The following is a 56689-nucleotide window of genomic DNA, read 5'->3' on the forward strand; positions in this document are numbered from 1 at the left end:
TGGCGCCCGGCAAAGGCCAGGCCGCGATCCGAGGAGCCGGCCTGGAACAGCACCGGGGTGCGCTGCCGCGAGGGCTCGCAGAGGTGATAGCCCTCGACGTCGAAGAATTCGCCATGGTGTTCGACCTTGCGCACCCGCTCCGGGCGCGCATAGATCCGCTGGGCACGGTCACGGACCACCGCATCGTCGGCCCAGCTGCCTTCGAGCAGCTTGTAGAGCACTTCCAGGTATTCATCGGCCTGGTCGTAGCGGCGGTCGTGGGCGATCTGCCGGTCCAGGCCCATGGCGCGGGCGGCGCTGTCCAGGTAGCCGGTGACGATGTTCCAGCCGACGCGGCCTTCGCTCAGGTGATCCAGGGTCGAAAGACGGCGGGCGAAGGGGTAGGGCGGCTCATAGGTGAGGTTGGCGGTCAGGCCAAAGCCCAGGTGCCGAGTGCTGGCGGCCATGGCCGAGACCAGCAGGAAGGGGTCATTGACCGGCAACTGGATGGACTCGCGCAGGGTCAGGTCGACGTTGCCGCCATAGACGTCGTAGACACCGAGGATGTCGGCGATGAAGAGGCCGTCGAACAACCCGCGCTCCAGCAGCTGGGCCAACTCGGTCCAGTAGCCCAGGGTGTGGTAGCGACTGGAGGTGTCCCGTGGATGGGTCCAGAGGCCATGATTGATGTGGCCCACGGTGTTCATGTTGAAGGCGTTGAGCAGCACCTGCTTGGCGGGGGCGGTCATGGGGCGGGCGCCCCTGCAGGGAGAAAGGTCCGGAGCACAGCCATGGATCCTCGGGGTAAAGGCGAAAGGAGAGATCCGGTGGTCCGGTGGTTATACGTTAGCTTCAAGATATGCCGGGCTTTAAATAGCCTTTCGGAATAACGTTAGGGCGGTTGCGGCAGGACGCTCGCCTCTAACCAAATTCCAAATCGGTATTAATCTGACCTGTGCTTATTCCTTATCGTGGCGGCCATTCTTTCGCTGCTCGCTGAGGCATTCATGGCCGCTATCCGCTGTTCGTTTCGCGCAGGTCTCCGCCGGGGGATGCTCGCCCTGGGTCTGCTGGGCCTCGCCTGCGCCGCCCAGGCCGATACCAGTCTGCGTATCGGCTACCAGAAATCCTCCACCCTGCTGGTGCTGCTCAAAGAGCAGGGCACCCTGGAGCGGGATCTGGCGGCCAGGGGCATCACCGTCAGCTGGCATGAGTTCTCCAGCGGCCTGCCGCTGCTGGAATCCCTCAACGTGGGCAATGTGGATCTCTCCGCCGACGTCGCCGACACCGTGCCGGTGTTCGCCCAGGCGGCGGGTGCCAAGCTCACCTATTTCGCCCGGGAGACGCCCTCGCCCCAGGCCCAGGCCATCGTGGTTCCGCAGGATTCGCCGCTGGAGACGCTGGCCGATCTCAAGGGCAAGCGCGTCGCCGTGACCAAGGCCGCCGGTAGCCACTATCTGCTGATCGCCGCCTTGCAGAAGGCCGGTCTGACCTTTGCCGACATCCAGCCCGCCTATCTCACCCCCGCCGACGGTCGCGCCGCCCTGGAGAACGGCAAGGTGGATGCCTGGGTGACCTGGGAGCCCTTCGTCGCCAGCGCCCAGCGTCAGCAGCAGGTACGCATCCTCGCCTCGGGCGAGGGCCTGGCCAGCTACCAGCGCTACTACCTGGCCGCCAGCCCCTATGCCCAGGCCCATCCCGAGGTGCTGGCCCTGGTGTTCGGCCAATTGCAGCGCACCGGCCAGTGGGTGAAGCAACACCCCGCCGAGGCGGCACGCCTCCTCGGTCCGCAGTGGGGTCGCCTGGACGAGGCCACCGTGCAGCTGGCCAACAGCCGCCGCACCTATGACGTCCAGCCGGTCAGTCACGCCGCCCTCGGCGAGCAGCAGCGCATCGCCGATGCCTTCCACGCCGCCAGGTTGCTGCCCACCGCGGTGGACGCCAGCGCCGTGGCGCTCTGGACCCCGACGTCACCGTGAACCCTCCGAGTTGATCAGGCTTTCACTCAGGACAAGGCCCAGCAACGCCGGGCCTTGTGCCTTGCCCCGCTAAGCCAAGCTGCTCCGGTCGGAAACGCCTATTTGAACCACGCCTCCTGGCGCCCACCACCGGGTGCCGGACGCGAGCGCTCGCGCGTCTGGCAGGGCTTCATCGACGCCGTACCTATTCGGTCAGGGCCTACCAGGTCGAGTACCTCTTGTTCGCTTTATCCTGTTGGTATAACGTAATTACAAAGTACCAATGATGGTTTGACAGCCGTGTGTTCTCTGGTTGGGTTTCATGGGGGCCATGGCTGCGCTGTTCAAAGTCGTCGCCACTATTGTCTTTCGTTATAATAAAAAACACATGGAGTTCGTTCATGATCGAAGTCATCAACCCCGCCACCGGGGCCGCCATCGCGACCTACTACACCCACACGCCGGCCCAGGTCGAAGCGCGCCTGGCCCAGGCCGCCGCGGCGCAGCGGTCATGGGCGGAGCGTCCTCTCACCGAGCGCTGCGCGGCTCTGGTACGCCTGGCCGCCACCTTGCGCGCCGGTCGCGATACCTATGCGCGGCTCATCGTCAACGAGATGGGCAAGCCGTTGGTGGAAGCCGAGGCGGAGATCGAGAAATCCGCGCTGACCTGCGAGTTCTACGCCGAGCGGGCGCCTGGCTTTCTCGCCGATACCCCGGTGGTCAGCGCCGCCGCCGACAGCCGGGTGGTCTACGATCCGCTGGGTGTGGTGCTCGCGGTGATGCCCTGGAACTATCCGTTCTGGCAGTTCGTCCGCTTCGCCGCACCGGCGCTGGCCGCCGGCAATGGCGCCATTCTCAAGCACGCCAGCAACGTGCCGGGCTGCGCCCTGGCGCTCGAGCAGGCGTTCGCCGAGGCTGGCCTGCCCACCGGCCTGGTGGCGACCCTGCTGATCGGCGCGCGTGACGTGGCCGGCGTGCTGGCCGATCCGCGTATCGCCGCTGTCACCCTGACCGGCTCCACCGCGGTCGGCCAGCAGGTGGCCAGCCAGGCCGGCGCGCTAATGAAGAAGCAGGTGCTGGAACTGGGCGGCTCGGACCCCTTCATCGTACTGGCCGATGCCGACGTGGCCCTGGCGGCGCAGACGGCGGTCAAGGCGCGCTTCGGCAACGCTGGTCAGAGCTGCATTTCCGCCAAGCGCTTCATCGTCGCCGAGGCAGTGGCCGATGCCTTCACAGAGGCCTTCGCCACCGCTGCCGCCAGCCTGCGGCTGGGCGATCCGCTGGAGCGTGCCACCCAGATCGGTCCGCTGGCCCGCGCCGGTCTGCGCGAGGATCTGCAGCGCCAGGTGACGCTCAGTCTCGCCGAAGGCGCGCGCCTGGTACTGGGCGGTACGCCCCTTCCAGGGCCGGGCTTCTTCTATCCGCCCACCGTGCTCGACCAGGTGACCCCGGAGATGACCGTGGCCCGCGAGGAGACCTTCGGGCCGGTGGCCGCGATCATCCGGGTCGCCGACGAAGACGAGGCGATCCGCGTCGCCAACGCCAGCGAATTCGGCCTGGGCGCCGCCCTCTGGACCCGTGACTTGGCGAAAGCCCAGCGGCTCGCCCGGCGCCTCGAGGCCGGCGCGGTGTTCATCAACGCCCTGGTGGCCTCGGATCCACGGGTGCCCTTCGGCGGCATCAAGCAGTCCGGCTATGGCCGGGAGCTGGGCGAGTGGGGCATACGCGAATTCACCAACGTCAAGACCGTCTGGCAAGGCGCCCAGTCCTGACCCAAGGAGACTTTAATGATCAAGACCGATTCCGCTGCCTGGCTGCTCAAACCCGAGGCCATCGCCAAGCACGACCGCGGCGGTGGCGCTGCTACCACGCCGCTGGTGACCGCCGGTCTGGGGGCGCGCACCTTCATCAACGGCTACACCGAATTCCAGGGTGGGGCGCAGATTCCCTTCCATTTCCACAATTGCGAAGAGAGCGTGATGCTGGTGGAGGGGCGGGCGATCTTCGACATCGACGGCCAGGAATTCGCCCTCGCACCCCAGGACGTCACCTATATCCCCGCCGGGGTGCCCCATCGCTTTCGCAATGCCTCGGCGACCGAGCCCATGAAGATCCTCTGGATCTACGGCTCGGCTGACGCCACCCGCACCCTGGTGGAAACGGGCGAGACGCGCCCAATCGCCGCCGAACACCGTACCCAGTCCTAGGAGATAGTCATGCCGGAAATCATCGTTCACGCCGTCAAGGGTCGTAGCGCCGAACAAAAGAAGTTGCTGATGAAGCGCATCACCGAGGCGGTGGTGGATAGCTTCGGGGTGGCCGCCGACCGTGTCATCGTGCAGATCGTCGAGGCCGAGCCGGAAGACAAGGCGCGCGGCGGCGTGCCCTACAGCGAACGCTGAAACGGGCGCTGGCAAGCGTTCGCCAGGCACGAACGCTGCGTTGGCCAAAGGTCAATTTTCGCTGGGCAGCGGGTTGCCTAAGGTGGCGCAAGCGGGTCGGACGGTTGCCTTGGCGCGGACGTCGGACCCTTCCAGTCGGTGCCAGGAGAGCCCTATGTACGCCTATGTCGGCAGCCGAACCACCCGCGCCCGCCAGGCCCGCGGGGAGGGGATCAGCGTTTACCGGGTCACGCCCCAGGGCGCGCTGGACCTCGTCCAGGTGGTCGGCGACCTGATCAATCCGTCCTACCTGACCCTCAATCGGGCGGGTGACCGTCTCTATACGGTGCATGGCGACGAGCAGGCCGTCAGCGCCTTCGCGGTCGACCGGCAGAGCGGTTGCCTGACCCTGCTCAACCAGCAAGCCAGTGGCGGTCGCAATCCCGTGCACCTGGCGCTGGCGCCGGACGATCGCCACCTGGTGGTGAGCAATCATCTCGGTCGCAGTCTCGCTGTCCTGCCGGTGGCGGCGGATGGGCGGCTGGAGCCACTGGTCCAGCTGCTGGAGCTGCAGGGCGAACCCGGGCCGCATCGCCAGGAACAACCCCATGCCAAGCCCCACTGCAATCCCTTCGACCCCAGTGGCCGCTTCGTACTGGTGCCGGACAAGGGACTGGACCGGATCTTCAGCTTCGCCTTTCACGACGGACGCCTGGTGCCGGTGGCCGAGGTAGCGACCCGCGAAGGCGCGGGGCCACGGCACCTGGTCTGCCATCCGCACCTGCCGCGGGCCTATGTGGTCAACGAGCTGGATTCGACCCTCACCAGCTATGCCTTCGATGCCCGCTCCGGTGTTCTCGAGCCCCTGGCCATCCACTCGACGCTGCCAGCCAGTTTCACCGGCAACAGCCGGGCGGCGGCCATCGAACTGGATCGCAGCGGGCGTCTGCTCTACACCTCCAATCGCGGCCACGACAGCCTGATGGTCTTCGCGCTGGATCCCCAGAGCGGGCTGCCGACGCCGCTCGGCAGCCTGGCGAGCGGTGGCCGCACGCCCCGCGCCTTCGCTCTGGCGCCGGATGGCCGCCAGTTGTTCGCCCTCAACGAAGACAGCGACAGCATCGTCACCTTTCTGGTCGACGAGACCCGGGGAATCCTCGAACCCACCGGCACGGCGGTGCGCTGCGGCAGCCCGGTGTGCCTGGTCTTCAGCCGCTGAAGATCGCCGCCGCATCCTACAACAACAAGATCGGCCGCCTCGTCGCGGCCCTGTGAGGCCATCATGAACACCACCCCCGTGAGCCGGGAGCAGGCCATCATCCGCAAGGTGACCTGGCGCATCATCCCCTTCGTCTTCCTGCTCTACATCGTCTCCTACCTGGATCGGGCCAACATCGGCTACGCGGCGTTGCAGATGAACGCCGAGCTGGCGCTGTCCAGCGAAGTCTTCGGCTTCGTCTCGGGTATCTTCTTCATCGGCTACTTCCTGTTCGAGGTGCCGAGCAACCTCTTGCTCGAACGCTTTGGCGCGCGGGTATGGATCGCGCGCATCCTGGTCACCTGGGGCGTGATCGCCGCGGCCACGGCCTTCGCCCAGACCGCCATGCACCTCTATGTCCTGCGCTTCCTGCTAGGTGTCGCGGAGGCGGGTTTCTTCCCCGGCATCATCGTCTACCTGACCTACTGGTTTCGCTCCCGCGAACTGGCCACCACGGTGGCACTCTTCACCGCGGCGATCCCGGTGTCCTACATCATCGGTGCGCCGCTCTCGACCTGGATCATGGACAACGTGCACTGGCTGGGCTGGAGTGGCTGGCGCTGGATGCTGTTCCTGGAAGGTATCCCGGCGGTGTTCCTCGGCGTGCTGTGCTATTTCTACCTCACCGATCGGCCCGAACAGGCGCGCTGGCTGACGACCGAGGAAAAGGCCTGGCTGCTGGCCGAGCTGGAGCGTGATCGCCAGGCGCGCAAGGACGTCAAGCATTTCGGCGCGCTCAAGGCCATGAGCAATCCCAAGGTGCTCTATCTGGCCTTCATCTACTTCGTCTACCAGTGCGGCAGCCTGGGCGTGGGTTATTGGATGCCGCAGATCATCAAGGGCTTCTCCTCCGCGCTGAGCCACACCCAGATCGGCTTGATCGCCACCATCCCCTACATCGTCGCCACCCTGGTGATGATCGCCTGGTCGCGGCGTTCGGATCGCCATGGCGAACGGCGTCTGCATTCGGCCATTCCGCTGGCGGTCGCGGCGGTGGCGCTGGTGGGTGCCGGCCTGGTGCACGATCCTTACCTGGCGATCGGCTTAATCAGCCTGGCGCTGGCCGGCCTGTACAGCTTCAAGTCGCCGTTCTGGGCGCTGCCGACACTGTTTCTCAGTCGTTCCACGGCCGCGGTATCCATCGCCGTGATCAATTCCATTGGCAACCTGGGCGGCTTTGTCGGACCCTTCATGATCGGCATGGTGAAGGGCAATACCCAGAGCGCCTCGGCGGGCCTGCTGTTTCTCAGTGCGTTGCTGGCGATCGCCTTCATCATGACCCTGCTGATCCGTCTCGATCGTGGCGACGACACTCGCGCCGCCGCGGTCACCACCTGACCTCCAAGGAGTTCTCCCATGACCCCCAGCTCAGCGGTACTCGCGGACCTCGCCCCCCAGGGCGCATTGCGGACGGCGATCAACTACGGCAATCCGGTGCTGGCGCAGCGCGGCGCCGATGGCCAGCCGGCCGGGGTCTCCGCGGCCCTGGCCTACGCCCTGGCCGAGCGCCTGGGCGTGCCCGTGCAGTTCAGCACCTACGACGCCGCCGGCAAGGTCTTCGCCGCCCTCGAAGACGACGCCTGGGACCTGGCCTTTCTGGCCATCGAACCGGTGCGGGCGGCGCAGATCGACTTCAGCCATCCCTACGTCATCATCGAGGGCACCTATCTGCTGCGGGACGCCGATCCCGCCCAGGGCGTGGCCGAGCTGGATCGGGCCGGCCGCCGTATCGCCGTAGGGCAGGGCGCCGCCTACGACCTCTATCTGAGCCGTACTCTGACCCAGGCCGAGCTGGTGCGGGCGCCGACCTCGGCGGCGGCGGTGGACTGGTTCGTCGACCAGGGCCTGGACGCCGCTGCCGGCGTGCGCCAACCGCTGGAGGCCTATGCCCGGGCTCACGCCGGCTACCGGGTGCTGGCCGACAGCTTCACCGAAATCCGTCAGGCCATGGCCGTGCCCAAGGGGCGCAGCGCCGGCGCGGCCTTCGTCCGGGATTTTCTCGACGAGCAGATCCGCAATGGCTTCGTCGCCCGCGAACTGGCCGCCAGCGGTCAGTCCGAGGCACGCGTCGGGCCCGCATTGAACGCCTGACATCGGCTGGACCTGGCTGCGGGCACGTACCCGTAGCCAGGTCCAGCGGTCGCCGCACCGTCTCAGCCGGCGCTAGGGCGATTCCCTGGTCACCGGCTCGACCGAGCGTGCGCACCAGCGCCGATAGAGCGGTTCGGCCACCGCCATCACCACCACCAGCCGCAGGATCTGCATGGCGGTGACGGTGCCCACGCCCAGTCCCAGGGCCTCGGCCGTCAGGTACATCTCGGTGGTGCTACCCGGCGTCATGCCCAGGCCCAGGGTGGTGAAGGGCATGGCGAACACCTGGGCCAGCAACCAGGCGATCAGGAAGGTGGCGACCAGACAGAGCAGGGTGTAGAGGGTTGCCAGCAGCAGAAAGCGCGGCGAGCGGCGAAAGAAGGCGCGGTCGAAGTGACACCCCAGGGTGACGCCGATAAGCACCTGGGCCAGGTGGCTCAGCGTCGGCGGCAGGCTGGTGACCAGGCCGCTGGAGGCGGTGACCAGGCAGCACAGCGCCAGGGGGCCGAACATCCAGGGGTTGGGCCAGCCGCGACGCTTCCAGGCCAGGGCCGCCACCAGGCCGGCCGCCAGCAGCGGGGCCAGCCAGCGCCAGTCCGGCGGCGGTGGGACATGGGCGGCCTGGGCGATACCGGGGACGCCCCAGAGCATGGCCGGCGGCACTACCAGCACGATGATCACCAGCCGCAGGGTATGGGCGGCGGCGACCTTGGGTGCATCGGCGCCGTGGCGTTCGGCCAGATTGATCATCTCGGCGAAGTTGGCTGGCATGAAGGCGAAGAAGGCGGTCTTGGGTTCCGTGCCCAGGCGTTGCACGACGGTGATGCCGACAAGTGCGAGTACCAGGGTGGCGATGGCCGCCAAGGCCATCAGCGGCAGGTGCCTGACGACCTCGGTCAGTATCGCCGGGGTGAAGTGCAGGCCGATGGCCGTGGCGATCAGCCATTGCCCGGCGGGGCGACCGTGGGGAATGGCGGTGATGCGCCAGCCGAGGCAGCAACAGAGGGTCACCGCGATCAAGGCGCCGGTGATCCAGGGCAACGGCCAGTGCACCAGGCTGGCGAGCCAGCCGCCAAGCAGGCCGACGAAGGGAGTGGGCCACCAGGGGCGAGGGGCGAAGCGGGAGGTCGACATGGCGTGGTACAGGATCCGGTTGCAGGGTTCAGGGACGCAGATGACCGACAAAAGCCTTGGCCACCGGTGACAGCGCACTATAGCGTCGCACCACCACGACGATGGCGCGGCTGGCCCAGGCTTCGTCCAGCTCCAGGGCCACCAGTTTCATCGGCTTGAGATAAGGCCGCACGATGGACTCGGGCAGCACGCACAGGCCCAGGCGAATCGCCGCCAGCCGGCACATGGCCTCGAAGCTGCTGATGCGCACGCGTTGACGGATGCCGCGCTGGAGCAGCGCCGCCTGGCGCGAGAGCAGGGCGTTCATCGAGCTTTCCACGTGAGGGCCGATGAATTCGTGATCCAGGGTCTCGGCGAAGCTTACCCGGTCACGTCCGGCCAGAGGATGATCCGCAGCGGCAATCACCACCAGTCGCTCGCGGCGATAGGCGAAGGTCTCCAGGTCTAGGGCGGCGGTATCGGCCGCGACGATGCCCACATCCGTCCGGCCTTCCGCCACCGCCTGGACGATGCTGCTGCCCACACGCTCCTCGATGTCGAAATCCACCCGCGGATAAAGGCTCATGAAGCTGGCAAGATCGGGGGTCAGATGATTGGTCAGCGCCGAGGTGATGGCTTGCAGGCGGATATGGCCGGTGGCGCCGCTGCCGTGCTCGTTGAGTTCCAATTGCATGAGGCGCAGATCGCCATGCACCCGCTCGACGTAATGCAGCATGGTCTCGCCGGCGGGGGTGAGCCCCATGCCGCGGGCGTGGCGGATGAACAACGGCACCCCGACCTGGTCTTCCAGCTCGCTGATTCTCTTGCTCACGGCGGAGACCGCCAGATGGCAGAGCCGCGCGGCGCGGGTGACGTTACGCTCCTGGGCCACCACCCGAAAGACGTTCAGGCTGACCAGATCGTAGCGGGGCGCAGAGCCGCTCATGGGCGATCCTCGCAAGGGGTCAGGGGGCGACGGCCAGGGCCCGTTCGAAGAAGTCCGGCGTGCCGAAGTTGCCGGATTTGAGCGCCAGGGCGATGTCCCCCCGGGCGCCGCTGCCCAGGGTCCAGGGTACGCCCGGGGCGATGGGCGCCCCGATGCGCAGACTGACGATCGCCAGGGCCTTGACCACCGCCCCCGAGGTTTCGCCGCCAGCCACCACCAGCCGCGTCACGCCACGCGTGTGCAGGCCCTGGGCGATACGGGCCAGGGCATCTTCCACCAATTGGCCGGCGCGCTCCACGCCCAGCTGTGCCTGGGCCTTGCGCACCTCTTCGGGGTCGGCACTGCCATAGATGAGCACCGGCTCGGTAGCCAGGCGCGCTTCGGCCCAGGCGAGCGCGGCACCGACCTGATCGTCGCCCGTGGCCAGGGCCAGCGGATCGAGGCGGAAGCCAGGCCGGTGCTCTAGCCAGACGGCCACCTGGCCGCGGGTCGCGGTGGAACAGCTGCCTGACAGCACGGCGGCCAGACCAGGTGCAGCGGGCAGGGCTGATGCTTCGGCATGGGCGGCCAGCAGGCCGCGGCGGCGGAAGTTGGCCGGCAGCCCCAGGGCCACGCCGGAACCCCCGGTGACCAGTGGATGATCCGCCACGGCTGCACCTATGGCGTGCAGGTCGGCGTTGTCGATGGCGTCGACGATGGCATGGCGAACGCCCTGCGCCTGGAGGTCGGCCAAGGCCGTGGCCAGGGCTGCGCTGCCCTGACGCACCTGGGGCAGGCGTACCAGGCCGACGGGATGGGGTGTTTGTGCCTGTAGTACCCGCACCAGGTTGCTGTCGGCCATGGGGGTCAGCGGGTGGTGGCGCATGCCCGACTCGGCCAGGGGCTGGTCGCCGACGAACAGCTGGCCGAGGTAGAGCGTCCGGCCGTTTTCGGGAAAAGCGGGGCAGGCGATACTCAACGTGGCGCCCAGGGCCTCGGCCAGGGCATCGGCGACCGGTCCGATGTTGCCGGCCGCGGTGGAATCGAAGGTGGAACAATACTTGAAGAAGAATTGCCGACACCCCAGGTCGCGCAGATAGGCCAGGGCCGCCAGGGACTCGGCGACCGCTTCGGCGGCAGGCAGGGTACGGGTCTTGAGGGCGACCACCACGGCGTCGACGTCGCTGGGCAGGGGACCGTCCGGCACGCCCAGTACCTGAACGGTGCGCATGCCCTGGGCCACCAGGGTGCTGGCGAGGTCGGTACCGCCGGTGAAGTCGTCGGCGATGCAGCCCAGGAGCGGCGTGGCCATAGAGATTCTCCTTGTTCTTGTCAGGGGTCTCCGGGGCGCGCACGCCCCGGAGAGGCGGGTATGACCTCAGCCGCGCAGGACCTGGGCCACTGCCTGGCCGAAGGCGGCGCAGCCCAGGCTGCCACCCAGGTCGGCGGTGCGCTTGGCCGGATCCTCCAGCACCTTGTCCACCGCCTGGTCGATCGCCGCGGCCGCTTCCTGCAGCTTGGCATTGCCACGGTGCTCGCCCATCCAGTGCAGCATCATGCCGATGGACAGGATCATCGACACCGGGTTGGCCTTGTCCTGACCTTCGATATCCGGCGCCGAGCCATGCTGGGCCTGGGCGCAGCAGTGGATGTTGCTCGCCATGATGGAGCCGGCGAGGCCCAGGCTGCCGGAGAGTTCGCTGGCCAGGTCGCTGATGATGTCGCCATAGAAGTTGGTGGCCACCAGCACGTCGAAGCGCTCGGGGTTGCGCACCAGGTGCGCGGTGGAGGCGTCCACCAGCAGATCGTCGAGCTGCACCTCGGGGAATTCCTTGGCCACGTTGCGCACGCATTCCAGGAACAGGCCGTCGGTCATGTGGAAGCTGTTGGCCTTGTGAATGGCGGTGACCTTGCGCCGGCGCTTCATCGCCAGCTCGAAGGCCTGGCGCGCGATACGCTCGCTGCAGTGACGGGTGATCTTGCGGGTGGACAGCGCCATGTCCGGGGAGGGCATCACCTCGCCCCAGCCGCGGCTCATGTTGCGATCCGGATAGAAGCCTTCGGTGGCCTCGCGCATGATCACCAGGTCCATGCTCTTGCCTTCCCTCATGTTGGAGGCGAGGAACGGCCGGGTGCGCGCCGGGCGCACGTTGGCATAGAGATCGAGGCCGATGCGAAAGCCGGCAGAGACGTTGCGACCGCCTTTTTCGGGCGCCGGGTAGTCGGCGTGGGATTGGGTGCCAAGGATCACGCCATCGTAGGTCTTGGCCTTTTCCAGGGTCTCGTCACGCAGGGTAATGCCGTGCTTCTCAAGGCTGGTGAAGCCGACGTCGTCGTAATCGAAGGTCAATCCCAGGCCGAACTTTTCGTTGGCGACATCCAGCACGGACATGGATGCCTGGATGATTTCGGGACCGATACCGTCGCAGGGCAGGACCAGAATACGCATTGTTTTCTCCTTGTAGATTCTGTGGGGACGTCGGCCTGATGGCTGAGCCTGAGGAGGTCACAACTTGGACAGGACGATTTGTACTTTATGTCATCTAAAAACAATTCACGCAACGGCGCAGAACAAAAAAAGCGACATCGATTCGTGCCTGGCGAACGTGTGGGCTCAGCGCCCGTATGGGTGACGGGCGTGCAGGGGCATTGAGGGTCAGGCGCGCGGGCGAATCAGGCCGGCTGCTTTGCCGCGTCTTCTTCGGCGGCTTCCAGCTGGCGGTCCTGGGCGGCCTTGAGCCGGCTGACCACGTCGAGATGCTGGTGCAGGAAGAGCGCCGCTTCTTCGCGACTACCGCCTTCGAGCAGGTCGAGGATATGCAGGTGTTCCTGACTCTGGCCGATCTGCCGCGAGCGTTCGACGTTGGAGCGGTAGGCCATGAAGCGACGCAGCTGATTCTGCCGGCGGATGGCTTCGAGTAGAAAGACATTGCCCGAGCAGCGCACGAGCAATTCGTGGAAGCTGGAGCCGATCTCGAACAGCTGGGCGCGGGACAGGGTGAACAGCTCCCCGTCCAGCAATCGTTGCTGCCGCTGGCGGGCCTGGGCGAAGGCGCGCTTGTCGATGCGATAGCCCGGCTCGCGCAGGGCGAAGGGCTCGATGGCCATGCGGAAGCGATAGCTCTGGATATGGGCTTCGCTGTCATGCAGGAAAGTATTGATCTCCCACCCCTGGCCGGGGCGGCGTTCGATCATGGCCTCGCTGGCCAGGCGGTTGAGCACCTTGAGCAACTGACCGCGAGGGATCTGGTAGCGCCGCAGCAACTCGGCCTCGAAGAAGCTGCTGCGGATGTCGCCACGCAGCATGTCGTCCACCACCCGCAGGTAGAGCTCCTCATAGGGATCGTCCTCGCTGGGCAGGGCGGCCTGCTCGATGGTGGTGGCGTTGCGGGTGAGGAAGAAGCCGCGATTGGGCTCCTTGCGCGCCAGGCCCAATTGTTCCAGCAAGGCGAAGCCCCGTCGTACCGGCGAGCGGGAAACGCCCAGTTCCCGGGCGAAGGCCTCCTCGCGCAGCGGATCGCCAGCTTTCATCGAGCGGGCACGGGCAAGGTCGATGATGCGCGGGGCGAGTTGTTCGGCGAGGTCTTTTTTCATCGGGAATCTTCTGGGCGACGGGTACCGGAGCGCAGGTACGGAAGAGGTTGGCCAGCCGGGTCTGGCGGAGCGCCCTGACGTTACCATAACCACGGCCATCCGGAGCGGGCGACGGCGCCGGACGCACCGTCGCCGAGACCGTCAGCGGGCCGAGTAGAGCGGGAACAGCCCCAGCGCCATGGAGACCGCCATGAGCAGAAAGCTCAGGGCGAACGCCCATTTCATGGTGTATCTCTGGTGATCGCTGAACTCGACCCCGGCCAGGCCCACCAGCAGATAGGTGGACGCCACCAGCGGACTGAGCAGGTGCACCGGCTGCCCGATCAGCGAAGCCCGGCCGATCTCCGCTGCGCCTATGCCATAGGCTTCGGCCGCATGGGCCAGCACCGGCAATACGCCATAGTAGAAGGCGTCGTTGGACATGAAGAAGGTGCCGGGAATGCTCAGCAGCGCGGTGATGGGCGCCAGGTAGTTGCCCCAGCTCTCCGGCAGGGCCCAGAGCAGCGAGCCGGACATGGCCTTGACCATGCCGGTCCCGGAGAGGATGCCGGCGAAGATGCCAGCGGCGATGAAGATCGAGATCTGCGTCAGGGCCGCGGGGGCATGGGCCGAGATGCGCCGACGCTGGTCGTCCATCTGCCGGTAGTTGATGGTCAGGGCAATGCAGAAGGCGACCATGAATAGGATCGGCAGTGGCAGCAGTTCGATCACCAGGCAGGTCATCAGCGCCAAGGTGAGCAGGGCATTGAACCAGAACAGCTTGGGCCGGCGCAGTTCGGCGTTCTCGTCGCTCAGCGTGAGCAGATCGCCCATGTCTTCGTCCATGCCCGTCGCGCGCAGCGGATTGCCACCCGGTGCCACCAGCAGGCCCAGACGGCGCCGCTCCTGCAACCCCAACCAGAAGGCCAGCGCCAGGACTCCGATGAAGCTGACGATCATCGGCGGGATCAGCGGGATGAACAGCTGGCTGGTTTCCACCTGCAGTGCCGCGGCGACCCGCGCCATGGGTCCGCTCCAGGGCAGCAGGTTGGTGACGCTGGCAGCGAGGATGACCACGCAGGGTAGGATCAGCGGATTCAGCCGCAGGCGGCGGAACAGCGGCAGCATGGCGGTCAGGGTGATCATGTAGGTGGTGGAGCCGTCGCCGTCCAGGGACACCATGCCGGCCAGCAGGGTGGCGAAGAGCACCGCCTTGGCCGGATCGCCCTTGATCAGCTTGATGAAGGTGCGAATGATGGGATCGAACAGCCCGGTATCGAACATCAGGCCGAAATAGAGGATGGCGAACATCACCATGATGGCAGTGGGCGCAACCTTGCGCAGGCCATCGATCATCATCGGCCCCATCTCCGGCGCGAAGCCGCCGATGATGGCGAAGATGATGGGGATGATGGTCAAGGCCACCAAGGGCGGCAGCCGCTTGGTCATGATCAGCGCCATGAAGGTCACGATCATTCCATAGCCGAGCAGAGAGAGCATCTGTATCTCCTGATTCCAAAATACAACTTTTGTTGTGGTTGTCGTTGTGTTCGGTGGCGGAGTAGCGATCAGCTCATGTGAAGGCCGCCATTGAGGGAGAAGTCCGCGCCGGTGGCGAAGGCCGATTCGTCCGACGCCAGCCAGGAGCACATGGAGGCGATCTCTTCCGGCGTACCCAGGCGGCGCATGGGGATCTCGTGGACGATGCGATCCATGAGTTCGGTGCGGGTCAGGGCCTTGAGCCGTGGCGTGGCGATGTAGCCGGGCGAGACGGTGTTGACCGTGACCCCGCGGGCCGCCAGCTCACGGGCCAGGGCGCGGGTGAAGCCGCGGATCGCCGACTTGGCGGTGGAATAGTTGACCTGGCCGACCTGACCGAGCTGGGCGTTGACCGAGGAGATGTTGATGATCCGTCCCCAGCCGCGGGAGGTCATGCCATCGATCACCTGGCGGGTGACGTTGAACAGGGAGTTGAGGTTGGTATCGATCACCGTCTGCCAGTCACCCGGTTGCATGTCGCGGAACACCACGTTGCAGGCGGTACCGGCGTTGTTGACCAGGACATCGACGGGGCCGACCTCGTCGCGAATCTTGGCAAAGGCAGCGCGGGTGGATTCCCAGTCAGCGACGTTCCCTTCGGCCGCGATGAAGTCGAAGCCCAGCTTGCGTTGCTGTTCCAGCCAGTCGGCCTTGAGCGGTGAGTCCGGACCGCAGCCGGCGATGACGGTGAAGCCGTCCCGAGCCAGGCGTTGGCAAACGGCGGTTCCCAATCCGCCCATACCGGCGGTGACGAAGGCGATGCGCTTGCTCATGTGTAGCTCTCCTGTTGTCGTTCTTGTCGGGCCTGAGCCGTATAAGGCACGGTAAGACGAATCGAATTGTCTTGTAAATACACAAGATACAATTATGATGATGGGCGGTAGCTTTCGGTAGCTTTCGGTAGCTTTCGGTAGCTTTCGGTAGCTTTCGGTGGGTTTGGGCGTTTCGGCCTCGAGCTAGCGAGGCCCTGGATTCACATCCGTCCTTCGCTCAGGGTCTTGCGGATCACGTAGGGCAGGATGCCGCCCTGGCGCAGGTAGAGGATCTCCTGGTTGGAATCCAGCGGCAGTTCCAGGGTGACGCTGTCACTCTGGCCATCCGGGCGGGTGATCTGCAGCCTGATGAGGTTGATGCCTACCCGCAGTTCATCCAGCCCGGCGAAGTCCAAACGCTCGTCACCGCTCAGGCGCAGGCTTTCGGCGCCTTGCCCGGCGGGGAAGCGCACCGGGAAGATGCCCATGCCGATCAGGTTGCTGCGGTGGATGCGCTCGAAGCTCTGCGCCACCACCAGCCTGACGCCCAGGGTAGCCTGCGCCTTGGCCGCCCAGTCGCGACTGGAGCCGGCGCCGTAGTTGAGGCCGGCGAACACCACCAGCGGCGTGCCCTGGCGGACCCAGCTGAGGGCGGCGTCGTACACCGGCAGCACCTCGCCGTCGGCCGCCCGCGCCCAGCCGCCCTGGCCCGGATGCGCCGGCAGCAGGCGATTCTTCACCGCGCGGTTGACGAAGGCACCGCGCATCATCACCTCGTGATTGCTGCGCCGGGTCGAATACTGGTTGAGGTCTTCCGGCGCCTCGCCATGGGCGACCAACCAACGGCCCGCCGGGCTGTCCAGGGGGATGGCACTGGCGGGCGAGATGTGGTCGGTAGTGATGTTGTCGCCCAGCACCATCAGCGTGCGGGCGTCGCGCACGGCCAACGACGTGGGCGGCTCTGGGGTGATCCCCTGCAGATAGATCGGCCGGCGCAGATAGGTCGAGCTGGGCGACCAGGGAAAGCGCACGCTGCCCTCGGCGGACAACGCCTGCCAGTGGTGGGTCCCATCCCAGAGAGTGGCGTTGCGCTGGCGGAACAACTCCGGGCGCACTGTCTCGCGGACCAGCGCCTGGACCTCGTCATCGCCCGGCAGCAGATCGCGTAGGTAGACGGGCTGACCGGCTTGATCCAGCCCCAGCACTGCCTGTTCGAGATCGACGTCGATGCTGCCTGCCAGGGCATAGGCGACCACCAGGGCCGGCGAGGCGAGGTAACCGAATTGCGCCTTGGGATTGACCCGGCCTTCGAAATTGCGATTGCCCGAGAGCACCACCACTGTCTTCAGGCCCTGGTCGGCGAAGGCTTCCATGTGGGCTTCGAAGGTGCCCGAGTTGCCGATGCAGGTCATGCAGCCGAAGCCGGCCAGGTCGAAACCGAGGGCGGCGAAGTCGCTCAGCAGATCGGCCTCGCGCAGGTAGTCCGCCACCACCCGAGAGCCAGGGGAGAGCGAGGTCTTTACCCAGGGCTTGCGGGTGAGGCCACGTTCGCGCGCCCTTCGCGCCAGGAGTCCGGCCTGGATCATCTGGCTCGGGTTGGCGGTGTTGGTGCAGCTGGTGATGGCGGCGATGGAGATGGCACCATGGGTCAGCGGCTGGCCGAAGCTCGGCTCGAAGTAGTCCGCCGTAGCCTCGGTGGAACGCGCGATCAGACCGGCGTCCGGGTTGGTCGGCACCTCGGCTCGAAAGGAGTCGCGGGCTTTGGCCAGCGGTTGCCATTGGTGCGGCTGGTGCGGACCGGCCACGCTGGGCTCGATGCTGGCGAGGTCCAGCGGAATGACCTCGGTGAAGACCGGCTCGGGATCGCTGTCGTGGCGCCACAGGGTCTGGGCTTCCAGGTAGGCCGCGACCCGCTCGCGCAGCTCCGGGGTGCGGCCAGTGAGCTCGAGGTACTCCATGGTCACTGTATCGAAGGGGAAGAACACCACGGTCGCGCCGTATTCCGGTGCCATGTTGGAGAGGGTGCCGCGGGCGGCCCAGCTCAGGCCCAACAGGCCCGGTCCGCAGAACTCGACGAACTTGCCCACCACGCCGCGCTGACGCAGCAACTGGGTGACTTTCAAGGAAAGGTCAGTGGCGGTCACCCCCGGACGTAGCGCATTGGTCACACGGATACCGATGACCTCGGGAAAACTGATCGGTACCGGCTCGCCCAGCATGGCCGCCTGGCCTTCCAGACCGCCCACGCCCCAACCGAGGATGCCGATGGCGTTGATCATCGGCGTATGGCTGTCGGTGGCGACCATGTCGTCCGGGTGCAGCAGCGGTTGGCCGTCGCTGGTCTCGCTTTCCCAGACCACGGTGCCCAGGGACTCCATGTTGACCTGGTGGATGATGCCGGTGCCCGGTGGAACCACCTTGAAGTTGTCCAGGCTCTTCTGCGCCCACTTGATGAACTGGTAGCGCTCGGTGTTGCGGCGGTAGTCGATGTCCAGATTGGCTTCCACCGCGTCCGGCTCGGCGAAGCGTTCGACGATCACCGAGTGGTCGATGGTCAGCACCGCTGGGATGCGTGGATTCATCCGGCTCGGATCGCCGCCCAGTTCGGCCACCATGTCGCGCATGCCGGCGAAGTCGGCCAGGGCGGGCAGGCAGGTGGTGTCGTGGAACATTAGGCGGTTGGGCAGGAAGGGCGCTTCGCATGGCGGGCCTTCGCCACGGGCACGGGCCAATACCGGCGGTAGTGCCTCGGGAAAGCAGCGGGCGACGTTTTCCACCAGCAGACGCAGGGAGTAGGGCAGGCGCGCCAGGGTGTCGGCGTCGAACAGACGCTTGAGGTCGACATAGGCGTAATGCCGGTCGCCGAGGGTGAGCTGGCCGGTGTAGGTGGAATCCAGGGCAAACTTCATGGGCTGTCCGGTCTGGTTGTCGTGATCGTGGGCGGTGTGAGCGCCATGCTAGGAAAGCTGGCAGTCACTCGAAATTGGTATCTGGCTAACGCAGCGTTCTCGGTCGGCGAACGCTGGAATTCAGGCATGGCCGATATTGTTCTGTATTGATATAAAAGACAATAATAGTGACCTGAAATCATTACGGGCTGTTGCTGCCCAAGGGACGTCAGCTCCTAAATAGACGAGGTCCACCTTGCTTACCGCCCTGTCCGATCCGGTCCTCCTGACCAGTCTGCTCCAGATCGTCATCATCGATATCCTGCTCGGCGGCGACAACGCCGTGGTGATCGCCCTGGCCTGTCGGCGTCTGCCGGAAGCGCAACGCCGCAAGGCCATCCTGGGCGGGGTGGCGGGTGCCGTGATCCTGCGCATCCTGCTGCTGTTCGTCGCCAGCTACGTGCTGGGCTGGCCACTGCTCAAGGTGGTGGGCGGCGTGCTGCTGCTGTGGATCGGCATCAAGTTGCTGGTGCCCGAGAACGACGAGGCCGACGTCAAGGCCGGTACCACCCTGGGCCAGGCCATCTGGATCATCATGGTGGCCGATGTGGTGATGAGTCTGGACAACGTCATCGCCGTGGCCGGCGCAGCCCAGGGCCATTTGGGCCTGGCCGTCACCGGAGTGCTCATCAGCATCCCCATCATCATCTTCGGCAGCCAGCTCATCCTGCGCCTGATGGAACGCTTCCGCTGGCTGGTCATGGCCGGGGCGGCCCTGCTCGGCTGGATCGCTGGCAAGCTGATCGCCAGCGACGAACTCCTGCAGGCTTGGCTCGGTACCGGAGACCTGCACTGGGTTCCCTATGCGGCCGGCGTCGCCGGCGTCCTCATAGTGCTCGTGACTGGCCAGCTACTGGCACGGCGAACGGTTACGGCCTGACCGATCTTTCGACCACCAAGGAGCAACACCATGACCTTCAAGACCACCGACCTGTGCGACGAGTACGGCGACCAGGCGCGAGTCCTGCAGCCGATCTTCCAGGACCTGGGCGGCCGCACCGATTTCACCGGGCCGGCGCTGACGGTCAGGTGCTTCGAGGACAACTCGCGGATCAAGGAATTGAGCCAGCAGCCGGGCGAGGGACGCGTGCTGGTGGTCGATGGTGGTGGCAGCGACCGTTGCGCGCTGCTCGGCGACATCATCGCCGAGGACCTGGTAAAGAACGGCTGGGCCGGTACGCTCATCTATGGCCAGGTCCGCGACAAGGCGGTGCTGGCGGGGCTGCCGCTGGCGGTCAAGGCACTGGGCGTCTCGCCGCGCAAATCGGTCAAGCGCAACGAAGGCCAGATCGGCGAGGCGGTGACCTTCGCCGGGCAGACGATCCGCAGTGGTGATCAACTCTATGCCGATGCCGACGGCGTGATCATCCTCGACGTCCGCTAGGCGCTTCTGCCAGCTACCAGCCGCCGTTCTGGCGGCCCTTCACGAGTGCTTTCGCCATGATCGCCGCCAAACGGATCTTTCTGATCCACGCCACCCGCATCGCCATCGAGCCCATCAACGCAGCCTTCGCCCAGGGTTGGCCCGAGGCGCTGCGCTTCGATCTCTGGGACGACTCGCTGTCGAAAGACGCCAGCACCGCTGGCGGCAGTACGACAGCGCTGGACCAGCGTATCCAGGACCTGGCCGAGCATGCCTTTCGCGCCCAGGCCGATGCTGTGCTCTTTACCTGCTCGGCCTTTTCCAATGCCATCGAAGCCTGCCAGCGCCGTTATCAAAAGCCGGTCCTCAAGCCCAACGAGGCCATGGTGCAGGAGGCCCTGGCCAAAGGCGGGCGCATCGCCGCCCTGACCACCTTCGGTCCGGCGGGCGCGGCCATCGTCAACGACTTCGAGCTTGAGGCAAGCCGCCGTGGCCAGACAGCGGACATCACACCGATCCTCTGCGAAGGCGCGCTGGAAGCCCTGCATGCGGGTGACCAGGCCCGCCACGACGCCCTTATCGCCGCGGCTGCCGAGCGGCTACGCGGCGACTATGACGTGCTCTGCTTCGCGCAGTTTTCCATGACCGCCGCGCAATCGGCCAGCGAAGCCGCCTGGGGCGGCTCGGTGCTTACCACACCGGGCAGCGCCGTGCGGCGGCTGCGACAGCTGCTTGAAGGCTAGGACCTTTCCAACGATCGAATTCACCCGGTCCCGCATCTCCGTGCATATGGTTAGTCAAATTCCGTCTTTACCAAAAGTTATAACAGCTCATTAGCCTATAACGCTTTCGGATGGCCAGTCGGCACGGAGCGTAAGGATGAGCAGGGTAGGGAAGGGCTTGGCGGTGATCGCCGCCGTGGTAGGTGCCCTGGGCTTCGCGGGCAGTGCCGCCGCCGAGGGCAGGATCAGCATCGCCCAGCAATTCGGCATCGGCTATCTGATCCTCGACGTGGTGCGCGATCAGCAGTTGATCGAGAAGCACGGCAAGGCCGCCGGCCTGGATATCCAGGTGGACTGGAACAGCATCTCCGGCGCCACTGCCATGAACGAGGCGCTGCTGGCCGGCTCGCTCGACGTGGTCTCCGCCGGGGTACCGCCGATGCTGACGGTCTGGGATCGCACCCGCGGACGACAGAACGTCAAGGCCATCGCCGCCCTGGGCGCCATGCCCAACTACCTGCTGAGCAATCGCGCCGAGGTCAGGTCGATAAAGGATTTGACCGACCAGGATCGCATCGCCGTGCCGGCGGCGGGCGTGGGCTTCCAGTCGCGCACCCTGCAGATCGAGACTGCCAAGGTCTTCGGCGACGCCCAGTTCAAGAAATTCGATGCCATCAGCGTGAGTCTGCCGCACCCGGATGCCAGCGCTGCCCTGATGGCGGGCGGCTCCGAGATCACTACCCATTTCTCCAGCCCACCGTTCCAGTACCAGGCGCTGGAGAATCCCCGGGTCCATCGCATCCTCAGCAGCTACAACGTCCTCGGCGGACCAGGCACCTTCAACGTGCTTTACACCACCGAGAAATTCCACGACGAGAATCCCAAGACCTACCGCGCCTTCTATGACGCCCTGGTGGAAGCCGCCGCCTTCATCCGCGCCAACAAGGCCGCGGCCGCCGAGGCCTATATCCGCGTCGAGCATTCCAAGCTGCCGCTGGCCCTGGTGCAGCGCATCGTCGAGGACCCGGAGATCGAGTTCACCGTCGAGCCCCAGCGGACCTTCGTCTATGCCCAGAAGCTGCATGAGCTGGGCGTGCTGAAACACCAGGCTGCCTCCTGGCAGGACTACTTCTTCCCCGAAGCCCACGAGCGTCCCGGCAGCTGAGCTGGACCACCAAGGAGAACACTCCAATGACTCTCGCTTCCCCCCGTCCGGCCGCCGGCCAGACTTTCGAGATCCGGCCCTTCGGCAACCTGGGCGCCGAGATCCTCGGCATCGATCTGGCCCAGCCGCTCAATGCCGAAGACTTCGCCCGCGTTCATCGCGCCCACCTGGACCACCATGTGGTGGTGTTCCGCGACCAGCGCATCACCCCCGAAGAGCAGATCGCCTTCAGTCGCCGCTTCGGCGAGTTGCAGATCCATGTGCTCAAGCAATTCCACCTGGCCGGCCACCCGGAGATCCTCATCGTCTCCAACATCGTCGAAGGCGGTCGGCCGATCGGCCTGGGCGATGCCGGCAAGTTCTGGCACTCGGATCTCTCCTACAAGGAGCTGCCGAGCCTGGGTTCCATGCTGCATGCCCAGGAATTGCCGGAGGAGGGCGGCGATACCCTCTTCGCCAACATGCACCTGGCCTACGACACCCTGCCAGCGGCGCTCAAGCGCCAGGTAGAGGGTCTCCAGGCCGAGCATTCCTATACCGCCACCTACGCCAAGCCCAAGTTCGAGGGCAACTGGCGGCCGACCCTGACCGCCGCGCAGCTGGCCGAGGTCAAGGCGGTGGTGCATCCGGTGGTACGTACTCATCCGGAAAATGGCCGCAAGGCGCTGTTCGTCAGCGAGGGGTTCACCACCCACATCGTCGGCCTGCCGGAAGACGAGAGTCGCGAGCTGCTGGCCGAGCTCTATGCCCACAGCGTCAAGCCCGAGCACCTCTATCGCCACCAGTGGCAGCCCCACGACCTGGTGTTCTGGGACAACCGCTCGCTGCTGCACCTGGCGGCCGGCTGCCCCAATCATCTGCGGCGCAAGCTGTATCGCACCACCATCCAGGGCGATGCGCCGTTTTAAGGTAGGAGACGACCATGAATGCCCCTCTAGCTTCCCGTCCGCACCTGACCCTGGCGCAGACCCAGCCGCTGCTGCAGGTGCAGGATCTCGACCTCGAATACCGCACCCGCGAACGCCGGGTGCGGGCTACCCACCAGGTATCTTTCGAGGTGCATGGCGCCGACCGTTTCGTGCTGCTCGGGCCGTCCGGCTGCGGCAAGTCCAGTCTGCTCAAGTCGGTGGCGGGCTTTCTGCCGCCGCTGCACGGTGAGATCCGTCTGGACGGCCAGCCGGTCAAGGGACCGGGGCCGGATCGCATCGTGGTGTTCCAGGAATTCGACCAGCTGCCGCCGTGGAAGACGGTGCTGGAGAACACCATGTTCCCGCTGCTCGCCAGTCGCCAGGCCAGTCGTGGCGAGGCGCGCGAGCGGGCGCTGCACTACCTGGACAAGGTCGGTCTGGCGCGCTTCGTCGACGCCTATCCGCATCATCTTTCCGGCGGCATGAAGCAGCGGGTGGCCATCGCTCGCGCCCTGGCCATGCAGCCCAAGATCCTGCTGATGGACGAACCCTTCGCCGCCCTGGACGCCCTGACTCGCCGCAAGATGCAGGAAGAGCTCCTGGCGCTCTGGGACGAGGTGCGCTTCACCCTGCTGTTCGTCACCCACTCCATCGAGGAGGCGCTGGTGGTGGGCAATCGCATCCTGCTGCTGTCGCCCCATCCGGGCCGGGTCCGCGCGGAACTCAACTGCCACCAGTTCGGCCTCGAGGACTTCGGCGGCGCCGAATTCCAGAGTACCGCGCTGCGCATCCACAACCTGCTGTTCCCCGACGACGTTCAGACCCTGCCGCCGGAGGTCGCCGACGAGCGCCTGCGCCTGCAGCAGGCCATCGTCCAGGGCCGCATTTCCTACTAGTTTCGAGGTGGACCCATGACTCGACAGCCCCCGGTGCGGGCCGAATACCAACGGGACCTCGCGCCCCTCAACGACTTGCCGCTGGCGGTGGAGCTCCCTCTGGCCACGCGCCTGTGGAGCCAAGCCTGGCTGCGCAAGCTGGTGATCCTGGCGATCCTCATGCTGGCCTGGGAAGTGGCCGCCCGCTGGCAGGGCAACGACCTGCTGCTGCCCAGCTTCCTGCAGACCGCCGCGGCCTTCTGGGATGGGCTGGTCACCGGTGAATTGCCGGCCAAGGTCGCCATTTCCCTCGGCACCTTGCTCAAGGGCTATCTGCTGGGCGTGGTGCTGGCCCTGGCGCTGAGCGCCCTGGCCGTCTCCACCCAGTTCGGTCGCGACCTGCTCGGCACCCTGACCTCGATGTTCAATCCGCTGCCGGCCATCGCCTTGTTGCCGCTGGCGCTGCTCTGGTTCGGCCTGGGCGAGAACAGCCTGGTGTTCGTGCTGGTGCATTCGGTGCTCTGGCCCATGGCGCTGAACACCTACTCGGGCTTTCTCGGCGTGTCCGACACCCTGCGCATGGCCGGGCGCAACTATGGCCTCAAGGGGCTGAGGTACGTCGGGCTGATCCTCATCCCGGCGGCGCTGCCGGCCATCGTCTCGGGCCTCAAGATCGGCTGGGCCTTCGCCTGGCGCACCCTGATCGCCGCCGAGCTGGTGTTCGGCGCCTCCAGCGGCAAGGGCGGCCTGGGCTGGTACATCTTCCAGAATCGCAACGAGCTCTACACCGACCGCGTCTTCGCTGGCCTCGCTGCGGTGATCATTATCGGCCTGCTGGTGGAAGGCCTGGTGTTCGCTACCTTGGAGCGGCTGACGGTGAAGAAGTGGGGGATGCAGCGGTAGGGCTGGGTATCTTCTTGTTGGGCTTCGCTGCGCTCAACCCAACCTGCGGCATAGCCCCGTAGGTTGGGTTGAGACGGCTTTATCGTCGAAGTCCAACAGATCGCGGGTTGCTGTTCGCCAGTAGTACATGGCGGCTTGCAGTCTTGGCGGTCCGCAGGGCTATCGCTCCTATGAAGAATTTCTGTTCAAAGACCAACATCCTCTAACACCGATAACCCGCCGCTGTTCTACCGCTGTACCCTGATCTAGCCTTAATAGAAGCACTCCCTCACAGAGGTTTCGCTCATGTATGCCTTCCGTATCGAGCCCCTGACGCCACTGACTGCATCGACCTCAGTACCCCATCTGAGCGCGGTGTGCATCACGACACAGCGTCAGTCCGCTCGGTCCAAAAGGAAGGTCTTTCATGTCCAAAGAAGTGCTTGGAATCTTCGCCATCGCCCTGATGATCATCGGCGAAGGCTGCATCATCTACGCCGAATTGGCAGCGGCGCGGTTGGCGGCTGCGGTCGGTTTCGATTGGCATGATGCGCTGCTATTGGCAGGGCTCGCTTGCTTTTCCGGTCTCTGCCTGTTGCTGGCCTACGGCCTGGGCTATCGGGCTACCGGTGATATCTGGGTGGTCGCGGTCGTTTCCGTACTGGTGTTATTGGTCTGCGAGCCGTTGCTGATCTGGCTGCTATTCCAGGAGTTACCGGGTCGGGGCGCTCTGGTAGGTTTCATCCTCGGCGCCCTGGGGTTGGCGGCTACGGCCTGGCTTTGAAGACCGTCAGCGTAGTATGAGTGATTGGCCAATCGCGGCCATGGGCCGCTCCTACGGGTAGGTGGCTGCGGTCGACGAGGTCTTCTCGGATCGACTGAGACCGGTATTCGCTCGATTTAACCCTTCAGGAGAATGTGGAGGCGAGGGCGCCCTTGTGGCTGAACTACCTGGTGGAAAAAAGCTACGCCGTTTCCACGCTACGGCGCTTGGTCGTTGGGCTTCGCTGCGCTCAACCCAACCTACGACATAGCCCCGTAGGTTGGGTTGAGACGGCTTTATCGTCGAAGCCCAACAGGCCACGGATTTGGTCCAGGAACAACGACTTTCAACCCTCCCTCGGATAACCCCCTCTCCCTTGGGGAGAGGGCTGGGGTGAGGGCGCCCCTCGCACCGAAGGCCCCGGTGGAAAAGGCTAACGCCTTTTTCCACGCCGAGGCGCCCTGGGATCGTTTGGGCGATCGCGGCCATGGACCGCTCCTACAAAACGAGGAAGTACTGCTATTTCTACCCTTGAAGAGCGTCGCCTCATGAGGCAAGCCACCATCTTTAAATGCATGTTTCAAATAAAACAATAATTAGGATATGCGCATAAGGAATTTCCTTCTTATGCTCTGGTTGCCTAAGGTGGAACCCAGCCAACGCCTTCCTGAAGGCGTCCCCTTACCTCGGCACGGGATTCACCACCATGAGCGTCCAATTCCTCGGCATGATCGGCCACCGCCTCACCTCGGAGATCATCGCCCCCTCCGGTCCCATCTTCGACAAGGGCTATATCACCCGCTTCGCCCAGGCCCATGAGCAGGCCGGCTTCGATCGCATCCTGGTCGGCTACTGGTCCGATCAGCCCGACGGCTTTCTGGTCACTGCCCTGGCGGGGCAGGCCACCCGGACGCTCAAGTTCCTGCTGGCCCACCGTCCCGGTTTCGTCGCCCCGACCCTGGCGGCGCGCAAGCTGGCGACCCTCGATCATCTGCTCGACGGTCGCCTGGCGGTGCACATCATCAGTGGTGGCAGCGATGGGGAGCAGCGCAAGGACGGCGACTGGCTCGACCACGACCAGCGCTACGCCCGCACCGAGGAATTCCTCGACGTGGTCCGCCAGGAGTGGACCAGCACCCAGCCCTTCGATCACGAGGGTGAGCACTACCGGGTGGCGAAGGGCTTCTCCGCCATCAAGCCGCTGCAGCAGCCGAGCCTGCCGGTCTATTTCGGCGGTTCCTCGCCAGCCGCATTGCGGGTGGCCGGCAAGCACGCCGATGTCTTCGCGCTGTGGGGCGAATCCCTGGCCCAGACCCGCGAGACCATCGCTGCGGTCCGCGCCGAGGCGGCGCGCCATGGCCGTACCCCAAAATTCAACGTGTCCTTCCGGGTGATCCTTGGCGACACCGAGGATGATGCCTGGGCCAAGGCCGAGGCCATTCGCCAGCAGGCCAAGGCGCGCCTCGCCGCCGACGGCGCCGTGCATCCCGCCAAACCCGAAGCGGTCGGGGCACAACGTCTGCGCGATACCGTGGCCCTGGGCGACCGTGTGGATCGCCGGCTCTGGACCGGCATCGCCGCCCTGGTCGGCGGCGGGCACAACTCCACCGCCCTGGTGGGCACCGCCGAGCAGGTGGCCGATGCCCTGCTGGACTACTACGACCTGGGCGTCGACAGCTTCCTGATCCGCGGCTTCGATCCGCTCAGCGACGCCGTCGAGTACGGCCGCGAACTGATTCCCCTGACCCGGCAGAAGGTCGCCGCGCGCCTGGCCGGTGCCCGCCGCACCGGCTGAACCCCGACATCTGACACCTGCGCGACCGTACCCACGGAGCGCTCCCGATACCTTCGAGGAGACGCCTTCGTGATCAAGGGATTGCTATTCGCCGCCGGCCTGCTGGCTGGCACCTCCGCCAACCTGGCCCAGGCGATCACCCTCACCATCGGTGACCAGTTCTACTACAGCAGCACCCTGCTGGAGCAGGCAGGTGAACTCAAGGACCTGCCGTACGAGATCCAGTGGAAGAGATTCAACGCCGGTGGCCCGGTGGTGGAGGCGCTCAATGTCGGCTCCATCGACCTGGGCATCGTCGGCGACACCCCGGTGATCGCCCTGGCCGCCCGGGGTGGGCCGATCAAGGTGGTGGCAGTGACCCGCAATAGACCGGACGGCACTGCCATCGTGGTCGGCAAGGATTCACCCATCAAGACGGTGGCGGACTTGGCCGGCAAGCGGGTTGCCATCTGGAAGGGCTCCTGGAGCCAGCAACTGGTCTACTCGGCGCTGGAACAGGCCGGGCTGCCCAGCGATGCCCCGCGCTACAGCTACCTGATGCCCACCGAGGCGGTCGCCGCCTTGAGCCAGGGCACCCTCGATGCCACCGCCACCTGGGAGCCCTACGTGAGCATGGTGGAGCGCCAGGGCGGACGGGTGCTGATCACCGCCAAGGACCTGATGCCGGCGCCGGTCTATGTGGTGGCCAACACCCAGCGCCTGGACGAGAACCGCGCCGCCATCGGCGATTTCATCGCCCGCTTGCAACGTGCTCGCAGCTGGGCGCGCGACCACGTCGACGTCTATGCCCAGGCCTGGGCCAGGCGCAACAACTCCGATCCGGCCATCGCCGAACGCTGGTTCCGGCGCGACGCCACCTGGGTCGAACCGATCAGCGCCCAGACCTTGAGCGACGGCCAGAAGACCGCCGATTTCCTGGTCAAGGCCGGGGTGCTGCAACAGCCGTACGACGTCAAGCCGCTCTATGACCAGAGCTTCAACCGCTACCTGCAAGCGCTCCGGGAGGCCAGCCGATGAGTCGCCAATTGCACCTCGCCGGCTTCCTGCTGGCCGGTCCCGTCGTCCATAGCCACGCCGTCTGGCGCCACCCTGAAACCCAGGGCGACTTCCTCGACCCGGACTATTACGTCCGCGCGGCCAAGGCGCTGGAGGAGGGGCTGTTCGACTTCCTGTTCTTCGCCGACCGCCTGGCCGTGGGCGACCAGCTCGGCGGCTCACGGGAGACCGCCCTGCGCCTAGGGGCCCAGGACGCCACCCGACTCGATCCGCTGCCGCTGTTGTCCTATCTGGTGGCTCACACCCGCCACCTTGGGCTGGGTTGCACCCGCTCCACCACCTACTACGAACCGGCCCACGTCGCCCGGGCCTTCGCCACCCTCGATCACCTGTCCCGCGGGCGCGCCGCCTGGAACATCGTCACCTCCATGAACGACAGCGAGGGCCGGCTGTTCGGCAGGGAGCGCCACCTGGAGCACGACCTGCGCTACGACCGTGCCGACGAATTCGTCGAGGTGGCCGTCAAGCTCTGGCGTAGTTGGGGACCTGGCGCGCTGCGCCTGGATCGAGACGCCGGCGTGCTGGCCGATCCCGCGCAGGTGCGTGCCCTCGATCACCAGGGCGACTGGTTCCGGGTGGAGGGCCCGCTCAACATCCCGCGCAGTCCGCAAGGGCGGCCGGTACTGATCCAGGCCGGCTCCAGTGGTCGTGGCCGGCGCTTCGGCGCACGTTGGGCCGAGGCCATCTTCACCATCCAGCCCAACCTCGCCGCCATGCGCGCCTTTCGCGACGACGTCCGCCGCCAGGTGCTGGAGCAGGGGCGCTCCCCCGACGGCTGCAAGATCCTCACCTCGGTCATGCCCTTCATCGGCGGCAGCGAAGCCGAAGCACGGGCCAAGCAGGAAAGGCACAACGCCCTGGCGCAACCCGAGGTGGGGCTGATCACCCTCTGCTCCCAGCTCAATATCGACCTGTCCCGCTTTACCCTTGATACCGCCCTGGGTGAGGTGGCCGAGGTCGGCGGCCTGCCACCGGCCGCTGCCGAAAAACTCCTGGCGCTGGGGTCGCGGACCACCCTGGCCGAATTGGGTCGCAGCTATGCCGCCAGCGTGCGGGTGCCGCAACTGGTGGGCACCGGCGCCCAGATCGCCGAACAGCTGGCCGAGCTGTTCGAAGCCGGCGGCTGCGACGGCTTCGTGATTTCCCCCGGCTACCTGCCGGGGTCCTTCGTCGAGTTCAGCGAAAGCGTGGTGCCGCACCTGCAGCGCCGCGGCCTGTTCCGACGCCAGTACCAGGGCACGACCCTGAGAGACCACCTGGGCCTCGGCCCCCTGGAGGACTAGATGAGCACCATTAAGGATACTGAGGCTTGGCTGACGCTGGCCCGCGAGATCGGCGCGGAATTCGCTGCCCGGGTGGTGGCTGACGAACGCGACCGCATTCGTCCCGATGCCCAGCTGCAAAGACTCAAGGACAGCGGCCTGACCAACCTGGTCATACCCGTGCATCTTGGTGGCGCCGGCCAGCCCTGGTCACTGGCCATGCGCGTACTGCGCGAGATTGCTGCCGGCGACGGCTCGGTCGGCCTGCTCTTTGGCTATCACCTGCTCAATACGGTGAACCTGCGCCGCGAGCCCCAGCCACGGCGCGACCGCCTGCTGGCGGAAATCGCCGAGGGCCGGCTGTGGCTGGCCGGAGTGGTCAATCCACGGGATGACGACATCCTCGCCACGCCCGTTGCCGGCGGTGGCTATCGCCTGACCGGGCGCAAGGGCTTCTGCAGCGGCGCCGTCTTCGCCGATCGCCTCACCATCAGTGCCCGCGACCGGCAGAGCGGGGCGCGGCTGATGGTCACCCTGCCAGGGGATCGCGCGGGGCTGGCCTATGCCGAGGACTGGGACCACTTCGGCGTGGCGCGCAGCGACAGTGGCAGCTTTACCCTGACCGACGTCTGGGCCAGTGCCGAGGAGGCCCAAGTCTGCGACCTGGAAGATGCCGGTGACTTTGCCGCGGTGATCCGCACCCCGGTCAACCAGTCGGCCTTCACCCAGTACTACCTGGGTGCCGCCCAGGGCGCGCTGCGCGAGGCGCGGCGCTATCTGCATGCAGAGGCGCGGCCTTGGGTGCATTCCCTGGCCGCCAGCGCCAGCGAGGATCAACTGGTGTTGAGCCAGATGGGCGAACTCTGGATCGCCCTGCAGGGCGCCGTGGCCCTCGCCGACGTGGCAGCACGGCGGGTGGATGACCTGCTCGAGGCCGATGCCACCTTTACCGCCGACCTGCGCGGCGAGACGGCCATCGCCGTGGCCAGCGCCAAGGTGCTGGCTGCCCGTACCGCCCTGGACGTCACCACCCGGGTGTTCGACGCCCTGGGTGCCCGCGCCACCCACAACCGCCTCGGTCTGGATCGCTTCTGGCGCGACGTGCGCACCCACAGCCTGCACGACCCCCTGGCCTACAAGGTGCTGGAGGTCGGCCGTTATGCGGTCAATGGCCAGTACCCCGATATCCGTGCCTATACCTGACGAGAGGCTTCCCATGCTACGCAAGACCCTTGTTGGCCTCACCCTCGGCCTGCTCGCCGCTACCCAGACGTTGGCTACCACGCTGGTGGTGGGCGATCAGAGCTATAACACCCGTACCGTGATGGAAGCCGCCGGTGTCCTCGACGACCTGCCGTACCAGCTGGACTGGAAGCAATTCACCGCCGGTTCGCCGGTGGCCGAGGCGCTCAACGTCGGCAGCCTCGACCTGGGCCTGCTGGGCGATGCGCCGCCGCTGTTCCTTGGCGCCCTCGGCGCGCCGATCAAGGTGGTCGGCATCAGTCGTCAGAGCCTTGACGGGGTGGCAGTGCTGGTGCGCGGCGATTCCAGCATCCGTAGCCTGGCGGATCTGCAGGGCAAGACGGTGGCCATCTGGAAGGGCTCCTGGAGCCAGCAATTGGCCTTGTCCGCCCTGGATCGCGCGGGCGTACCACGCGATCGGGTGAGCTTCCGCTACCTCAACGCCCTGGATGCCTCCCATGCGCTGGAGGGCGGCTCGGTGGACGCCATCGCCACCTGGGAGCCCTATGTCACCCAGGCCCAGCGCCATGGCGCCCGGGTGCTCACCACCGCCGAAGATCTGATCCCGGCACAGAGTTTCGTGGTGGCCAGCCAGCGCGCCCTGGACGATGCCGCCAAGCACCGTGCCATCGGCGACTTCCTCCAGCGGCTGCAACAGGCACGGACCTGGGCCAATGCCGATCCGGCGCATACGGCGCGTTATGCCCGCGCCTGGGCCGAGCGCACCCGCGCTGATGCGGCCATCGCCCAGGCCTGGTTCGCCCGTGCCCGCACCAGCATCGGGCCAGTCACTCCTGCAGCCATTGCCCAGGCGCAGCGCACCGTCGACTTCTTCGCGGGCGAAGGGCTGGTCAAGGGCTATGACGCCAGCCGTCTGTTCTACGATGGCTTCGGCACGAGCCTGGCCCCGCTCGCGCAGACGGCGCAACGCTGAGCACCGGGCAGCGGAGGAGGTGTTGCGTTATGCTTGAGGCGCATATCCACCAGCAGGAAGTCAGACGCCTCCTCATGAAGACGGACGATATCGAAGCCTTCGTCGCGGTGCTCCGCAGCGGCTCCCTCAACGCCGCCGCGCACACGCTGGGCCTCACCCAGCCGGCCATCACCCGGCGCCTGCAGAGCCTGGAGCAGGATCTCGGGGTCGAGTTGCTCGACCGCCACACCAAGCCGCTCAAGCCAACGCGCCTGGGTCAGGAGGTCTACGGTCATTGCCGTGCCATTCTGCGCGAGATGGATGCCCTGCGCGAGCGGGTGGCGGGTGATACCCCGCCGTCTGGACTGCTGCGCCTGGGCGTACCCCAGACCCTGGGCGATGCGCTGTTGCTGGAGGCCGTGAAAGACATCCGCACCCGCTACCCGGAGCTGCGCACCCAGGTGGCGACCGGCTGGGGCAGCGTACTGGTGAGCCGGATCGAGCACGGCGAACTGGACGGCGCCCTGGTGCTGTTTCCGGCCAACAAGGTCTTTCCCGACGGTATCGAGGCCCAGGCCCTGGGCGCCATGCCCTTGCAGGTGGTCTGCGCCCGCGCGCAGGCGCCGGCCAAACCCAAGCGCCTGGCCGACCTCCAAACGCAGGGCTGGGTGCTCAATCCCGATGGCTGCGGCTTTCGCGCCAGTCTGCAGCGCACCCTGGCCGAGCAGGGCCAGGCGCTGCGCATCAACCTGGAAACCTATGGCACCGAACTCCAGCTCGGTCTGGTGGCGGATGGCCAGGGCCTCGGCCTGGTCCCGGCACCGCTGCTGGCCTTGAGCGCCCATCGCGAACGGCTGGCGGTGATCCCCTTGAAGGACTTCAAGCCGGAGATCCAGCTGTGGCTGGTCCACCCACGCTTTCTCGGGCCGCTGCAGGAGGTGGTCGAGGGCTTCGGGCGGGCGGCGAGTCAGCTGTTGGCAGCCTCCTGACAGCAGAACGCCCGGCAGCCTGGCTACCGGGCGTCCGCTAACGCCTGCTTAGGCCGCAGGTTTCGCCAGGAACTCCCGCAGCACGTAGTGCAGGATGCCGCCGGCCTTGAAGTAGCTCACTTCATTGAGCGTGTCGATGCGGCAGAGCACCTCGACGCTTTCCAGGCTGCCATCCTCACGGGTGACTTCCAGGGTCAGCGGCATGCGCGGGCGCAACTCGACACCGTCGATGCCCAGCACGGCGATCTTTTCCTTGCCGGTCAGCCCCAGGGACTTGCGATCGACGCCGTCCTTGAACTGCAGCGGCAGCACGCCCATGCCCACCAGGTTGGATCTGTGGATACGCTCGAAACTCTCGGCGACCACGGCCTTCACGCCCAGCAGATTGGTGCCCTTGGCGGCCCAGTCACGGGAGGAACCAGTGCCGTATTCCTTGCCGGCGATGATCACCAGCGGGGTGTTTTCCAGCTCGTACTTCATGGCCGCGTCGTAGATCGACAGCTTTTCGCCAGTGGGGACGTGGAAGGTGTTGCCGCCTTCCTCGCCGCCCAACATCTCGTTCTTGATGCGGATGTTGGCGAAGGTGCCACGCATCATGACTTCGTGGTTGCCACGACGGGAGCCGTAGGAGTTGAAGTCGGCATAGTCCACGCCGTGCTCAGCGAGGTAGCGACCGGCGGGGCTGTCTTTCTTGATGTTGCCGGCAGGGGAGATGTGGTCGGTGGTGACCGAATCGCCCAGCAACGCCAGGATGCGAGCATCGTGGATGTCGGCGATACGCGGCGGATCGCCGGCAATCGTCTCGAAGAAGGGCGGATTCTGGATGTAGGTGGAGTCGGCATCCCAGACATAGGTCTCGGCGTCCGGCACCTGGATCGCCTGCCACTTCTCGTCACCGTCGAAGACGGCGCCGTATTGTTTGTGGAACATGGCGGTGTCGAGCTTCTGCACGGCGTCGGCCACTTCCTGCTGGCTGGGCCAGACGTCTTTCAAATAGACCGGCTGACCATCGTTGCCCGTGCCCAGCGGCTCCTGGGTCAGATCGACCTTGACGCTGCCGGCGAGGGCATAGGCCACCACCAGCGGCGGCGAGGCCAGCCAGTTGGTCTTGACCAACGGATGCACCCGGCCTTCGAAGTTACGGTTGCCGGAGAGCACCGAGGCTACGGTGAGATCGGCGTCCTGGATCGCTTTTTCGATGGGATCGAGCAGCGGACCGGAGTTGCCGATGCAAGTGGTGCAGCCATAGCCGACCAGATCGAAACCGAGGTCGTTGAGATAGGGGGTGAGTCCGGCGGCGTTGTAGTAGTCGGTCACCACCTTGGAGCCGGGGGCGAGGGACGACTTCACCCAGGGCTTGCGCATCAGGCCCTTCTCGGCGGCCTTCTTCGCCAGCAGACCGGCGGCCATCATCACGCTGGGATTGGAGGTGTTGGTGCAGGAGGTGATGGCGGCGATCACCACGGCACCGTCCTCCAGCTGGAAGGTCTGGCCGTCGAGCTGGACTTCCACGCCACTGCCAGCCTTGGGGGCCTCGGCTTTTTTCGGCGCCAGGGCAGTGAAATCGCCAAAGGTCTTGGCGACCTCACCGAGCAGCACACGATCCTGCGGTCGCTTGGGGCCGGCCAGGCTGGATTGGACTTCGCCCATGTCCAGCTCCAGCACGTCGGTGAACACCGGCTCGTCGCCGGGATTGCGCCACAGGCCCTGGGCCTGGGTGTAGGCCTCCACCAGTTGCACGGTTTCCTCGGGGCGACCGGACAGGCGCAGGTAATCCAGGGTGATCTGGTCCACCGGGAAGAAACCGCAGGTGGCGCCGTACTCCGGCGCCATGTTGCCGATGGTGGCGCGGTCGGCCAGGGGCAGGGTGGCCAGGCCATCACCGAAGAATTCGACGAACTTGCCCACCACGCCTTTCTTGCGCAGCATCTGGGTCACGGTCAGCACCAGGTCGGTGGCAGTGATGCCCTCGCGCAGCTTGCCGGTGAGCTTGAAGCCCACCACCTCGGGGATCAGCATGGACACCGGCTGGCCGAGCATAGCCGCCTCGGCCTCGATACCGCCCACGCCCCAGCCCAGCACGCCCAGGCCATTGATCATGGTGGTGTGGGAGTCGGTGCCGACCAGGGTGTCGGGGAAGGCATAGGTGCGGCCGTCCTCGTCCTTGGTCCAGACGGTGCGGCCCAGGTACTCCAGGTTGACCTGATGGCAGATGCCGGTGCCCGGCGGGACCACGCGGAAGTTGTCGAAGGCGTTCTGGCCCCAGCGCAGGAAGGCATAGCGCTCGCCGTTACGCTCCATCTCGATCTCGACGTTCTTGTGGTAGGCGTTTTCGCTGGCGTAGCGATCCACCATCACGGAGTGGTCGATCACCAGATCGACGGGGGAAAGCGGATTGATCCGCTGCGGATCGCCACCGGCCTTGGCCACGGCTTCGCGCATGGCGGCCAGGTCGACCACTGCCGGTACGCCGGTGAAGTCCTGCATCAGCACCCGCGCCGGCCGGTACTGGATCTCGCGATTGGCGGTGCGGGTCTTGGTCCAGTCGGCCAGGGCCTGGAGGTCCTCGCCGGTAACGGTCTGGTTGTCTTCCCAGCGCAGCAGGTTCTCCAGCAGCACCTTGAGGGACTTGGGCAGCTTGTCGAGAGTGCCCAGGGTCTGGGCCGCGTCGGGTAGGCTGTAATAGTGGTAGGTGCGCTCACCGACCTGCAGGGTCTTGAGGCTTTTGAGGCTGTCCAGGGCTGGCATCAGGGGTCTCCTTATCGACGCTTCGACGGTTGCCCGCTGGCCGTACGAGCCTCGAAACGTGAAGGAGACCCGTACCAGCGCTGCGCGGACTGATTTTTCTAGGTGTAGTACTGGACCGACAGCCGCCGCTGGCGTTCCCCAGCGGGCGCGCTGGGGTATAGTGCGCGCCCTGCGTGACCGCTTGAGGAAGCCCTGTCGTGAATACCCTGTTGCTGCTGTGCCGTACCGGATTCGAAGGCGAGGTCTGCGCCGAGCTCGGCGAGCGGGCGGCGCTGCTCGGCGTGGGCGGATACGCCAAGGGCAAGCCGGGTGCGGCCTATGCGGAATTCGTCTGTGGCGACGCCGAGGGTGCCGCCCGGTTGATGCAGAACATCACCTTCGGCGAGCTGATCTTCCCTCGTCAGTGGTCCCGTGGCGCCTTTCTCAGCCTGCCCGAGCAGGACCGCATCGGTCCGCTGCTGGAGCTGCTGGCCAGCTATCCCGTCTGCGGCAGCCTGGCTCTGGAGATGCCCGATACCAATGACGGCAAGGCGCTCTCCACCTTCTGCAAGAAATTCGAGCGCCCCCTGACCCTGGCGCTGCGCAAGGCAGGTCGTCTGGTGGACGATGCCCGGGCGCCACGCCTGCAGCTGACCTTTCTCAGTGGTCGCGAGGTTTTCGTCGGCGTGGTCGAGCCGGACAACGCCGCGCTCTGGCCCATGGGCATCCCACGGCTGAAGTTTCCTCGCGAGGCCCCCAGTCGCTCGACGCTCAAACTGGAAGAGGCCTGGCACCAGTTCATTCCCCGCGCCGAATGGGAGACCCGTCTGGCGCCGGAGATGCGCGCCGTGGACCTGGGCGCAGCGCCTGGTGGCTGGACCTGGCAGCTGGTGGCCCGCGAGATGCTGGTGACGGCGGTGGACAATGGCCCGATGAACGAGGCGCTGATGGACAGCGGCCTGGTGGAGCACTTGCAGGTCGACGGCTATGCCTATGTTCCCAAGCGCCCGGTGGACTGGATGGTCTGCGACATCGTCGAGAAGCCCGCGCGTACCGCGGCGCTGATCGAGCGCTGGATCGGCGAAGGTCATTGCCGCGAGGCGGTGGTCAATCTCAAGCTGCCGATGAAGCAGCGCTATCGCGAAGTGGCCGGCATCCTCGAACGCCTGCGCGACCATTTCGAAGATCGCGGCCAGCGCGTGGTCATCGGCTGCAAGCAGCTCTACCACGACCGCGAGGAAGTGACCTGTCATCTGCGCCGGCTGGATCGGAAACCCTGAGAACCTATCCAAAGTTTGCTGCGCGTTGGCCAGGCTGCGTTGAAAACCGCCTGGATCGCCAGCCCGCTCTGAGGTGGACCCGTCGAAACGCTCATTTACACTCGTAAACTGGGCTTCCTCGACGGCTTTATTCGCTGGCGCTCACCCTTCGGGCCAGCCGTTGGCTGTTACTCTCGCTGGTCGTTGCGCCTTGCCTGTCTTTAGCTCGCGAAACTTTGCACAGGTTCTCGCGCCTACTCGATATCTATTTTTAGCGTTTTCTGGAGTACCGATGACCCTCGAAGCCGATGCCACCCTCGACGCCAGCGGGCTGAATTGTCCGGAGCCGGTGATGATGCTGCACAACAAGGTGCGCGACATCGCCCCCGGCGCCCTGCTCAAGGTCATCGCCACCGACCCCTCCACCCAGCGCGACATCCCCAAGTTCTGCGTCTTCCTCGGTCATGAACTGGTGGAAAAGAGCGAAGGGGACGGGCGTTATCTGTATTGGATTCGCAAGAAGGTGGAGTGAGGGTTGCGCGAAAGCTCGCTTTGATATTGTGAATTGGCTCACAATAAGTGATCTAGCAAGCAAGGAAGCCTTTTTATGAAAGCCAGGATGCTGGGTGTTGTCTCGCTCATTCTCGCGGGGTGCACGTCGGTACAGGTCCAGCCCGTCGCCGTACGCCCGGATTTGGTATGTATCCAGGAGAATCCTGCGGTTTGGGTGAAGGACTTTCTCCCCGTGGTCCGGGCCGGCTTTGCTCGGCACAGCGTGCCTACCGAGAGCTATACGCAGGTGCCACGCGAGTGCCCATACATTCTTGAGTACACCGCGCGGCAAACCTGGGACGGCGTGCCTTACTTATCAGCTGCCGAGCTGACCCTGCGTGACGCCAGTGGGCGCCTGGTGGGTCAGGCTGACTATCACCTGCGGGGTAAGGGTGGTTTCTCCCTTATGAAGTGGCAGGGGACCGCAACAAAGATCAATCCGGTGGTAGATGAGCTCTTGGGTCAGATGCGTCCCGCACCTGTCACCAGACCGACCACGAGTGCTGTCCCTACCTCCGCACCTGCCGGGCTGACCTTTGAAGACGAATTGGCTGCGCTTCAGGCAAAAAACCTCAGCTATCAGGACTACAGCAATCAGTACCGTGCGCTTCGGCAGCGCTATGGTCTGGATCGCTGACTTCAATGTCGAGCCCGTAACGTTGGGCTTCGCTTACGCTCAGCCTACCTACGACGCGTAGCCAAGGCCCCACCGCACGGGGTTGGCTTTCGTAGGTTGGGTTGAGACGGCTCCATCGTCGAAGCCCAACAGGACGATGCCCGTCACCCCGTAACGTGTAAAACCGCGCAGCGTTTTCCACCGTCGAGCCCCGAACCCGTGGACAAGGGCATGCCGTTGTCCAGCCTACGCTCAGGCAGCATCCAAGCCTTTGACCACGCCCAGCAGATGCTCCCCGAGCCGGCGATGCTGGTCCGCCTCGAAATGCACGCCGTCCACTGGGCTTACCTGGATGATTTCCCCGGCATCGACGAAGGTCGCGCCCTGGGCTTCGGCTACCTGGCGATAGCGTGCGGCCAGTTGGCGAGACTTGGCCGCGCCGCCGGCGAAGATCTCGCCGAGAAAGCCCACTTCCTCGATGGGCGCCGGGGCCATGACGATGAGCCTGGGCGTAGCGCCGTCCGGGCCGGCATTGCAGCGCTTGATCTCTTCCAGCAGCACCTGCAAGGCACTGGCGATGTCCGCGGGCGTCACCGACAGCCGCGCCTTGAGGTCGTTGGTACCCAGCATCAGCAGCAGGACATCCACGGGCAGCTGGCTTTCCAGGCAGGGCCGGAGATAGCTGAGGCCGTTCTTGTGGTGGCCGTCGATGGGGTCGTCATGCACCGTGGTCCGCGCCGGCAGGCCTTCTTCGATCACCCGCCAGTCGCTGCCCAGGCCGCGGGCCAGGACGCCGGTCCAGCGTTCGTCCCAGCCGAAGCGTTTAAGTAGGCCGGGCTGGGTCAGGGGGCGGGTGCCGTGGGTGTTGGAGTCGCCATAGCAGAGCAGGGTACGCAAGGGCATGGGAAAGCCTCGTCGGGACAGGTCATCCTCACCCTAGTGGCTATTCCCGCCGGTCGCGAGGGCCGGCGGTCGTGCCAGCGCAGCCGGGTCAGCCCTCGCTCGGCGCCTGGCCGCCGCGGGTCGCCTGATCCAGCGGCGAGCCGCCCACCTCGTAGCGCACGTTCATGCGCGGCGAGGCCAGCTCGATGCCGGCGTCGTCCAGGTAGCGCTTGAGTTTGAGGTTGAAGGCCCGCGAGACCTCCCACTGCTTGATCGGCGCGGTCTTGAAGCGGAATCTCAGGATGGCCATGCCGGAATCGAAGCTCTCCACCCCCTGCAGCTCCAGCGGTGACCAGATGTCCCGGCCGATGAAGGGATCCTGGCGGAGGGTACGACCCACTTCCTGGACCATCTCGATGGCCTTGTCCACCGATAGCGCCTGGGGGATCGGCAGGCGGAAGATGGCGTAGCCGAATTGCCGCGAGTAGTTCTGGATGCTCTTGATCTCGCTGAAGGGGATGGTGTGGACGATGCCGTCGATATCCCTGAGTCGCACGGTGCGGATGGTCAGGCCCTCCACGGTGCCCAGGTGGTTGCCGACGTCGACATAGTCGCCGATGGCCAGGGAGTCCTCGATGATGATGAACAGCCCGGTAATGAGGTCGGCTACCAGGCTTTGAGCGCCGAAGCCCACCGCCAGGCCGATGACGCCGGCACCGGCCAGCAGCGGGGTGACGTTCACGCCCATGTTGGCCAGGGCGACGATCAGGGCGATGACGAAGATGGTCAGGAACAGCACGTTGCGGATCAGCGGCAACATGGTCTGGGCGCGGGCGTTGTTGGGGCTGACGCGGTGCAGATTGAGGCCGCGGTGGATGGCGGTGTCGGCCAGGATCCACACCAGCCAGGCCAGCAGCAGGGTGCCGCCCAGGCCAAAGAATTTGCTGGCGACCGCATGACCGTCGCCCTGGCTGAATCTCAGCAGCGAGAGATTCCAGGCGCGCAGGGCCAGCTCGATGCCTACCAGCCAGATGACGATGCCCAGCACCAGCACGAAGAAGGCGCGCAGCCGTTCGGCATAGGCTTCCTGGATGCGTCCACTGGGCCGGCGGCGCAGCAGCCGCGCCCGTACCAACGCATTCAGGCCCAGGGCGGCGCCCATGGTCACGGCGAACAGCAGCGCGCGACGCAGGGCGTCGCTGGTGTCGCCGGCGGAGACGAAGGTGGCCACCACCGATACCGCCACCAGGATCAGCAGCGGCAGGTGCCAGAGCCGGGCGATCAGGTGGCGCACGCCCTGCAGGCCACGCAGGGCCTGCCGTTTGGCCAGCGGCTGGTTGCGGATCAGGTGGGCGATGGGGCGGCGGAATCTCAAGGCGAACTGCGCGGTGAGCAGCGCCGCGCAGATATTGGCCCCGATGGCGATGACGGCGGCCAGGTGTGGCCCTAGGGTCTCGGCCAGGTGCGGATCGCTGGCGGCGCCGCCGAGGGCGGCCAGGCTGCCGATGATCCACAGTGGACGGAAGGCGCGTCGGCGCAGGATCAACAGGGCGCGGTTGCGATGGGCGCCGCTGGGGAGGGAGCAGATCACCACCACCGTGGCGGCGAACAGGGGACCGGTGACGGCGGCATAGGCCAGGGCGACGGCCACCGTCTTGCCCAGTGAATCCGGCAGCCACAGGGACACCACCAGGGTCAGGATGAAGGCCAGCAGCCAGGGCGCCAGCTTGCGCAGGGCGAAACGCACCAGATCCAGGGTCCGCGGCTGGAGCGGCAACTCCTCCGCCAGTCCGAATCTCACCCGCAGGCGGTGACTGATGCTTTTCAAGCCCAGGGCGCAGCCGGCCCAGAAGGCCAGGGTGATGACGAAGCCGGAGAGCAGGTTGAGGCGCTGCTCGGGCGCCGGTACCAGTGCGGCCAGTTCGGCACCGGCCTGCTCCAGCTGGTACTGCCAGCGTTGGCGCAGGTTGTCGCGCTGCAGCTGTTGCTCGACCACCGTCATGGTGTCGGTGATCAGGCCGATCACGCCCTGGGAGGCGCTGGGTTCGGCCTTGGCCTGGGCCGCCTGCAGCTTCTTGAGATCCGCCAGCAGGCGATTGCGCTGCTGCTCGCTTTCCAGGGTCTTGATGACCTGGTCCAGGGACTGACCGAATTGCGGATCGACCTGGTCCTTCTGGGTGCCCGGCAGCCCCGGCAGGGCGGCCTGGACCGGGCCGATGAGCAGAAAGCAGAGGCAGAGGAGTTGTAGCAGGCGAAAGATCATCGAAGCCGCACGCTCACGAAAGAGGGAAACCCTCGTCCCGGTCGGCAGGGCAGCCGTCCGCGACGAGGTGGCCAGTGTAGCAAGGGCAGCGCGCTAGGCGCTGTGGATGCGTCGACGGGCGCTGCGGGCCAGGCGTACCGACAGCAGGATGGCCGCGCAGGTCAGGCCCAGCACCAGCCCCTGCCACAGCCCGGCTGGGCCGCGCGGTGCCCCGAACCAGTCGCTCAGGCCCAGCGCCCAGCCCACCGGCAAGCCCACGCCCCAGTAGGCCAGCAGGGTGATGACCATGGTCGCCCGGGTGTCCTGATAGCCGCGCAGGGCGCCAGCGGCGGTGACCTGGATGGCATCGGAGAATTGGAAGATACCGGCGAATACCAGCAGCGAGGCCGCCAGCTGGATCACCGCCAGGTCCTGGGAGTAGAGGCCGGCGATGAAGGTGCGCGCGGTCAGCATCAGGGTGCAGGAAACGCAGGCGCAGAGCAGCCCCGCGGCCATGCCGACGCCGGCGGCGAAGCGGGCCTCGCGCGGCTCACCGCGGCCCAGTGCCTGGCCGACGCGGACGGTCACCGCCATCCCCAGCGCCAGGGGCACCATGAATACCAGGCCGGAGAAATTCAGCGCCACCTGGTGCCCGGCGACCACGGTCGGCCCCAGCTCGCCGATCAGCAGGGCCACCACGGAAAAGATGCTGGATTCGGCGAACACCGCGATGCCGATGGGTACACCGATGGCCAGCAGGGCGCGCAGCGTCGGGCCGTGCGGCCGCTCGAAGCGGGCAAAGATGGCGCAGGAGCGATAGCGTTCGGTGCGGATGATCGCCAGCATGGCCAGCAGCATCGCCCACATCACCGTGCCCGAGGCGAAGCCGCACCCAGCACCGCCCAGGGCCGGCAGCCCCAGGTGCCCATGGATGAAGATCCAGTTCAGCGGCACATTCAGCGCCAGACCGGCGATGCCCACCAGCATCGCCGGCCGGGTGCGCCCGAGGCCGTCGCTGAAGCAGCGCAGCACATAGTAGAAGGCGGTGGCCGGCAGGCCCATAGCGATGCCCTTGAGATAGAGCAGGGTCGGGCCGATCAGCTGGGCGTCGACATGCATGGCCACCAGCAGGGGGCGGGCGTTGAGCAGCAGCAGGCTGGCGATGAGGCCACAGCCCAGGGCCAGCCACAGCGCCTGGCGCACCAGCGGACCGATCTCCTGGCTGCGGCCGCCGCCGTGGCGCTCGGCCACCTTGGGCGTGGTCGCCAGCAGGATGCCGGTCATCAGCAGGAACACCGGAATCCACACGGAGTTGCCCAGGGCGACGGCGGCGAGGTCCAGCGGGCCGACGCGACCGGCCATGACGGCGTCGACGAAGCCCATGGCCGAATGGGAGAGCTGGGCGATGACGATGGGCGCGGCCAGGGAGAGCAGGGCGCCGAATTCACGTCTGATACGGGGCAGGGTGGAGGTCACTTGATCGTTCGGTCAGCTTCGGGGCCGATAGTCTAGTCTTCATGGCTGGCGTGACAAGCCTCGCGGCGACCATTGCCTGGTGCGGGATGCCTGCTAAAGTGCCGGTTCCCTCCCTTGCAAGTGCCCAGGCATGCACATTCTCGCCGACGAAAACATTCCGCTGCTGGACGCCTTCTTCGGCCCCCACGCCACCCTCGAACGCCTCCCCGGACGCGCCTTCGATCGCGCTGCCGTGAGCCGCGCCGATGCCCTGCTGGTGCGCTCCATCACCCGCATCGACGAGACGCTGCTGGCCGGATCTCGGGTCGGCTTCGTTGGCACCTGCACCATAGGCACTGATCATCTGGACCTCAGCTATCTGCAGCAGGCGGGTATCCGTTGGCGCAATGCGCCCGGCTGCAACGCCCGCGGCGTGGTGGACTGGGTGCTGGGCGCCTTGTTGGCACTGGCCGACGGCGCTGGCGCCGACCTGGCCAAGCGTACCTACGGCATCGTCGGCGCCGGCCAGGTCGGAGGCCGCCTGGCCGAGGTGTTGCGGGGCCTGGGCTGGACGGTGCTGGTCTGCGATCCGCCACGGCAGGCGACCGAGCCGGGCGACTTCCACAGCCTGGACGAGTTGATCGAGCGCTGCGACGTGCTCTGTCTGCACACCCCACTGGTCCGTGATGGCGAACAGCGCACCCTGCACCTGTTCGATGCGACGCGCCTGGCAAGATTGCGTCCGGGCAGCTGGCTGCTCAATGCCTGCCGGGGCGAGGTAGTCGACAACGTCGCGCTGCGTACGCATCTGGCCGGTGGCGCCGAGCTGAAAGTGGCCTTGGATGTCTGGGAAGGCGAGCCAGGTATCGATCCTGAACTGGCCCGTCTCTGTCAGCTGGTGACGCCCCATATCGCCGGGCACAGCTTGGAAGGCAAGTGGCGCGGCACCGCGCAGATCTATGCGGCGTTCTGCGCCTGGGCGGGAGAGACGCCACGGTTGAGTCTGGACGAGCTGTTGCCACCGCAGCAGCTAAAGCGCCTGGTGTTCAGCGGAGATGCGCCCGAGGCGACGGCCTTCAGGCGTGTCTGTCGCGCGGTCTACGATCCGCGCGACGACGATGCGGCGCTACGTGCGACCCTCGGCCTGCCGGCCCTGGCGCGCGCCCAGGCGTTCGACGCCCTGCGCAAGGGCTATCCCATGCGTCGGGAGATTCCGGGGCTGCTGCTCGAAGGGGCGGGTGTGGCTCGGCTGGCGAGTGCCCTGGGCTGCGACTGGCGACATGGCGACGACTCCGAAAGCGGCGGTGTCGCTTAGGACCGAGGCGGAGCGGAAGCGTTCACGCAGGACAGCGGCCCCCGCCAGTCGGCCTGGATGGCCGAGAGACGGGACGCGCGAAATCAGTGGTATTCGCAGAGGTAGGCGGTGTCTTCCGCGACCTTGAGCTGGAACTTGGCGTTGGCCGGCACGGTGAACTGGCTGCCCGCGGCGAAGGTTTCCCAGCTCTCGCTGCCCGGCAGCTTGACGGTCAGGGCGCCGGCCACCACATGCATGATCTCCAGCTGGCTGGTGCCGAATTCGTATTCGCCAGGGGCCATCACGCCGAGGGTGGCCGGCTTGGACTTGAGGCTGAAGGCGATGGATTTGACGGTGCCGTCGAAGTATTCGTTGACCTTGAACATCGGATTTCCTTGTGCGAGAGCGGTTAGAAGCGTCCGCGAGTATGCCCAAGGCCGTCCCCGGCTGTCACCGGTCCACACCGCGACTAGCGGGCGAAGGCGGGCAGGCTGGCCGGCAGCAGCTTGGCGGTATTGCGCGCATCGGTCTCGGCACGGTGCAGCACCCCGGTAAAGGCCAGCCCCGCCGACTCCAGCGCGGCGGTGAGACCCAGCGGGCGCGCCAGACCGCGGGCCTTGGCGAAGGCCTGTTTGAGATTGCGGTGCGGCACCCGCGCCAGATGGGTGTGCAGATCATGCTCGCGCCAGGCGCGCTCCAGCAGGCGGCGGTCGAAATCGCCCCAGCTGCACCAGCCGGCCAGGGTGGTTTCATAGGCGCCCAGCCAGCGCTCGAAGCCCAGCCAGGTGCCCGCCAGCGGCTCGGCGCCATCGACATCCGCCTGGCTGATGTGGGTGAGGTCGCGGCAGAAGGGCGTCAGCAGCGGCAGGCGCTCGGGCTGGACGAAGCTCTGGTAGCGATCCAGTTCCTGCCCCTCGGCGTTCACCATCACCGCGCCGATCTCGATGATTTCCATCAACTCCAGCGGCCAGCCGCCTTCGTCGGTGGTCGCCTCCAGGTCCAGCACCAGCCAATGCTTCATCGTCACGCCCTCGGGCCAGCCGCCCCGCTCATCGCAGATATGACGGCCGAAAAATCTCTGGGTTGCGTAGCATCGTGCGAATGAATGTTACATTCATGACTCGATAGCGACATCTGGTCACGATTTGCTTGTGAGGCTCTAGCCTTGCTTTTAAGCTTCAAGCCTCTTCTCTAGCGAGTTTCACCATGGAATGCCGTCCGGGCTGTGGCGCCTGTTGCATCGCGCCGTCGATCTCCTCACCGCTGCCACGCATGCCCCAGGGCAAGCCTTCCGGCGTGCGCTGCGCCCACCTGGACAGTACCAATCGCTGCGATCTGTTCGGCTCTCCGCTGCGCCCGGCGGTGTGCGGCGGCTTCCGGGCCGAGCTGGCCTTCTGCGGCAGCAACAGCGCCGAGGCCATGGCCATCCTCTTGCGCCTGGAGGGTGAAACCGCCGCCTGATCCGGTTCTGAACTGCGCTCTCCGACAATCACAACAACAAGGGACGTCCCATGCACAAGCCGCTTCGCTCCATCCTCGCCCTGACCCTGCTCGTCGCCACTGGTCTGGCCCAGGCCGAAGACTGGCAACTCGCCAAGCAGGAAGACGGTATCCAGGTCTATACCCGCGCCGTCGCTGGCTCCAAGTACAAGGCCTATCGCGGCGTGGTCCAGATCAAGGCCGATCCAGCCACCATCGCCAAGCTGCAGGACGATCCGGTGGGCTCCTGCAAATGGATCTTCCGTTGCCAGTCGCTGCAGGTGCTCAAGCGGCAGGACAACCAGGCCTGGACCTACATGCGCATCGAGATGCCCTGGCCGGTGACCGCGCGCGACGTGGTCTTGCATATCACCGAGCAGAAGACCCCCGACGGCGGCTTCACCCGCACCCTCGAAGGCCAGCCCGACTATCGTCCTGCCGCCGATGGCTATGTGCGGGTGGCGAGCTTCCAGGGCCAGTGGCGCGTGGTGCCGAAGAACGGTGGCTCGGAAGTGACCTACGAGGCCCAGAGCGAGCCCGGTGGCAGCGTGCCGTCCTGGCTGGCCAACAGTTTCGTGGTGGATGCCCCGCTCAACACCCTGAAGGGTCTGCGCCAGGCCGCGCAGCGCTGATCCGGCGTCTCTAGGCAAAAGGCCTGGCTCCCGTGGCGCCGGACCTTTTTTATACCACCCCTGTGCCGGATCTTGCCGGCCCCAAGGTATTCCCTGGTAGCCTTTTTTTAATACCACCCCTATAGCGCTGAAGCAGAGGGGACTCACCTCTCTGCTTCAGCGGTGGTAATCAACGAGCCGGGTTGGCTACCGAATGACTGCGTTTCTTGCGCCGCCAGCCGTCCACCAGGCGGAAGGCCAGCAAGGCGGCGCCGATGGCTGCGTAGATCGACCACTCTTCGAGATCCGAGCGCACGATCCAGAGATAGTGCAAGAGCCCCAGGCCCAGCACCAGATAGGCCAGCCGATGCAGTTCCTTCCAGCGCTTGCCCAGGCGGCGCATGGCGGGGCGGTTGGAAGTGACGGCCAGGGTCAACAGGATCAGCAGGGCCGCGGCGCCGACGATGATGTAGGGCCGGCGCTGCAATTCCACCCCCAGTTGCGACAGGTCGAAGCCCAGGACGAAAGCCAGGTAGCCCAGGAAGTGCAACAGGGCGTAGGTGAAGGTCCAGAGCCCGAGCTGACGGCGGATCACCGGCCAGAGCTTCCACCGGGTGAGGCGCGACAGCGGGGTCAGGCTGAGGGTCAGCAACAGCAGCACCAGGGCGCCGGTGCCCAGCTTGTCCACCAGTGCCTTGCCCGGATCCGGACCGAGGGCGAAGATCCAGGCCTGGTACAGCCACCACAGCGGCGGGCAGAGCGCGGCGATGAACACCGCGACCCGCCAGAGCAGCAAGCCCATCAGTAGTTTCTCCGCAGATCCATGCCGCTGTAGAGCGAAGCCACTTCCTCGCCATAGCCGTTGAACATCAGGGTCGGCCGCACGTTGGGGCTGAACAGGCCACTGGGCAGGCGCCGTTCGCGGGCCTGGCTCCACCGCGGGTGGTCCACTTCCGGATTGACGTTGGCATAGAAGCCGTACTCGTTGGGTGCCATGCCCTGCCAGGTGGTGCGCGGCTGTTCTTCCACCAGGCTGATCCGCACGATCGACTTGATGCCCTTGAAGCCGTATTTCCAGGGCACGATCAGGCGGAGCGGCGCGCCATTCTGGTTGGGCAGCACCCGACCGTACATGCCTACCGTCATCAGCGTCAGCGGATGCATGGCCTCGTCCAGGCGCAGGCCTTCGACATAGGGCCAGTCCAGCAGGGCGAAGCTGGAGTTCATGCCGGGCATGTGCTGCGGATCCTTCAGCGTCTCGAACCTCACGTAGCGGGCCTTGCCGGTGGGCTCGACGCGCTTGAGCAGGCTGGCCAGCGGAAAGCCCAGCCAGGGAATGACCATGGACCAGGCCTCGACGCATCTCATGCGATAGATGCGCTCTTCCAGGGTGTCGGGGCCGAAGAGGTCTTCCAGGCCGTAGGTGCCTGGCTTGCCCACCTCGCCGTCGACCACCACGCTCCAGGGCTGGGTCGGCAGCTGGCCGGCATGGGCCGCGGGATCGCTCTTGTCCGGCCCGAATTCGTAGAAGTTGTTGTAGTGGGTGGCGTCCTTGAAGGGCGTGATGTCTTCGCCCTTGACCGTGGCCGCCTGCCAGCGGGTATCCGGCAGCTTGCGCTCGAACCAGTCCGGGCCCTTGGCGGCTTCGACGTCGCCGTAGCTGGAGGCGGCGGCCAGGGCCCAGCCGGGCAGGGCGGCGCCGGCAAGCAGGGCGCCGCTGGCACCGAGCAACTGGCGCCGGGACAGGTAGACGGCTTCGGGAGTGATCTCCGACCCACGACAGGCAGAGCGCGGAACGATCTTGATCGGCATGACGGACCTCGATGGGGGCGCTCGACAGGGAGCGGCTGGCTAACAGCGTGAGACATCCCGGTCGTGAAAAGCTTCCCACGCCAACGATAGCCCGCCGTCCCGGTCGGCGGAAGGCCGTTGCGCTCGGACGGGCGGGACGTTCAGGCCGCCGCCAGGCGCCTTCGGGACCCCGTGCCATACTGCGGCGACCTCTCGCCCTCAGGAGTGCCCGATGAAGAAGCTGATCAATAGCCCCACCGCGGTGGTTCGTGAACTGCTCGAAGGTCTCGTCAGCCTGGATCCCGGCCTGGCCCTGCTGGCCGAGGAACAGGTCATCCTGCGCCAGCCCTTGGCCGCTGCCGCCGAACGCCCGGTGGCGGTGATTTCCGGCGGTGGCAGCGGCCACGAGCCAGCCCATGCCGGCTACGTCGGGGAAGGAATGCTGACCGCCGCGGTGGCTGGTGACGTCTTTACCTCGCCCAGCGTGGATGCCGTATTGGCCGCGATCCGGGCGGTCGCCGGTCCCGCCGGGGCGCTGCTGGTGGTCAAGAACTACACCGGTGATCGTCTCAACTTCGGCCTGGCCGCGGAACTGGCGCGCAGCGAAGGCATTCCGGTCGAGACGGTGCTGGTGGCGGACGACGCCGCCCTGCGCCATACCGTGGCTCCGGAGCGGCGCCGCGGCATCGCCGGCACTGTGCTGATCCACAAGCTTGCCGGCGCGGCGGCCGCGGCCGGACAGTTGCTGGCGGAGGTGGCCAGCCTGGCCCGCGCTGCGAGTGCCGACCTACGCAGCATGGGTGTCGCCCTGGGCGCCTGCACGGTACCGGCGGTGGGGCACCCAGGCTTCCAGCTGGCGGAGGACGAGGTGGAGTGGGGCCTCGGCATCCATGGCGAGCAGGGCGTCGAGCGCGGCCCCTGGCTGGGCGCCGACGCCACCGTGGCGCGGCTGCTGGATACCCTCATCGAAGACGGCGGCTACGCCAGGGGGACGCGCCTGGCGCTGCTGGTCAATGGCCTGGGCGCGACGCCGCCGCTGGAACTCGCGCTGGTGGCGCGGGCGGCGCTGAGCCAGTTGCGCCAGCGGGGCCTGGTGGTGGAACGCACCTGGACCGGTACCTTTCTCAGCGCCCTGGACATGCCCGGCTGTTCGCTGTCGCTGCTACCGGTGGATGAGGCGCGCCTGGCGCTGCTCGATGCGCCGACCCTGGCCCGCGCCTGGCCGGGCACCGGCCAGGTGCCGGCTGCACCCACCCTGTTGCCCGCACCTGTAGCGGTAGCTGAAACAACCCCACGCACCCCTGGTCCCCTGGCCGAGCGTCTGCAGGAGGCGGCAGATGCGATCATCGCCAGCCTGCTGGCCAACGAAGCTCGCCTCACCGATCTGGACAGCCGCGCCGGGGATGGCGATCTCGGCACCAGCCTGGCCCGTGGCGCCGAAGCGCTGCGCGCCTTGCCAGCCAGCGCCTGGTACGCCCCGGCCAGTGCCCTGGCAGCCATGGGGCAGGCTCTGCGCCGCGCCATCGGCGGCAGCTCCGGACCCTTCTACGCCTGCGCCCTGGTCCGCGCCGCCCAGGTGCTGGACGGGGTGGAGCGACCCACGCTGGCTCAATGGGCCGAAGCGTTCGATGGCGGCGTCCAGGCCCTTGCCGAACTCGGCGGCGCCCAACCGGGCCAGCGCACCATGCTCGATGCCTTGCGACCGGCAGCGGATGCCCTGTCGGACAGTGCCCGGACTGGTGCCAGCCCGGCGCAGGCCTTTGCCACGGCCCTCGCTGCCGCTCGCGAGGGCGCCGCGGCTACCGCCGAGATGCTGCCGGCCCAGGGCCGCGCCAGCTACCTGGGCGAGCGCGCCCGCGGCATTCCCGATGGCGGCGCCGTGGCGGTGGTCTGCTGGCTGGAAGCCCTGGAACCCGTGATCGCCCGCTAGGGCGAGTCAGCGCCATGGCCGGTCCCGCGGCGACCGGGCCAGCCATGGCGGCAGACCAGCGACAGCAGGGCGCCAACGAAGGCCAGGGCCATGTCCTTTTGCGCGTCCCAGGGGTCGCCCTGGGCGCCGACGAAGGCTTCCGCGGCGTCGCCCGCCAGCAGATCGGCGCCCAGCCATTCCATCAATTCGTAACCGGCTGAGGAGGCCAGGATGAATTCCAGGGCCACATAGGCGCTCCGCCAGCCGCGCAGCCCGGTCAGGCCCTGGACCACTTCCCGAATTGGCCGGGCCAACAGCAGGCCATAGGCGAGGTGGACCAGCCGGTCGTAGTGGTTGCGCTGCAGATCCAGGACCTCGGTCAGCCGGTAACCGGTCAGGGCCTGCCAGGCGTCGTCGTAGGGCACCCGGGAATAGGTGTAGTGGGCGCCGATCTGGTGCAGCACCAGAAAGCCGAAGAGTTGCAGGCTGGCGCTGGCCGACAGCCGAAGCCGTCGCTGGACCAGGGCCACGCCCAGCACGGCGATGATCACCAGTAGCTGCTCGATCGTCCAGGTGAAACGGTCCAAGGGGGACCAGCCGAGCGCCAGGGTAAGGACGGCCAGGGTCAGCAGAAGAAGGAGTTGCAGACGGGAACGACGGGTGGGGTTCAAACGCGAGAGCCTTGTCCGGAATGCGGAGCGTCGCGACGACGGCCCCTGCTGCGTGGACCTCCGCTCGACCGCCAGCGTTCGAATGCGGCGACCCGATATCGTCGCGGCGTCGCTGCAAAAACAGCAAGCGCAGCGGAGGCACCGGCGCCGCTTGCCCGCGGTCCCACGGGCAGGACCTTTCCCTCCCCTGGAGCTCTCGATGTCCATCCTGCCACCGCTCTCGGCTTTCGATTCGAGCCTGGCACTGTTGCGCGAAGGCTATGCCTTCATCAGCAATCGCTGCGATCGCCTGGATAGCGATGTCTTCGCCACCCGGCTGTTCCTGCAGCCCATCCTCTGTCTGCGTGGCCAGGCGGCGGTGGAGCTCTTCTATCGTGAGGAACGTTTCACCCGAGTGGATGCCGCGCCCCGGTCACTGCGCCAGACACTGTTCGGCGAAGGCGGCGTCCAGGGCCTGGATGGTGCGGCTCACCGCCAGCGCAAGGCGCTCTTCCTTGAGATTACCCGGCCGGCGCGGGTGGAGGCCTTGATCACCCGGGTGGAACGGGAGTGGCGCGCCAGGCTGCCCAGCTGGCAGAGCCGCGGCGAGATTATCCTGCTGGACGAATTGCATCGCCTCTATACCCGCGCGGTCTGCGACTGGGCGGGCGTCACCCTGGCCCCGGAAGAGGAGGGGCAGCGCTGTGCCGACCTGGTCGCGCTGCTCGAAGGCGCCGGCAGCCAAGGCCTGGCCAACCTGGGCGCTCGCCGGGCACGTCGGCGGCTGGAGCGCTGGCTTGGCGGGCAGGTCGAGCAGGCCCGCAAGCAGCCGGCACCGACTGGCAGCGCCCTGGCGCTGATCGCGCAGCACCGGGAGCCGGATGGTCAGCCGTTGTCGCCACGGGTGGCCGCGGTGGAGCTGCTCAATGTGCTGCGGCCAACGGTGGCCGTAGCACGCTTTTCCACCTTTGCCGCCCTGGCGCTTTACAAGCAACCGGCCTGGCGCGAACGGTTGCGGGCCGATCCCGCCGCCCGGTTGCCTTTCGCCCAGGAGGTGCGACGCTTCTACGCCTTCTTTCCCTTCACCGTGGCGCGAGTACGGGAAACCTTCGAATGGCACGGCGTCGCCTTCCGCCGCGGCACCCGCGTCCTGCTGGATCTCTATGGCACCAATCGCGATCCGCGCAGCTGGGAGCGTCCCGAGGTGTTCGAGCCCACGCGCTTTGTCGCCGAGGCGATCCCGGCCGCCGCCTTCGTACCCCAGGGCGGCGGCGATGTGGCCCATCAGCACCGCTGTCCGGGCGAAGGCATCGCCCTGGCGCTCATGACCTCCGCCCTGCGCCTGCTGCTGCAGGACATGACCTACCAGGTGCCAACCCAGGATCTGCGCATCGATCTGGCGCGGATGCCGATGCGCCCCGCCAGCGGCCTGATCCTGAGCGAGGTCCAGGCGGTGCAGCGCATCCGCAGTTCGGTGGCCTAGCTTGCTCCGGGGGTCGGAGCGCCTCGTCATGGCGCTCGCGCAGCAGCAGCGGCCGGTCAGGCAGGCCGCGGCGCCACCTGGGTACGTGCCGTGAGCAGACTCACCAGCACGAAGCTGACCAGACTCAGGCCGAGGCTGAAATAGATCGGCGTATTCGCCTCCAGGCCGTCCTTGAGCATGAAGACGATGGCCGCGATCGAGCCCAGCAGCATGCTCGCCAGCGCTCCGGCCGTGGTCGCGCGCGGCCAGAGGATGGCACCGAGCAACGGCACCAGGATGCCGCCCACCAGCAGGTTGTAGGCCAGGGTCAGGGCGCCGATGACGTCATTCACCAGCAAGGCGACGGCGAGCACGGCCAGGCCGGTCAGCAGGGTGAAACCACGTGCCATGCCCAGGGTCGAGGCCTTGCCGCCACGCAGCCGGGGCAGGAGGTCCTCTGTCAGGGTAGTAGAGGCCGCCAACAGTCCGGCACTGGCGGTGGACATCATGGCGGCCAGGGCGGCGGCGATCACCAGGCCGCGGATGCCGTCCGGCAGGGTACTGCGGACGATGGCGGCGAAGGCGTTGTTGGCATCGCCCAGATCCGGCAGCAGCACCCGGGCGCACATGCCGATCAGCGCACCTACCAGACCATAGAGTACGCAATAGACGCCGGCCAGGCTGCCCGCCACTCGCGCCACGCCTTCACTGCGCGCGGTGAAGACCCGCTGCCAGATGTCCTGGCCGATGAGGATGCCGAAGAAGTAGATCAGGAAGTAGGTGAAGATGGTGTCATAGCCAATGCTGGTCAGGGCGAAGGCGCTGGCCGGCAGCTTGGCCACCAGGGCGTCCCAGCCACCGACCCGGGTCAGGCAGATGGGTAGCAGCACGAACATCAGGCCCGCGGTCTTGATGACGAACTGGACGATATCGGTCAGCGTCAGCGACCACATGCCGCCGATGCTGGAATAGATCACCACCACGCTGCCGCCGAGCAGAATGGCGCTCCAGAACGGCAACTCGAACAGCACCTGGATCACCGTGCCCATGGCCAGCACCGAGACCACGCTGAGCATCAGCGCATAGACGAACATGATGGCGGCGCTGGCCTGGCGCGCCAGAGGCGTGTAGCGTCGTTCCAGCACCTGGGTCACGGTATAGATGCGCAGCTTCAGCAGTGGCTTGGCGAGAAAGAGGTTGAGCACCAGGATGCCGCCGCCCAGCATGGCGCACAGCCAGAAGCCGGACAGGCCATGGACGTAGCCCAGCCGCACCGTGCCCACGGTGGCGGCGCCCCCCAGCACGGTGGCGGCCATGGTGCCCAGGTAGCAGGCCGGACCGAGGTTGCGGCCGGCGACGAGGAATTCCTCCTGATTGCGGGCACGGCGCATGCCGTACCAGCCGAGCAACAACATGGCCAGGGCATAGGCCAGGACGACGGAAATATCCAGGATCATTGACGGGATCTCTTGTAGGGCTGAGCAAGGCCGGCGCGCCGGCCCCATGACAGGGTTCGGGATCAGGCGGCGCGGATGCCTGGAGGTGTTGCGCGGGCACGTCGGCGTCTGGGGCGCCGTGCACCGGCCGGGCCATAGACGGCAACCGGTTCCGGGAACAGCAGGAGCAAAATCAGGTAGAGCAGGGCGGCGCTGCCCAGGGCCAGGGGCAGGCTCAGGTCGATGCCGCCGGCCAGCGCGCCCAGGGGGCCCACGAACTGGCCGGGCAGGTTGACGAAGGCCAGCCCGAGCAGGGCGCTGGGAATCCAGGCGCCCATGCCGCGCCAGTTCCAGCCGTGGTGGAACCAGTAGCGGCCACCGCGCTCGCCACGGGTGAACACCTGGAGGTCGTCCGGGCAGTAGAAACCGCGGCGTACCAGCAGGCCCAGGATCATGATCACCATCCAGGGGCTGGTGCAGATCACGATCAGCACCGCGAAGGTGGAGACGCTCTGCACCAGGTTGAAGCTGAAGCGCCCGATGAAGATGAAGGCGATGGCCGCCAGGCCGATCAGCAGGGTCGCCCGCACCCGGGTCAACAACCGTGGCAGCACGCTGGAGAGATCCAGGCCGGTGCCATAGAGCGCCGTGGTGCCGGTGGACAGGCCACCGATGACCGCCAGCAGGCACACCGGCAGGAAGTACCAGGTGGGGCTTATGGCCAGCAGGCCACCCACATAGTTGTTCTGCGCGATATAGGCGGGGGCCTGCACCGCCACCAGGGAGGCGGTGGCCAGGCCGAACAGGAAGGGAATCAGGGTGGCGGTCTGAGCCGCGATCACCGCCAGCAGGATGCGTCGGCGGGGCGTCCGCTGGGGAATGTAGCGCGACCAGTCGCCGAGAAAGGCGCCAAAGGACACCGGATTGCTCATGGCCACCAGCGCCGCGCCGATGAAGGCGGCCCAGAAGCCCGGTTGGCCCAGTTGCAGGGTGCCTTCGTAAGTGGCGTCGAAGCTGCCGGCGAAGGCCGGGATGCCGAGGAGGAACAGCAGGCTGGCACTGATCACGGCGATCTTGTTGACCCACAGCATGAAGCGAAAGCCATAGAGGCAGACCGTCAGCACCAACATGGCGAACAGTCCGTAGGCCAGGCCCAGGGTCAGGGCGTTCTCCGGCAATCCGATCAGGCGCTGGGCCCCGCCTATCAGGGCGTCGCCGGAACTCCACACCGACAGCGAGAAGAAGGCGATGGCGGTGAGCAGGGAGAGAAAGGAGCCGACGATACGCCCATGCACGCCGAAGTGAGCGCCCGAGGAGACGGCGTTGTTGGTGCCGTTGAGCGCGCCGAACAGACCCATGGGCGCCAGGATCAGCGCCCCACACAGGACCCCGCTTGCGATGGCCAGCACCCCGGCCTGGAACGACAAGCCGAATAGGATCGGAAAACTACCCAGGACGGCAGTGGCGAAGGTGTTGGCACCGCCGAAGATCAGACGGAAGAGATCGAAGGGGGTGGCATGGCGTTCGTGGTCGGGAATCTGCTCGACCCCGAAGGTTTCGATACGGGTGATGCCGTCATGATGGTCCATGGATGACGCCTCGACACGGTTATACGCAGGCTGGACCTGCGTTCTTGTTGTCGGCGGACCAGGAGGTCCGCCGGTGTTCGGCAGCGAAAAGACAGCGGGTGGGTGACCGTCATGGCGGGTCACCGCACCTTGGAGGGTCAGCGGTAGGCGACCCCCGGCAGCACACAGAGCATCTCGTAGAGCAGATTGGCGCCAAGCAGGGCGGTATTGCCGGTGGTGTCATAGGGCGGCGACACCTCCACCAGGTCGCAGCCCACCAGATCGAGGCCGCGGCAGCCGCGGATGATTTCCAGCGCCTGGATGGTGGTCAGCCCGCCGATCTCCGGGGTACCGGTGCCTGGCGCCCAGGCCGGATCGATGCTGTCGATGTCGTAGGACAGGTATACCGGCCCGCCGCCCACCCGCTCGCGCACCTCGGCCATCAGCGGGGTCAGGGACTGATGCCAGCACTCCTCGGCCTGCACCACCCGGAAGCCCTGTTCGCGGCACCAGTCGAAGTCGTCGGCGGCATAGCCCTGGGCCCGCAGGCCGATCTGCACCACCCGGTCGCAGTCCAGCAGGCCTTCTTCCACTGCGCGGCGGAACGTGGTGCCATGGGCGATCCTCTCGCCGAACATGTGCTCGTTGACGTCGGCATGGGCATCCACGTGCACCAGGCCGATCTTGCCGTATTTCTTCTTCATGGCCCGCAGGATGGGCAGCGTCAGGGTGTGGTCGCCGCCCAGGGTGAGGGGGGTGACATCGTGCTCCAGCACCCGGTCGTAGTGCTCTTCGATCAGCCGCACCGTGTCCAGCAGGTTGAAGGTATTGATGGCGACGTCGCCCAGATCGGCGACGCTCAGGGAGTCGAAGGGCGCCGCGCCGGTGGCCATGTTGTAGGGACGGATCATCACCGATTCGCTGCGCAACTGCCGCGGCCCGAAGCGGGTGCCGGAGCGCAACGAGGTACCGATGTCCAGGGGGATGCCGATGAAGGCGGCGTCGAGGCCGGCCGGGGAAGCGAGGTGGGGCAGCCGCAGCATGCTGGCGATACCGCCGAAGCGGGGCATCTCGTTGCCGCCCAGCGGCTGGTGCAGGATCTTTTCCACGGGTCATCCTCGTTGTGCTGATGACCCGATTGTGCAAAGTCACTGACAGGCGAAGAATCGGCGCGGGCAAAAAATCACTTCAGAGATTTCTGAACTAATGGCTAGACTGCCAGGCCGCGTCCACCGGGAGTCTGCCATGGCCAATGCCCTCCACGACATCCGCCTGCTCAAGCTGTTCGCCTGTGTGGTACGCCACCAGGGCTTCGCCGCGGCGCAGCAGGAGCTGAACCTGTCCACCTCGGCCATCAGCACCTACATGAGCCAACTGGAAGGGCAACTTGGGGTCACCCTCTGTCATCGCGGCCGGGGTGGTTTCGCCCTGACCAGCAAGGGCGAACTTTTCCACCAGGAGACGCTGCGCATCCTGGGCGAGATCGAAGGCTTCGAACGCTATGCCACCACCCTCAAGGGCGAACTGAGCGGCACCCTCAACCTGGGCGTACTGGATTCACTGTCCAGCGAGCCGGCGCTGCCGCTGGCTCAGGTGATCGGCAGCTATACCCACGACTATCCCGGCGTCCACCTGCATCTGGCGGTGACCAGTCCCTACGAGTTGCAGCTGGGCGTGCTCGAAGGACGGCTGGACCTGGCGGTGGGTGCCTTTTCCGCGCGCATGAACGGGGTGGTCTACCAGCCGCTGTACCGCGAGCAGCACTGGCTCTACTGCAGCGATCGGCATCCGCTGTTCCCGGAACGGCGCATTCCCGCCGAGGTGATCACCCGCCAGCGCATGGTGCGGCGCGGCTACTGGAGTCAGGCTGAGCTGGCACGCCATGGCTTCAAGGAAAGCGCCGCCACCGTGGAAAGCATTGAGGCCCAGCTGATCCTCATCCTCTCCGGCGCCTATATCGGCTACCTGCCGGAGCACTATGTCCATGCCTGGGTCGACCAGGGGCGCCTTAAGGCGCTGCAACCGGCGACCTTTGGCTATCAGGCGCCGTTCTCCCTCATCACCCGCCGAGGGCGTGGAAGGGAGCCGCTTATCCAGAGTTTTCAACGCATTCTTAAAGCCCAGATGCAACATGCCGATAGCGACTAGGACGATAACCAAAGGGTTACCGTTTTCACCTGTGCGGGCAATTAGCCACCATTTAAATGGTTGATGTCCCACGGAGTAGATAACCTGCTAGATAAGGCACCCGCATGCGCACGAATTTGCCGGTCACCCAACAGGGCCGTACCTTCAAGGAAGAAG

51 protein-coding genes and 1 pseudogene (2 of these 52 cut by a window edge) are annotated in these 56689 nt (G+C 66.4%); 31 read left to right on the forward strand and 21 right to left on the reverse strand.

The window, feature by feature from the left end; all coding sequences use genetic code 11:
• Positions 1–728, reverse strand: partial view of an LLM class flavin-dependent oxidoreductase gene (locus AX284_RS05360; protein WP_064309052.1) — the 5' portion only. Its footprint begins 640 nt before the window's first position; 728 of the gene's 1368 nt are visible here — the first part of the coding sequence; the start codon lies at positions 726–728; the stop codon falls past the left edge of the window.
• A gap of 303 nt (positions 729–1031) precedes the next feature.
• On the opposite strand from AX284_RS05360, the gene AX284_RS05365 reads away from it, so the two are divergent.
• The 7 genes from AX284_RS05365 (at position 1032) to AX284_RS05395 (ending at position 7667) form a co-directional block, all read left to right on the forward strand.
• Positions 1032–1958 (forward strand): aliphatic sulfonate ABC transporter substrate-binding protein, encoded by a 927-nt coding sequence (locus AX284_RS05365; RefSeq protein WP_068383932.1) that lies wholly within the window; start codon positions 1032–1034, stop codon positions 1956–1958.
• 380 nt (positions 1959–2338) lie between these two features.
• Positions 2339–3709: an NAD-dependent succinate-semialdehyde dehydrogenase gene (locus AX284_RS05370; protein ID WP_068383934.1), complete on the forward strand. Its 1371-nt coding sequence runs from the start codon at positions 2339–2341 to the stop codon at positions 3707–3709.
• A 15-nt stretch (positions 3710–3724) separates the two neighbouring features.
• A complete protein-coding gene (locus tag AX284_RS05375) occupies positions 3725–4144 on the forward strand; it encodes a cupin domain-containing protein (protein WP_017639652.1) in 420 nt (139 codons plus the stop codon).
• 9 nt (positions 4145–4153) lie between these two features.
• Positions 4154–4339 (forward strand): tautomerase family protein, encoded by a 186-nt coding sequence (locus AX284_RS05380; protein ID WP_064309049.1) that lies wholly within the window; start codon positions 4154–4156, stop codon positions 4337–4339.
• Between the two features lie 154 nt (positions 4340–4493).
• On the forward strand, positions 4494–5537 hold the full coding sequence (locus tag AX284_RS05385; protein WP_068383936.1) for a lactonase family protein: 1044 nt from the start codon (positions 4494–4496) through the stop codon (positions 5535–5537).
• A gap of 63 nt (positions 5538–5600) precedes the next feature.
• On the forward strand, positions 5601–6914 hold the full coding sequence (locus tag AX284_RS05390; protein WP_064309047.1) for an MFS transporter: 1314 nt from the start codon (positions 5601–5603) through the stop codon (positions 6912–6914).
• Positions 6915–6932: 18 nt separating this feature from the next.
• Positions 6933–7667 carry a transporter substrate-binding domain-containing protein gene (locus AX284_RS05395; RefSeq protein ID WP_068383938.1) on the forward strand — a complete coding sequence of 245 codons (735 nt, stop codon included), beginning with the start codon at positions 6933–6935 and terminating at the stop codon, positions 7665–7667.
• A gap of 72 nt (positions 7668–7739) precedes the next feature.
• Here AX284_RS05395 and AX284_RS05400 read toward each other — a convergent pair whose 3' ends face one another.
• From AX284_RS05400 to acnA (AX284_RS05435), 8 genes are all read right to left on the reverse strand, one after another.
• Entirely contained in the window at positions 7740–8801 is a 1062-nt protein-coding gene (locus tag AX284_RS05400) for an AbrB family transcriptional regulator (RefSeq protein ID WP_068383940.1), read from the reverse strand.
• A gap of 28 nt (positions 8802–8829) precedes the next feature.
• Positions 8830–9726 (reverse strand): LysR family transcriptional regulator, encoded by an 897-nt coding sequence (locus AX284_RS05405; RefSeq protein WP_068383942.1) that lies wholly within the window; start codon positions 9724–9726, stop codon positions 8830–8832.
• A 19-nt stretch (positions 9727–9745) separates the two neighbouring features.
• The gene (gene otnK / locus AX284_RS05410) at positions 9746–11017 is read right to left on the reverse strand and encodes a 3-oxo-tetronate kinase (protein WP_068383944.1); all 1272 of its coding nucleotides are present in this window, start codon (positions 11015–11017) and stop codon (positions 9746–9748) included.
• A 66-nt stretch (positions 11018–11083) separates the two neighbouring features.
• Positions 11084–12154, reverse strand: coding sequence for an isocitrate/isopropylmalate dehydrogenase family protein (locus AX284_RS05415; protein WP_068383946.1), 1071 nt, complete (start codon positions 12152–12154; stop codon positions 11084–11086).
• 224 nt (positions 12155–12378) lie between these two features.
• A complete protein-coding gene (locus tag AX284_RS05420; RefSeq protein ID WP_068383948.1) occupies positions 12379–13299 on the reverse strand; it encodes a GntR family transcriptional regulator in 921 nt (306 codons plus the stop codon).
• Positions 13300–13440: 141 nt separating this feature from the next.
• Entirely contained in the window at positions 13441–14778 is a 1338-nt protein-coding gene (locus AX284_RS05425; RefSeq protein ID WP_068383950.1) for a CitMHS family transporter, read from the reverse strand.
• 68 nt (positions 14779–14846) lie between these two features.
• Positions 14847–15590, reverse strand: a complete 744-nt coding sequence (gene phbB / locus AX284_RS05430) for an acetoacetyl-CoA reductase (protein ID WP_017639663.1) — start codon at positions 15588–15590, stop codon at positions 14847–14849.
• A 200-nt stretch (positions 15591–15790) separates the two neighbouring features.
• Complete coding sequence (gene acnA / locus AX284_RS05435; protein ID WP_068383952.1) at positions 15791–18478, reverse strand: aconitate hydratase AcnA; 2688 nt, start codon at positions 18476–18478, stop codon at positions 15791–15793.
• Positions 18479–18713: 235 nt separating this feature from the next.
• Here acnA (AX284_RS05435) and AX284_RS05440 point away from each other — a divergent pair, with 235 nt between their 5' ends.
• The 14 genes from AX284_RS05440 (at position 18714) to AX284_RS05505 (ending at position 32452) form a co-directional block, all read left to right on the forward strand.
• A complete protein-coding gene (locus tag AX284_RS05440) occupies positions 18714–19397 on the forward strand; it encodes a TerC family protein (protein ID WP_068383954.1) in 684 nt (227 codons plus the stop codon).
• Positions 19398–19427: 30 nt separating this feature from the next.
• The gene (gene rraA / locus AX284_RS05445; protein ID WP_068383957.1) at positions 19428–19901 is read left to right on the forward strand and encodes a ribonuclease E activity regulator RraA; all 474 of its coding nucleotides are present in this window, start codon (positions 19428–19430) and stop codon (positions 19899–19901) included.
• A 56-nt stretch (positions 19902–19957) separates the two neighbouring features.
• Positions 19958–20623, forward strand: coding sequence for an aspartate/glutamate racemase family protein (locus AX284_RS05450; protein WP_068383959.1), 666 nt, complete (start codon positions 19958–19960; stop codon positions 20621–20623).
• Positions 20624–20759: 136 nt separating this feature from the next.
• Positions 20760–21767, forward strand: a complete 1008-nt coding sequence (locus AX284_RS05455; protein ID WP_026083683.1) for an ABC transporter substrate-binding protein — start codon at positions 20760–20762, stop codon at positions 21765–21767.
• Positions 21768–21793: 26 nt separating this feature from the next.
• Positions 21794–22675 carry a TauD/TfdA dioxygenase family protein gene (locus AX284_RS05460; protein WP_017639669.1) on the forward strand — a complete coding sequence of 294 codons (882 nt, stop codon included), beginning with the start codon at positions 21794–21796 and terminating at the stop codon, positions 22673–22675.
• Positions 22676–22689: 14 nt separating this feature from the next.
• Positions 22690–23571 (forward strand): ABC transporter ATP-binding protein, encoded by an 882-nt coding sequence (locus AX284_RS05465; protein ID WP_017639670.1) that lies wholly within the window; start codon positions 22690–22692, stop codon positions 23569–23571.
• Positions 23572–23586: 15 nt separating this feature from the next.
• Positions 23587–24453, forward strand: a complete 867-nt coding sequence (locus AX284_RS05470; RefSeq protein ID WP_017639671.1) for an ABC transporter permease — start codon at positions 23587–23589, stop codon at positions 24451–24453.
• Between the two features lie 406 nt (positions 24454–24859).
• Positions 24860–25216: a hypothetical protein gene (locus AX284_RS05475; protein WP_082731514.1), complete on the forward strand. Its 357-nt coding sequence runs from the start codon at positions 24860–24862 to the stop codon at positions 25214–25216.
• 685 nt (positions 25217–25901) lie between these two features.
• On the forward strand, positions 25902–26990 hold the full coding sequence (locus tag AX284_RS05480) for an LLM class flavin-dependent oxidoreductase (RefSeq protein WP_064308066.1): 1089 nt from the start codon (positions 25902–25904) through the stop codon (positions 26988–26990).
• A 69-nt stretch (positions 26991–27059) separates the two neighbouring features.
• Positions 27060–28007 carry an ABC transporter substrate-binding protein gene (locus AX284_RS05485; protein WP_068383961.1) on the forward strand — a complete coding sequence of 316 codons (948 nt, stop codon included), beginning with the start codon at positions 27060–27062 and terminating at the stop codon, positions 28005–28007.
• A complete protein-coding gene (locus tag AX284_RS05490; RefSeq protein WP_017639676.1) occupies positions 28004–29329 on the forward strand; it encodes an LLM class flavin-dependent oxidoreductase in 1326 nt (441 codons plus the stop codon). The genes AX284_RS05485 and AX284_RS05490 overlap by 4 nt, the downstream gene beginning before the upstream one ends.
• Positions 29330–30511 (forward strand): acyl-CoA dehydrogenase family protein, encoded by a 1182-nt coding sequence (locus AX284_RS05495; RefSeq protein WP_017639677.1) that lies wholly within the window; start codon positions 29330–29332, stop codon positions 30509–30511. It begins immediately after the preceding gene.
• Positions 30512–30524: 13 nt separating this feature from the next.
• Positions 30525–31484 carry an ABC transporter substrate-binding protein gene (locus AX284_RS05500; protein ID WP_068383963.1) on the forward strand — a complete coding sequence of 320 codons (960 nt, stop codon included), beginning with the start codon at positions 30525–30527 and terminating at the stop codon, positions 31482–31484.
• Between the two features lie 74 nt (positions 31485–31558).
• Entirely contained in the window at positions 31559–32452 is an 894-nt protein-coding gene (locus AX284_RS05505; RefSeq protein WP_026083686.1) for a LysR family transcriptional regulator, read from the forward strand.
• 48 nt (positions 32453–32500) lie between these two features.
• Here AX284_RS05505 and acnA (AX284_RS05510) read toward each other — a convergent pair whose 3' ends face one another.
• Positions 32501–35200, reverse strand: a complete 2700-nt coding sequence (gene acnA / locus AX284_RS05510) for an aconitate hydratase AcnA (RefSeq protein WP_068383965.1) — start codon at positions 35198–35200, stop codon at positions 32501–32503.
• A 197-nt stretch (positions 35201–35397) separates the two neighbouring features.
• Between acnA (AX284_RS05510) and rlmM the strand changes: the two genes are divergently transcribed.
• The 3 genes from rlmM (at position 35398) to AX284_RS05525 (ending at position 37627) form a co-directional block, all read left to right on the forward strand.
• Positions 35398–36459, forward strand: coding sequence for a 23S rRNA (cytidine(2498)-2'-O)-methyltransferase RlmM (gene rlmM / locus AX284_RS05515; protein WP_068383967.1), 1062 nt, complete (start codon positions 35398–35400; stop codon positions 36457–36459).
• Positions 36460–36730: 271 nt separating this feature from the next.
• Complete coding sequence (gene tusA / locus AX284_RS05520; protein WP_064308061.1) at positions 36731–36970, forward strand: sulfurtransferase TusA; 240 nt, start codon at positions 36731–36733, stop codon at positions 36968–36970.
• A 75-nt stretch (positions 36971–37045) separates the two neighbouring features.
• Complete coding sequence (locus AX284_RS05525; protein WP_017639683.1) at positions 37046–37627, forward strand: Sbal_3080 family lipoprotein; 582 nt, start codon at positions 37046–37048, stop codon at positions 37625–37627.
• Positions 37628–37858: 231 nt separating this feature from the next.
• Here AX284_RS05525 and AX284_RS05530 read toward each other — a convergent pair whose 3' ends face one another.
• The 3 genes from AX284_RS05530 to AX284_RS05540 all read right to left on the reverse strand — a co-directional run bounded on the left by AX284_RS05530 (position 37859) and on the right by AX284_RS05540 (position 42206).
• Positions 37859–38509 (reverse strand): SGNH/GDSL hydrolase family protein, encoded by a 651-nt coding sequence (locus AX284_RS05530; RefSeq protein ID WP_082731515.1) that lies wholly within the window; start codon positions 38507–38509, stop codon positions 37859–37861.
• 88 nt (positions 38510–38597) lie between these two features.
• Positions 38598–40751, reverse strand: coding sequence for a mechanosensitive ion channel family protein (locus tag AX284_RS05535; protein ID WP_068383969.1), 2154 nt, complete (start codon positions 40749–40751; stop codon positions 38598–38600).
• A gap of 93 nt (positions 40752–40844) precedes the next feature.
• Entirely contained in the window at positions 40845–42206 is a 1362-nt protein-coding gene (locus AX284_RS05540) for an MATE family efflux transporter (protein ID WP_068383971.1), read from the reverse strand.
• A 130-nt stretch (positions 42207–42336) separates the two neighbouring features.
• Here AX284_RS05540 and pdxB point away from each other — a divergent pair, with 130 nt between their 5' ends.
• Positions 42337–43500: a 4-phosphoerythronate dehydrogenase PdxB gene (gene pdxB / locus AX284_RS05545; protein ID WP_068383973.1), complete on the forward strand. Its 1164-nt coding sequence runs from the start codon at positions 42337–42339 to the stop codon at positions 43498–43500.
• 83 nt (positions 43501–43583) lie between these two features.
• Here pdxB and ppnP read toward each other — a convergent pair whose 3' ends face one another.
• Both ppnP and AX284_RS05555 read right to left on the reverse strand, forming a co-directional pair.
• Positions 43584–43865: a pyrimidine/purine nucleoside phosphorylase gene (gene ppnP, locus AX284_RS05550; RefSeq protein WP_017641737.1), complete on the reverse strand. Its 282-nt coding sequence runs from the start codon at positions 43863–43865 to the stop codon at positions 43584–43586.
• A gap of 83 nt (positions 43866–43948) precedes the next feature.
• Positions 43949–44500 carry an exonuclease domain-containing protein gene (locus AX284_RS05555; protein ID WP_068383975.1) on the reverse strand — a complete coding sequence of 184 codons (552 nt, stop codon included), beginning with the start codon at positions 44498–44500 and terminating at the stop codon, positions 43949–43951.
• A gap of 185 nt (positions 44501–44685) precedes the next feature.
• Here AX284_RS05555 and AX284_RS05560 point away from each other — a divergent pair, with 185 nt between their 5' ends.
• Entirely contained in the window at positions 44686–44940 is a 255-nt protein-coding gene (locus tag AX284_RS05560; RefSeq protein WP_026083919.1) for a YkgJ family cysteine cluster protein, read from the forward strand.
• Positions 44941–44990: 50 nt separating this feature from the next.
• Positions 44991–45590 (forward strand): START domain-containing protein, encoded by a 600-nt coding sequence (locus AX284_RS05565; RefSeq protein WP_068383977.1) that lies wholly within the window; start codon positions 44991–44993, stop codon positions 45588–45590.
• Between the two features lie 169 nt (positions 45591–45759).
• Here AX284_RS05565 and msrQ read toward each other — a convergent pair whose 3' ends face one another.
• Both msrQ and msrP read right to left on the reverse strand, forming a co-directional pair.
• Positions 45760–46371, reverse strand: coding sequence for a protein-methionine-sulfoxide reductase heme-binding subunit MsrQ (gene msrQ, locus AX284_RS05570; protein ID WP_068383979.1), 612 nt, complete (start codon positions 46369–46371; stop codon positions 45760–45762).
• Entirely contained in the window at positions 46371–47381 is a 1011-nt protein-coding gene (gene msrP, locus AX284_RS05575) for a protein-methionine-sulfoxide reductase catalytic subunit MsrP (RefSeq protein WP_068383981.1), read from the reverse strand. The genes msrQ and msrP overlap by 1 nt, the downstream gene beginning before the upstream one ends.
• Before the next feature lie 211 nt (positions 47382–47592).
• On the opposite strand from msrP, the gene AX284_RS05580 reads away from it, so the two are divergent.
• A complete protein-coding gene (locus AX284_RS05580) occupies positions 47593–49290 on the forward strand; it encodes a dihydroxyacetone kinase family protein (protein ID WP_068383983.1) in 1698 nt (565 codons plus the stop codon).
• Here AX284_RS05580 and AX284_RS05585 read toward each other — a convergent pair.
• Positions 49287–49940, reverse strand: coding sequence for a DUF2238 domain-containing protein (locus tag AX284_RS05585; RefSeq protein WP_017641744.1), 654 nt, complete (start codon positions 49938–49940; stop codon positions 49287–49289). The two genes, AX284_RS05580 and AX284_RS05585, sit on opposite strands and share 4 nt — an antisense overlap.
• 199 nt (positions 49941–50139) lie before the next feature.
• On the opposite strand from AX284_RS05585, the gene AX284_RS05590 reads away from it, so the two are divergent.
• A complete protein-coding gene (locus AX284_RS05590; protein ID WP_068383985.1) occupies positions 50140–51402 on the forward strand; it encodes a cytochrome P450 in 1263 nt (420 codons plus the stop codon).
• Positions 51403–51458: 56 nt separating this feature from the next.
• Here AX284_RS05590 and AX284_RS05595 read toward each other — a convergent pair whose 3' ends face one another.
• The 3 genes from AX284_RS05595 to speB form a co-directional block, all read right to left on the reverse strand.
• Positions 51459–52838 (reverse strand): sodium:solute symporter, encoded by a 1380-nt coding sequence (locus tag AX284_RS05595; protein WP_068383987.1) that lies wholly within the window; start codon positions 52836–52838, stop codon positions 51459–51461.
• Positions 52839–52900: 62 nt separating this feature from the next.
• The gene (locus AX284_RS05600; protein ID WP_068383989.1) at positions 52901–54406 is read right to left on the reverse strand and encodes a purine-cytosine permease family protein; all 1506 of its coding nucleotides are present in this window, start codon (positions 54404–54406) and stop codon (positions 52901–52903) included.
• Between the two features lie 137 nt (positions 54407–54543).
• The gene (gene speB / locus AX284_RS05605; RefSeq protein ID WP_068383991.1) at positions 54544–55494 is read right to left on the reverse strand and encodes an agmatinase; all 951 of its coding nucleotides are present in this window, start codon (positions 55492–55494) and stop codon (positions 54544–54546) included.
• A gap of 136 nt (positions 55495–55630) precedes the next feature.
• On the opposite strand from speB, the gene AX284_RS05610 reads away from it, so the two are divergent.
• Positions 55631–56533, forward strand: coding sequence for a LysR family transcriptional regulator (locus AX284_RS05610; RefSeq protein ID WP_068383993.1), 903 nt, complete (start codon positions 55631–55633; stop codon positions 56531–56533).
• Positions 56534–56637: 104 nt separating this feature from the next.
• Positions 56638–56689 (forward strand): annotated as a pseudogene (locus AX284_RS12270) (PAS domain-containing protein); its annotated part runs 278 nt beyond the window's last position; the annotation flags it as partial.

Source organism: Pseudomonas sp. HUK17, assembly GCF_001566765.1.

What these genes read in the sequence shown, in the direction of transcription:
- AX284_RS05365 (WP_068383932.1), top strand. Translation starts at nt 1,032, where the DNA reads ATGCTCGCCCTGGGTCTGCTGGGCCTCGCCTGCGCCGCCCAGGCCGAT.
- AX284_RS05370 (WP_068383934.1), top strand. Translation starts at nt 2,339, where the DNA reads ATGATCGAAGTCATCAACCCCGCCACCGGGGCCGCCATCGCGACCTAC.
- AX284_RS05375 (WP_017639652.1), top strand. Translation starts at nt 3,725, where the DNA reads ATGATCAAGACCGATTCCGCTGCCTGGCTGCTCAAACCCGAGGCCATC.
- AX284_RS05380 (WP_064309049.1), top strand. Translation starts at nt 4,154, where the DNA reads ATGCCGGAAATCATCGTTCACGCCGTCAAGGGTCGTAGCGCCGAACAA.
- AX284_RS05385 (WP_068383936.1), top strand. Translation starts at nt 4,494, where the DNA reads ATGTACGCCTATGTCGGCAGCCGAACCACCCGCGCCCGCCAGGCCCGC.
- AX284_RS05390 (WP_064309047.1), top strand. Translation starts at nt 5,601, where the DNA reads ATGAACACCACCCCCGTGAGCCGGGAGCAGGCCATCATCCGCAAGGTG.
- AX284_RS05395 (WP_068383938.1), top strand. Translation starts at nt 6,933, where the DNA reads ATGACCCCCAGCTCAGCGGTACTCGCGGACCTCGCCCCCCAGGGCGCA.
- AX284_RS05400 (WP_068383940.1), bottom strand. Translation starts at nt 8,801, where the DNA reads ATGTCGACCTCCCGCTTCGCCCCTCGCCCCTGGTGGCCCACTCCCTTC.
- AX284_RS05405 (WP_068383942.1), bottom strand. Translation starts at nt 9,726, where the DNA reads ATGAGCGGCTCTGCGCCCCGCTACGATCTGGTCAGCCTGAACGTCTTT.
- otnK (WP_068383944.1), bottom strand. Translation starts at nt 11,017, where the DNA reads ATGGCCACGCCGCTCCTGGGCTGCATCGCCGACGACTTCACCGGCGGT.
- AX284_RS05415 (WP_068383946.1), bottom strand. Translation starts at nt 12,154, where the DNA reads ATGCGTATTCTGGTCCTGCCCTGCGACGGTATCGGTCCCGAAATCATC.
- AX284_RS05420 (WP_068383948.1), bottom strand. Translation starts at nt 13,299, where the DNA reads ATGAAAAAAGACCTCGCCGAACAACTCGCCCCGCGCATCATCGACCTT.
- AX284_RS05425 (WP_068383950.1), bottom strand. Translation starts at nt 14,778, where the DNA reads ATGCTCTCTCTGCTCGGCTATGGAATGATCGTGACCTTCATGGCGCTG.
- phbB (WP_017639663.1), bottom strand. Translation starts at nt 15,590, where the DNA reads ATGAGCAAGCGCATCGCCTTCGTCACCGCCGGTATGGGCGGATTGGGA.
- acnA (WP_068383952.1), bottom strand. Translation starts at nt 18,478, where the DNA reads ATGAAGTTTGCCCTGGATTCCACCTACACCGGCCAGCTCACCCTCGGC.
- rraA (WP_068383957.1), top strand. Translation starts at nt 19,428, where the DNA reads ATGACCTTCAAGACCACCGACCTGTGCGACGAGTACGGCGACCAGGCG.
- AX284_RS05450 (WP_068383959.1), top strand. Translation starts at nt 19,958, where the DNA reads ATGATCGCCGCCAAACGGATCTTTCTGATCCACGCCACCCGCATCGCC.
- AX284_RS05455 (WP_026083683.1), top strand. Translation starts at nt 20,760, where the DNA reads ATGAGCAGGGTAGGGAAGGGCTTGGCGGTGATCGCCGCCGTGGTAGGT.
- AX284_RS05460 (WP_017639669.1), top strand. Translation starts at nt 21,794, where the DNA reads ATGACTCTCGCTTCCCCCCGTCCGGCCGCCGGCCAGACTTTCGAGATC.
- AX284_RS05465 (WP_017639670.1), top strand. Translation starts at nt 22,690, where the DNA reads ATGAATGCCCCTCTAGCTTCCCGTCCGCACCTGACCCTGGCGCAGACC.
- AX284_RS05470 (WP_017639671.1), top strand. Translation starts at nt 23,587, where the DNA reads ATGACTCGACAGCCCCCGGTGCGGGCCGAATACCAACGGGACCTCGCG.
- AX284_RS05475 (WP_082731514.1), top strand. Translation starts at nt 24,860, where the DNA reads ATGTCCAAAGAAGTGCTTGGAATCTTCGCCATCGCCCTGATGATCATC.
- AX284_RS05480 (WP_064308066.1), top strand. Translation starts at nt 25,902, where the DNA reads ATGAGCGTCCAATTCCTCGGCATGATCGGCCACCGCCTCACCTCGGAG.
- AX284_RS05490 (WP_017639676.1), top strand. Translation starts at nt 28,004, where the DNA reads ATGAGTCGCCAATTGCACCTCGCCGGCTTCCTGCTGGCCGGTCCCGTC.
- AX284_RS05495 (WP_017639677.1), top strand. Translation starts at nt 29,330, where the DNA reads ATGAGCACCATTAAGGATACTGAGGCTTGGCTGACGCTGGCCCGCGAG.
- AX284_RS05500 (WP_068383963.1), top strand. Translation starts at nt 30,525, where the DNA reads ATGCTACGCAAGACCCTTGTTGGCCTCACCCTCGGCCTGCTCGCCGCT.
- AX284_RS05505 (WP_026083686.1), top strand. Translation starts at nt 31,559, where the DNA reads ATGAAGACGGACGATATCGAAGCCTTCGTCGCGGTGCTCCGCAGCGGC.
- acnA (WP_068383965.1), bottom strand. Translation starts at nt 35,200, where the DNA reads ATGCCAGCCCTGGACAGCCTCAAAAGCCTCAAGACCCTGCAGGTCGGT.
- tusA (WP_064308061.1), top strand. Translation starts at nt 36,731, where the DNA reads ATGACCCTCGAAGCCGATGCCACCCTCGACGCCAGCGGGCTGAATTGT.
- AX284_RS05525 (WP_017639683.1), top strand. Translation starts at nt 37,046, where the DNA reads ATGAAAGCCAGGATGCTGGGTGTTGTCTCGCTCATTCTCGCGGGGTGC.
- AX284_RS05530 (WP_082731515.1), bottom strand. Translation starts at nt 38,509, where the DNA reads ATGCCCTTGCGTACCCTGCTCTGCTATGGCGACTCCAACACCCACGGC.
- AX284_RS05535 (WP_068383969.1), bottom strand. Translation starts at nt 40,751, where the DNA reads ATGATCTTTCGCCTGCTACAACTCCTCTGCCTCTGCTTTCTGCTCATC.
- pdxB (WP_068383973.1), top strand. Translation starts at nt 42,337, where the DNA reads ATGCACATTCTCGCCGACGAAAACATTCCGCTGCTGGACGCCTTCTTC.
- ppnP (WP_017641737.1), bottom strand. Translation starts at nt 43,865, where the DNA reads ATGTTCAAGGTCAACGAATACTTCGACGGCACCGTCAAATCCATCGCC.
- AX284_RS05555 (WP_068383975.1), bottom strand. Translation starts at nt 44,500, where the DNA reads ATGAAGCATTGGCTGGTGCTGGACCTGGAGGCGACCACCGACGAAGGC.
- AX284_RS05560 (WP_026083919.1), top strand. Translation starts at nt 44,686, where the DNA reads ATGGAATGCCGTCCGGGCTGTGGCGCCTGTTGCATCGCGCCGTCGATC.
- AX284_RS05565 (WP_068383977.1), top strand. Translation starts at nt 44,991, where the DNA reads ATGCACAAGCCGCTTCGCTCCATCCTCGCCCTGACCCTGCTCGTCGCC.
- msrQ (WP_068383979.1), bottom strand. Translation starts at nt 46,371, where the DNA reads ATGGGCTTGCTGCTCTGGCGGGTCGCGGTGTTCATCGCCGCGCTCTGC.
- msrP (WP_068383981.1), bottom strand. Translation starts at nt 47,381, where the DNA reads ATGCCGATCAAGATCGTTCCGCGCTCTGCCTGTCGTGGGTCGGAGATC.
- AX284_RS05580 (WP_068383983.1), top strand. Translation starts at nt 47,593, where the DNA reads ATGAAGAAGCTGATCAATAGCCCCACCGCGGTGGTTCGTGAACTGCTC.
- AX284_RS05590 (WP_068383985.1), top strand. Translation starts at nt 50,140, where the DNA reads ATGTCCATCCTGCCACCGCTCTCGGCTTTCGATTCGAGCCTGGCACTG.
- AX284_RS05595 (WP_068383987.1), bottom strand. Translation starts at nt 52,838, where the DNA reads ATGATCCTGGATATTTCCGTCGTCCTGGCCTATGCCCTGGCCATGTTG.
- AX284_RS05600 (WP_068383989.1), bottom strand. Translation starts at nt 54,406, where the DNA reads ATGGACCATCATGACGGCATCACCCGTATCGAAACCTTCGGGGTCGAG.
- AX284_RS05610 (WP_068383993.1), top strand. Translation starts at nt 55,631, where the DNA reads ATGGCCAATGCCCTCCACGACATCCGCCTGCTCAAGCTGTTCGCCTGT.